This window comes from Orrella sp. JC864 (genome assembly GCF_037026685.1).
In the GTDB taxonomy this organism is placed as follows: Bacteria; Pseudomonadota; Gammaproteobacteria; order Burkholderiales; family Burkholderiaceae_B; genus Orrella.
Genome location: NZ_JBANET010000024.1, coordinates 1 through 55,233, shown reverse-complemented (window position 1 = coordinate 55,233; position 55,233 = coordinate 1). Strand labels below are relative to the sequence as shown.

Genomic DNA, 55,233 nt, shown 5'->3' with positions numbered 1-55,233 from the left:
AATCCACCGTCAAGGTGGACAGCACCATGCTCGGCCGCGTCGAGCAGCTGCTGGCCGATGCGGGCATCGAGACCACCGGCTCGCAGTTCGAGCAGAACGGCACCATCGGCACCGTGCGCGTGCGCTTTGCCACGACCGACGTGCAGCTGCAGGCCCGCGACCTGATCGAGCGCAGCCTGAACCCGAACCCCGAGGATCCCTCGTACACGGTGGCGCTGAACCTGCTGCCGGCCTCGCCCAACTGGCTCAGCGCCATCGGCGCGCGGCCCATGTACCTGGGCCTGGACCTGCGCGGCGGCGTGCATTTCCTGCTGCAGGTCGATATGCAGGGGGCGCTGACCGCCCGCTACGAGTCGCTGGCCGGCGATGCGCGCAACATCCTGCGCGACCAGCGCATCGGCGGCACGGTCGAGCGCGCGGGCCAGAGCGTGGTGGCCAGCTTCGAGAGCGCCGAGCTGCGCGACAACGCGCTGGCGGCGCTGCGCAGCCGCATGCCCGACCTGCAGTTCGCCGGGCGCCAGGACGGCCAGCGCGCCCAGCTGGTGGGCACCCTGAGCCAGACGGCCATCGCCACGGTGCAGAGCAACGCCCTGCGCCAGAACATGACCACGCTGCACAACCGCATCAACGAGCTGGGCGTGGCCGAGCCCATCATCCAGCAGCAGGGCACCGACCGCATCGTGGTCCAGCTGCCGGGCGTGCAGGACGTGGCCCGCGCCAAGGAACTGCTGGGCCGCACGGCCACCCTGGAGATCCGCCTGGTCGACGACTCGCCGGCCGCGCAAAGCGCGCTGGCCGCCGGCACCGTGCCCTTCGGCCTGGAGCGCTACGAGGACGCCAACGGCATGCCCCTGCTGGTGCGCCGCCAGGTCATCCTGACCGGCGAGAACCTGCAGGACGCCCAGCCCGGGCGCGACCAGCAGACCCAGCAGCCGGCCGTGCACCTGACGCTGGACGCCAAGGGCGCGCGCATCTTCCGCGACGTCACCCGCGACAACATCAACCGCCGCATGGCCATCCTGCTGTTCGAGCGCGGCCGCGGCGAAGTCGTCACGGCCCCGGTCATCCGCACCGAGATCCCCGGCGGCCAGGTGCAGATCTCCGGTAGCATGAGCGCCGAGGAAGCCGCCAACACCGCCCTGCTGCTGCGCGCCGGCGCGCTGGCCGCGCCCATGGAGATCATCGAGGAGCGCACCATCGGCCCGAGCCTGGGCGCGGACAACATCGCCCAGGGCTTCAACTCGACGCTGTTCGGCTTCCTGGCCATCGCGGCCTTCATCATCCTGTACTACCACCTGTTCGGCATCTTCTCGGTCATCGGGCTGACGCTCAACGTGCTGCTGCTGCTGGCCCTGCTGTCCATGCTGCAGGCCACGCTGACGCTGCCGGGCATCGCCGCCATCGCCCTGACGCTGGGCATGGCCATCGACGCCAACGTGCTCATCAACGAGCGCATACGGGAAGAACTGCGCAACGGCGCCTCGCCGCAGCAGGCCATCCACCACGGCTTCGAGCGGGCCTGGGGCACCATCCTGGACTCGAACCTGACCACGCTGATCGTGGGCATCGCCCTGCTGGCCTTCGGCTCGGGGCCGGTGCGCGGCTTCGCGGTGGTGCACTGCCTGGGCATCCTGACCTCGATGTTCTCGGCGGTCGTGGGCGTGCGCGCGCTGGCCAACCTCTGGTATGGCGGACGCCGCAGGCTCCAGGCGATCTCCATCGGCACCGTCTGGAAACCCAAGGCCAAGGACTGACATGGAATTCTTCCGCATCCACCGCACCATTCCGTTCATGCGCCACGCCGTGGTGCTGAACGCCATCAGCCTGATCACCTTCCTGCTGGCGGTCTTTTTCATCGCCACGCGCGGCTTTCACCTGTCGATCGAGTTCACCGGCGGCACCGTCATGGAGGTCAGCTACGAGCAGACCGCGCAGCTGGACCAGGTCCGCAGCGCCGTGGCGGCGCTGGGCTACTCCGACTTCCAGGTGCAGAACTTCGGCACCTCGCGCGACGTGATGATCCGCCTGCCCCTGGCCGAGGGCCAGACCAGCGCCGGCCAGAGCGAGACCGTGCTGCAGGCGCTGCAGAAGGTCGATCCCTCGGTCGAGCTGCGCCGCGTCGAATTCGTGGGCCCGCAGGTGGGCCGCGAGCTGGTCGAGAACGGCCTGCTGGCGCTGCTGTTCGTGGTGATCGGCATCATGATCTACCTGGGCATCCGCTTCGAATGGAAGTTCGCCGTGGCCGGCGTGGTCGCCAACCTGCACGACGTGGTGATCATCCTGGGCTTCTTCTCGTTCTTCCAGTGGGAGTTCTCGCTGCCGGTGCTGGCCGGGGTGCTGGCCGTGCTGGGCTACTCGGTGAACGAATCGGTGGTCATCATGGACCGCATCCGCGAGAACTTCCGCAAGCACCGCAAGGCTTCGGTGCGCGAGATCATCGACGGCGCCATCACCCAGACCATCTCGCGCACCATCATCACCCACGGCTCGACCCAGATGATGGTGCTGGCCATGCTGATCTTCGGCGGCCCCTCGCTGCACTACTTCGCGCTGGCCCTGACCATCGGCATCTGGTTCGGCATCTACTCCTCGGTGTTCGTGGCCGCGGCCCTGGCGATGTGGCTGGGCGTCAAGCGCGAGGACCTGGTCAAGCCGGTCAAGAAGGAAGGCGAGCCCGAGGTCGAGACGCCGTAACCCCCCGAAGCGCTGCGCCTGCCCGCCTCGCGGCTGGCCGGCCGCCCGGATCCGCCAAGCCCCGTGCAGTCCCCGTGGACTGTACGGGGCCCGGGCTCATCCCCCGAAGGCGCGCCAGCGGACTGGCAAAGCCAGCTGCGCGGCGCCCCGGCGCGGTAAACTTCCCTTTTCCTCTTTCTCAGCGCCCGCGGGATAGACACCCGTCACGGCCGGTATCCATGCAAGAAACCATCCTCTCGCGCAACGGCGATACGCCGGCCGCGCCCGCCCCCGCTTCCCAACCCGACGGCCAGCGCGCCGGCGCCCCGCGCAAGCTCTACATCCGCACCTTCGGCTGCCAGATGAACGAGTACGACTCGGACAAGATGGCCGACGTGCTGCGCGGCGACCAGGGGCTGGAACTGACCGACACCCCGGAGCAAGCCGACGTCATCCTGTTCAACACCTGTTCGGTGCGCGAGAAGGCGCAGGAAAAGGTGTTCTCGGACCTGGGCCGGGTGCAGCACCTCAAGCAGCTCAAGCCCGACCTGGTGATCGGCGTGGGCGGCTGCGTGGCCAGCCAGGAGGGCGAGGCCATCGTCAAGCGCGCGCCCTATGTGGACGTGGTGTTCGGCCCGCAGACGCTGCACCGCCTGCCCGAGCTGATCCGCCGCCGCCGCGACCAGGGCCGCTCGCAGGTGGACATCAGCTTTCCCGAGATCGAGAAGTTCGACAAGCTGCCGCCCCCGCGCGTGGAAGGCGCCACCGCCTTCGTCTCCATCATGGAGGGCTGCAGCAAGTACTGCAGCTTCTGCGTGGTGCCCTACACGCGCGGCGCCGAGGTCTCGCGGCCCTTCGAGGACGTGCTCACCGAGGTCGCCGACCTGGCCGACCAGGGCGTCAAGGAAGTAACCCTGCTGGGCCAGAACGTCAATGCCTACCGGGGCGCCCTGGGCGAACAGGGCCAGACCGCCGACTTCGCCATGCTGCTCGAATACGTGCACGAGATCCCGGGCATCGAGCGCATCCGCTATACCACCTCGCACCCCAAGGAAATGACCCCGCGCCTGATCGAGGCGCACGGCAAGCTGCCCAAGCTGGTGCCCTTCCTGCACCTGCCGGTGCAATCGGGCAGCGACCGCGTGCTGGCGGCCATGAAGCGCGGCTACACCACGCTGGAGTTCAAGTCCATCGTGCGGCGCCTGCGCGCGGCGCGGCCGGGCCTGACCCTGTCCTCGGACTTCATCGTGGGCTTTCCCGGCGAGACCGAGGAAGACTTCGGCAAGACCATGAAGCTGATCGAGGACGTGGGCTTCGATACGGCGTTCTCCTTCATTTATTCGCGCCGCCCCGGCACGCCGGCCGCCGACCTGGCCGACGACACGCCGCAGGCGCTCAAGCTGCAGCGGCTGCAGCGCCTGCAGGCGCTGCTGGCCGAGCAGGCGGCGGCCATCAGCCAGTCCATGGTCGGCACGCGCCAGCGCCTGCTGGTCGAAGGCCCCTCGCGCCGCGATCCCTCCGAACTGATGGGCCGCACCGAGAACAACCGCATCGTCAATTTCCAGGGGCCGGCGCGCCTGATCGGCCAGATGGTCGAGGCGGAAATCACGCAGGCCTACACCAATTCGCTGCGCGCCCGCGTCGCCGACGTCGACACGCCCCGCGAGACGGCGGCCCGCTAGGCCGATCCAAAGGAGGCATACGCATGGCTACTTCCCGCAACCGGCAGCACCGGGCCCTGCCCGTGGTCGTCAACATCGAGGGCGACAACACCCACCTGGCCAACCTGTGCGGCCCGCTGGACGAAAATCTCAAGCAGCTGGCCGACGGCGTGGGCGTGCAGCTGGCGCGCCGCGGCAGCCGCATCACCCTGGAAGGCGAGAAGGCCGAGCTGGCGGCCGGCGCGCTGCGCCGCTTCGCCGCCCAGGCCGTACACAAGCCGCTGACGGTCGACGAGATCCAGCTGGGCCTGGTCGAGCTGGACCTGAGCCGCGCCAGCCAGGCCCACGCCTCGCCCGAACGGTTCGATCCGGCCGAGCTGCCGCCGCTGGACGACGAAAGCGGCGGCATCGCGCTGCGCACCCGCCGCAGCGACCTGCGCCCGCGCACGCCGCGCCAGCGCGACTACCTGAACAACATCCTCAAGCACGACATCACCTTCGGCGTGGGGCCGGCCGGCACCGGCAAGACCTGGCTGGCGGTGGCCTGCGCCATCGACGCGCTCGAGCGCGACAGCGTGCAGCGCCTGATCCTGACCCGGCCGGCGGTCGAGGCCGGCGAGCGGCTGGGCTTTCTGCCCGGCGACCTGGCGCAGAAGGTGGACCCCTACCTGCGCCCGCTGTACGACGCCCTCTACGACCTGATGGGCTTTGACAAGGTGCAGCGCCTGTTCGAGAAGCAGACCATCGAGATCGCGCCGCTGGCCTACATGCGCGGGCGCACGCTGAACCATGCCTTCGTCATCCTGGACGAGGCCCAGAACACCACGCCCGAGCAGATGAAGATGTTCCTGACGCGCATCGGCTTCGGCAGCAAGGCGGTGATCACCGGCGACCCGTCGCAGGTCGACCTGCCCCGCGGCGCGCAAAGCGGCCTGGCTCACGCGGTGCAGGTGCTCGAATCGGTACAGGGCATCGCCTCGACCCGCTTCACCAGCCGGGACGTGGTGCGCCACCCGCTGGTCGCGCGCATCGTCGACGCCTATGAGCAGGCCGGCGGCAATGCCTGAGCTGTCCCTCTCGGTGCAGTACGCGGTGCGGGAAGACCGGCTGCCGCGCTGGCGCCTGCGCCGCTGGGTCCAGCGCGGCCTGGCCGGCGCCGCGCAAGAGCAGGCCAGCCCGCCCGCGCGGGTGCGCCTGGGCCTGCGCCTGGTCGGCCAGGCCGAGGGCCGGCGCCTGAACCGCGAGTTCCGCGGCCGCGACTACGCCACCAACGTGCTGACCTTCGAATACGGGGCCGATCCGCAAGGCACGCTGCACGGCGACCTGGTGCTGTGCGTGCCGGTGCTGGTGCGCGAGGCCCGCGAGCAGGGCAAGCCGCTGCTGGCGCACGCCGCCCACCTGACCGTGCACGGCACCCTGCACGCGCTGGGCTACGACCACCAGCGCGCCCGCGACGCCCGGCGCATGGAGACCCTGGAAACCCGCATCCTGGCCGGCATGGGCCTGCCCGACCCCTACCGGGAACAGCCCTAGCCGCCCGCTTTTACCCCGCTTTTTCGGGGTTTTCCCTCAAACTGCGCCACAAGTGCCACAAAACAGGCGGCCAGGATCGGTTATGCTGAAAGCCTCGTTTTTCTTGTCCCCGGACAATGTCTGATCCTTATCCTGCTGCCGAGGCAGAGGCAAGCCGCCCTGCCAAATCCTCTTCCAACAAATCCTTGATGGACCGGCTGCTGAGCCTGGTCCGGCGCGAACCGCAAGACCGCGACAGCATCAAGGCCGTCCTGGAGGCCGCCCACGAGCGCTCCCTGCTGGACGACGAAGCCTACGTCATGATCAAGGGCGCGCTGGCCGTCTCCGAAGGCACGGCCGGCGACCTGATGGTGCCGCGCTCGCGCATGGACATGCTGGACATCGGCCAGCCGCTGCCCTACCTGCTCTCGCAGGTGATCGACACCGCCCATTCGCGCTTTCCCGTCTACGAGGGCGACCGCGAGAACATCATCGGCATCCTGCTGGCCAAGGACCTGCTGCGCTGCATGCTGGAACCCGGCCTGGACCTGCGCTCGCTGGTGCGCCCGGCCGTGTTCATCCCCGAGTCCAAGCGCCTGAACGTGCTGCTGCGCGACTTTCGCGTCAACCGCAACCACCTGGCCATCGTCATCGACGAGCACGGCGGCATCTCGGGCCTGGTCACCATGGAAGACGTGCTCGAGCAGATCGTGGGCGACATCGAGGACGAGTTCGACGAGGACGAAGAGCAGACCATCTTCGCCGAAAGCGACCAGTCCTGGCGCGTGATGGCCACCACCGACATCGACGACTTCAACGAGGCCCTGGGCGCGGCCCTGCCCGAGGACGACTACGACACGGTAGGCGGCTGGCTGGCGGCCGAGCTGGGCCGCATCCCCCGCCGCGGCGACACGGTCGAGCGCGACAACCTCGCCATCGAAGTGGTGCGCGCCGACGCGCGCCGCGCCCTGTGGCTGCGCGTGCGGCGCGTGGCCCCGCGCACCGGCGACACCGGCGAACAGGCCTGAGCATGCCGCGCCTGCGCCCGCCCGGCCCGCGCGCGGCGGGTCTTGCCGCGGCCGGGGCGGCCTACGCCCTGGTCTTCGCCCCCGATCCCCTGCCCGCCTGGGCGCTGGCGCCGGTGCACTTGCTGGCGCTGGCGGTGCTGGCGCGCCTGAGCCTGGACGCGCGGTCGGTGCGGCAGGCCGCGGCCGGGGGCTGGCTGTTCGGCTGGATCGCCTGCGTCATCGGCGTGTACTGGCTGTACATCAGCATGCACACCTACGGCTTCATGCCGGCGCCGCTGGCGGCCGCCGGCGTGCTGGCGCTGGCCGCCTACCTGGCGCTGTATTTCGCGCTGGCGGCGGGGCTGGCCCGGTGGGTGGCGCACCGCCGGGGCGCGCTGCCCGCGGCGCTGGCCTGGGCCGGCGCCTGGACGCTGGCCGAATGGCTGCGCGGCGTCGTCTTTACCGGCTTTCCGTGGCTCAACGCCGGCTACGCCCACCTGGACAGCCCGCTGGCCGGCTGGGCGCCGCTGGGCGGCGTCTATGCGGTGGCCTTCGTGTCGGCCTTCTGCGCCGCCGCCATCGCCTTCCTGTGGCGCGAGAATCCGCGCCGGGCCGAGCCCCGCCAATCCATTCCCGCCGCGTTGGCGATCGTGCTGGCGCTGGCCGGCTGGGCGCTGGCGCAATGGCAGTGGTGGACGCCGCACGGCGAGCCGCTGCAGGTGCGCCTGGTGCAAGGCGCGGTCGACCAGAACGATAAATTTAATCCCGAACTGCTGCAGGCCGGCCTGCATCGCCATCTCGAACTGGCGGGCACGCCCACCGGGCCGGACGCGCCCGCGCCCGAACTGATCGTATTGCCCGAAACCATTATGCCGGTGTTCCAGGACCGGCTGCCGCCGGCGCTGTGGCAAGCCTGGCGCGACCTGGCCGGGCGCCAGGGCAGCACCATCCTGCTGGGCGCGCCGCTGCGCGACCGCGAGCAGGGTCGCGTCACCAACAGCGTGGTGCCCATCACCGCGCAGACCGACTTGCAGGCGCTGATGGCCGGGCGGCCGGCGCACCGCTATGACAAGCGCCACCTGGTGCCCTTTGGCGAATTCATCCCCTGGGGCTTTCGCTGGTTCGTGCAGGCCATGTCCATCCCGCTGGGCGACTTCGACCGCGGCCCCGCGCGCCAGACGCCCTTCACGCTGGGCGGGCGGCAGATCGCGCCCAACATCTGCTTCGAGGACGTTTTCGGCGAAGAACTGCGCCCGGCGCTGTTCCCCGGCAAGGACGGCTCGCCCGGCGCGAACATCCTGGTCAATTTCAGCAACCTGGGCTGGTTCGGCGACTCGTGGGCGCTGCGCCAGCACCTGCAGATCTCGCGCATGCGCGCCATCGAGCTGGCCCGCCCCATGCTGCGGGCCACCAATACCGGCGCGACCGCGGCCATCGACGCCGACGGGCAAGTGCTGGCCCAGCTGCCGCCCATGCGGCCCGGCGTCCTGGGCCTGGCGATACAGGGCACCGAAGGCCTGACGCCCTATGCCCGCGCCGGCAACGCCCCCATCCTGCTGCTGGCCGCGCTCTTGCTGGCCGCGCTGGCGCTGCGGCGGCCGCGGGCCTGAAGCGGCGCAGGCATGAGCCCGTCCAACCGTCCGCAAGCCTGCGCCGCATGACTGCCTACCGCCTGGAACTGGCCGGGACGCTGGACCAGGTGCGGCCCGAGGAATGGGACGCACTGGCCGCCCCGGCGGGCTGCCTGCTCAGCCACGCCTTTCTGCACGGCCTGGAGGCCACCGGCTGCGTGGGCGAGGAACAAGGCTGGATCCCGCGCCACGCACTGCTGCGCGAGGCGGCCAGCGGCGCGCTGGCCGGCGCCGCGCCGCTATACCTGAAGACCCATTCCTACGGCGAATACGTGTTCGACTGGGCCTGGGCCGACGCCTATGCGCGCCACGGCCTGCGCTATTACCCCAAATGGCTGTGCGCGGTGCCCTTCACGCCGGTGGGCGGCATGCGCCTGCTGGCGCGCGAGGACGCCGCGCGCCAGCACCTGGCCCAGGCGCTGGCGCAGCTTGCCGGCGACAGCGGCGCCTCTTCGATGCACGTGCTGTTTCCCACCGAGGCCGAGGCCCGCTGCCTGCGGCGGGCCGGCTTCATGGTGCGCGCGGGCACGCAATTCCATTGGCGCAACGCGGGCTGGCGCGACTTCGACGAATTCCTGGACAGCCTGTCGCAGCCCAAGCGCAAGAAGATCCGCGCCGAGCGCCGCAAGGTCGAGCAGGCCGGGGTACGCGTACGCGTGCTGCAAGGCGCCGACATCGGCGAGCAGGACTGGCGCTTTTTCTATCGCTGCTATGCCAACACCTATCTGCAGCGCGCGCAGGAGCCCTACCTGCGCCCGGCCTTCTTCCTGCACCTGGGACAGCAGCTGCCGGCGCACTGCGTCATGGCCCAGGCCCTGCTCGATGGCCAGCCCGTCGCCGCCAGCCTGCTGCTGCGCGATGCGCCCGGCGGCGAACCGCGCCTGTACGGACGCTATTGGGGCGCGCTGGCCGAGATATCCTGCCTGCACTTCGAACTGTGCTACTACACCCCGATCGAGTGGGCCATCGGCCAGGGCATCCGCGTATTCGAGGGCGGGGCGCAAGGCGAGCACAAGCTGGCGCGCGGCCTGATGCCCGTGGCCACCCGCTCGGCGCACTGGCTCGCCCACCCGGCCTTTGCTCAGGCGGTGGAGGATTTCCTGCGCCGCGAGGCGGCCGGCCTGGATGCCTATATGGACGAACTGAACGAGCACACGCCCTACCGGCGTTGAGCGCCTAGTGGCGCCGTCCGCGAAAAATTTTCGATTTTTTTATGTCCGATGCGCAGGGGGACTTGCACACGGAAAAAAACTTGTGCATAATCTCGTTTCTTCGCTGCTGACACAGCAGTTTTCAAGCAGGACAGTGCAAGAAAACTGTAGTGACGGCAACCAGATCGGGGGTATAGCTCAGCTGGGAGAGCGCTTGCATGGCATGCAAGAGGTCAGCGGTTCGATCCCGCTTACCTCCACCACTGAAAGCGAAGAAGGCAGTAAATCAGTAAAATGCAGTCAGTAAAATGCAGCACGGTCCTGTCCCCTTCGTCTAGAGGCCTAGGACATCACCCTTTCACGGTGAGTACAGGGGTTCGAATCCCCTAGGGGACGCCAGCTTATTTCCTAAGCTGCTGCGTAGTCAGTATACCGCTGCGGAGCGGTAGTTCAGTTGGTTAGAATACCGGCCTGTCACGCCGGGGGTCGCGGGTTCGAGCCCCGTCCGCTCCGCCAAAGATACCTAGGGCTTGCGTGAGAAATCCGCAGGCCCTTTTGCTTTGGCACCGCCAGGCGCACAACCCGCGCATCACCCTTCGACGGCCAGGCGATACGCTTTTTGCGCCGGCCCCGGGCGCGGACAGCGTCCAGGGCCGGCATCGCGCGCATCACAGCGGCGTCTTGCACTCCAGGTCTTGATAGACCTGCTCGCTGACCTTCACCCACCCCTTGCCCGGCGATTCGGGCTCGCACACGGTCTGGCCGGTGCTCGGGTTCTTCCACAGGTAGTACATGCTGGGCTGGGCCAGCACGCCGGCCGAGAACGCCAGGCCGGCGGCAAGCAGCAAAGTCTTGAGTTTCATGATGGCTCCTTAGCGTCGAGGTTTACTTGGCCGGTCCGCCAGTGACCAGGCTCTCGCCGACGACGATCGCCAGCTTCTTCGATTGTTCCACAATGGCCGTGCGGTAGGCTTCGAAACGCGCATCGGTGTACGAGTTGTCGTCGCGCGGATAGCCGCCGGCGGCTGCCGTGCCGTTGTAGAAGTTGTTCATCACCGGGATGTGGATGTGGCCGGCCGGGATGTTCAGCCCCATCACGTCGCGCAGCAGCGTGTTGCGGTAGGCGCTCTCGTTGGAAAGATAGTCGCCGCCGCCGCCACGTCGCGAGCACCAGGACGGATCGGGCGTCTGCACCTGCGATGGATCGGGCATGGCGTTCCTGACGCCGTGCCAGGGCACGTTGACCGTCGTGGTGCTGGAGCAGTCGGGGAAATAGTCGTAGTTGGTATGCCAGGTCACGTCAAAGCCGTCGGTGCCGTCGCTGGTGGCGCCGGGCGGGCGCAGCACGCCTTGCTGGGTGTTGGCCGCCAGCATCTGCTCGACGGGCAGCGAGGCCACCGTGAACTGGGGCGGATGGTCCTTCTTCCACGCCGAGATCGTATCCGAGCCGTACCAGCGCTCCTGCACGACCGTATTGCAGCCCGAACCGGGCAGCGTGATCGGATCGGCGCCTTCGGTGGTGAGCGTGCCCAAGGGCAGCACCACCGCCGGCAGCCTCAGGCTGCCCGGGCAATAGACGATGCCGTCGTTGCCGGCCGAGGAGCCGTGAAAGCGCGCGTTGAACTCTTCCAGCCAGAAGATGTTGCTGCCGCCCTGGCTGTAGGTCAGCGAGGCATGGACCTGCTTGGGACCGGGCTGGAACCAGGGCCCGAGGGTGTCTTCCTGCATGCCGCGGTTGAAGGGATCGTAGCTGACGGGCAGCACGTAGGCTTCCACGCGCAGCACCGACCCGTCGGACAGCGTGTATTCGCGGCCGTCCATCTCCAGCGCCGTCGCGCCCGAGGGGTTGCCGTTGCGCAGGCCGGTATTGGGCACGCCAGGCGTGCCCAGCGTAAAGACGTCAAAGCCGCTGATGATCATGCGCCGATAGGGCTTGCCCGAAGGCGCGTCGCCCTCGGGCAGGTCGATGTCGTACTGGCCCCGCGAGGCCCGCTCGAACTCCCATTGCAGCTCGGACATCTGGTCGGCGCTCATGCCCCATTCGGGCACCCATTGGCGCAGCACCTTGGTCATCTGCACGCGGGTCCAGTACAGCATGCGGTCGTCGCTGCGCGGCAGCGTCTCGCCTTCGCGAGCCTCGCGCCGGCCTTGCACGCGATCGACCGCGGCGCGCCACAGGGCCTGGCCTTTTTCGCGCACCAGATCGACGGCTTCTTCCTGGCTGCGCACGACGGTGTGGCCCTCGTCATCGCACAGGGCGGCGGCGAATTCCGGTGCAAAATCCTGGAAACCCGCGGCCGTCACGATGCGCGTGGCCAGCGGGGTCTGGTCGCTGTTGATGACATTCGCACCCGAGAAGGGCAGCGGGGTGTCCAGGCGGCGCTCCTCGAACGCCAGCTGCACGTCGCGGTCCCAGCGGCACGAGACGGCCTCGGGCGCGGGCTCCGGCGGCGCGCCGGGATCCTTTTCGTCATCGTCATCGCTGCCGCCGCAGGCGTTCAATACCAGAACCGCCATCGCCGCCAACGCCCATTTGCCTGACTTGAGCTTTCTCACTTCGATCTCCCTGATTGAAAACACGGGTGCATCACCATGGCCCCCCGAATTCGCCGCCCTCGCCCGCCGCAGCCCTGGCGCTGCCCGCGGGGTCGGCCGGCCTCCCCTATCCCGGTGTCCCGGGCCTTGCGCCGGCGGTGGCGCCAACGCGGCCGTGCGGACATCCGGCGATACCTGCCGGTCCAGCCGATTCCGGACAAACGAACGCCCTTGCCCGGCGCGGCCTGCGCGCAGGGAGGAAGTCAAAATCACAGAAGAGGCCGGGCCGGACCGGCCGGAGGGACCGCGCGCGCGGCGCGAGGCGCCCGCCGGGCGCCGCACTCGCCTGCGCGCGGCCGCACCGGCCGCGCGCCCCTAGTCAGCCTGGACGGATCGCCTCACGCCCGGCGGCCGGACGCCGCCTGGACGCGGCATGGCTGGTCATGCTACGCATCGCTTTCCCCTCAAATGTTGAACAACTATTCTTCTTGATCGGACAAAATGCCTAGGATTGACACATTGAAGGCTAGAGTATTGCAGCAATGTGGGAAGCGCATTAGGAAAAACCCGTATAGGCCCGCCCACCTCCGGCGCGAACATGCGCCCCGGGCAAGCAACCATGCCGCCAGTAGGGCGGCAGCGCACCTTGCAAGCAAAGGTTTCGCCTTGTAGCAAGGCATTCTGCGCGCACGCCTGCAGGAAGGCGGACAGGCCGGCAAGCCGGCACCTTGGCCCGTTTCCGGCCTGCTGCTGGCCCACTTCCGGCCTGCATTATTGTTGAACAATAATTCTCTATCACCATGCCAGACTATGCTTAAAAAGCAGCAATATCGGGCAAGAGCCGGCATTTTTACGCGCTCGCAGGGCGCGCATTGTCCGTCCGCGCCCTTCGTTCGTGCTACAAAGCACCTCGAGCGGCCAAGCCGCGCCCGTCCCGCCCGCCTTTGCATGGAAACCCGATGTCCGCCACACAAGAACCGTCCAGCAGCACGCTGACGCTGATCCAGAAGGTCACCGAGCAGATCCGCGCGCAACTGGTCAACGGCGAGCTGCGTCCCAACCAGCGCCTGCCGGAAGCCGCCCTCAGCGAAAAACTGGGCATTTCGCGCAACACGCTGCGCGAGTCGTTCCGCCTGCTGACCAAGGAAGGGCTGCTGCGCCACGAATCGAACCGCGGGGTGTTCGTCGCCACGCCCAGCATCGCCGCCATCATCGACATCTATCGGGTGCGCCGCGTGGTCGAATGCCGCGCGCTGAGCCAGGCCTATCCGCGCCATCCTGCCGGCAAGCGCATGCGCCAGGCCATCCAGAAAGCCTACGCGGCCCAGGAAACCGCCGACTGGCGCACGGTGGCCACCGCCAACATGGAGTTCCACGCCGCCATCATCGCGCTGGCCGACAGCGAGCGCCTGAGTACCTTCTACGACCAGATCGCGGCCGAACTGCGGCTGGCCTTCGGGCTGGTGGACGATCCCGAGTACCTGCACGCGCCGTTCATCGACATGAACAACCAGTTGATCGAACTGCTGGAATCAGGCCGGCCCGACACCGCCGCCCAGGAGCTGGAGCAATACCTGACGCGCTCGGAAAGAATGGTGCTGGCGGTATACGCCAAGTACGTGGAATAAGGCTTGGCCGGGCCGGGCCGGCGGCCGCTACGCGCCGCCGCCGTTGGCCCGGCGCCGCTTCCACAAGGTGGTGCGCGAGATGCCCAGCCGCTTGGCGGCCTCGCCCAGCCGGCCGCCGGACTCGGCGATCACGCGCTCGATCTCCTCGCGCTCGGCCTCGGCGCGCACGCGCGCCAGCGAAGGCTCGCCGGCGTCGCGCCCCTTGTGCTCGGGAAACAGGTCGGCCGGCCCCAGCGTGGAAGATTCGGCCAGCGCGCAGGCCTGGGCGATACGGTTGCCCAGCTCGCGCACGTTGCCCGGCCAGGCGTGCGTGACCAGGGCGCTGCGGGCCGCCGGCGACAGCGTGAATGGCGCCAGGGGACTGGCGCCGCCATAGGACTCGAGCAGGCGCTCGGCCAGCGGCAGGATCTCGGGCACGCGCCGGCGCAGCGGCGGGATGGTCAGCTGCGCGCCCTGCAGGCGGTAATACAGGTCCTGGCGCAGGCGGCCGGCAGCCAGCGCTTCCTGCACGTCGGCATTGGTGGCCGCCACGATGCGGCCTTCGAAGCGGATGGGCTCGTCCCCGCCCAGCCGCCTGAAATGGCCGTCCTGCAGCACCCGCACCAGCGCCGCCTGCATCTTGGGATGCATTTCGCACACCTCGTCCAGGAACAGCGTGCCGCCGCCCACGTCCTCCAGCACGCCGGCCTTGCGCGAGACGGCATTGGGAAAGGCCCCGGCCTCGTGGCCGAAATACTTGCTCTCGAGCGCCACGTCGGAAATGTCGGCGCAACTGACGGGAATGAAGGGCGCGGCCGCGCGGTCGGAAGCCTCGTGGACGAGCCGGGCGGCCATTTCCTTGCCTGTGCCGGTCTCGCCCATCAGCAGGATGGGAAAGTTTTCCCGGGCCAGGCGCTTGAGCTGGCCCATCAGCGCCGCCATCTCGGCCGAATCATGATGGAAGCTGCGAAAGGCGGTGCGGACCCCCTTGGGCAGGTGGGCGCGCGAGAGCGTGGCCTTGATGCGCCGCACCAGGTCATTGATGTCGTAAGGCTTGATGAGATAGTCGCTGGCGCCGGCCTTGACCAGGGCCACCGCCTGCGCGACCTCGGCATAGGCGGTGGCGAACATGACCTCGGTGTCGGCAAGCAGGCGCGCGGCCTGGCGAAAGACATCCTCGCCGGTGCCGTCGGGCAGGCGGATGTCCGAGAGCATCAGGGCCGGGTCGTGGCGCTGCAGCGCCTCGATCGCCTGCGCCGCGCTTTGCACCCACAGCACGGACAAGCCCTCCAGGCGCAGGCGCTGGGCCACGGCGCCGCCCAGCACGCCATCGTCTTCCACCAGCAGCACATCGAGTGCCTGACGCTTCATGGTTTGACGTCCTCTTCGGGGATCTCGAAAGTCAATCGGATTTCGGCGCCAGCGCCCGGACGGTCCTGCACCGCGATGCGGCCGCGCATCTCCATGGCCAGCCTGCGTATCGTGGCGATGCCCAGCGAGGCCTCGGCCGGCTCGGCCTGTCCGGCCAGCAGGAACTCGCGCATGGGGCCGGGCAGGCCGGGCCCCTGGTCCGAGACGCTCAGGCAAAAGACGCCCTGCGCGCAACTGGCCTCGTAGCGCACGGTGCCCTGCGGCGGCGAGGTCTGGATGGCATTGAGCAGCAGGTTCAGGGCGATCTGCCGCATCTTGAAAGCATCCAGGCCGACGGCCGCCGGCAGCCGCAGCGAGGTCTGGAGCGCCACGTCCCTGCGCCGGGCATGCGGCTCGACCAGCAGGGCCACGTCCTCGAGGTCGCGCAGCGTCAGCGCCGGGCCGCGCGCGCTGGGACGGTAGATGTCCAGCGTCGCCTGGGCCACGCCCTGCAGCGATTGTATGCCGCGATCGACGAAGTCCAGGGCCTCGTTGCGGCTGGCCGCGTCGTCGCCATACATGCGCACGGTCTGCAGGGCCGTCATGATGCCGGTCAGCGGATTGCGGATCTCGTGCGCCAGGGTCGCGGCGATGCGGCCCAGCAGCGCCTGGCGATCCTGGCGCGCCAGGCGTTCCGTGATCAGCTCGCGGTCCTGCACGGCCTGCACCAATTCGTTGTAGGCGTGCATGAGAGTCTGGGCCTGGCCGTCCTGCCCGGAGATTTCCGCCTCGGGGATCTTCTCGGCCCCGAAGGCCGCGGCCCGGTGCAGCTGCACGCTCAGCACGCCGAGCGGATGCTGGATGCGGCGGATGACCAGGTAGCCGCCCAGGGCGGCCAGCAGGCTCAGCGCCAGCCCGACCAGCACCAGGCGCCAGCGCAGCGCGGAACGCTCGCGGGCAAAATCGGAGATGTCCAGGTTGGCGGCCACGATGCCGCTGCCATCGAGTTCGCGCCAGACCCACAGGCTGCGCGAGGCCGCGTCGTAGGCATAGCCCTTGGGCAGCTCGTAGACCTGCGGCGGGGGCGCGCTGGTCTGGCCCAGGTTGGGGCCGGCGCGGTGGGCCAGCACGCCGTCCTGGCGGTCGATGACCGCCAGCTGGCGGTCGACCACGCCCAGGTATACGCTGAGCGAGCGCTCGAGCGCCCGGTCGATGGCCGGGATGTCGCGCTCGCGGTAGGCGACGGCCACCGCGGCCGACAGGCCGTCCAGGTAGACCTGCCCTACCCGCTCGGTCTGGCGCTCATATTGCGAGGTCAGGCTGAATATGGAGATCTGCATGACCGCCATGGCGATCAGGAAGATCAGGACCGCCGAAAGCAATGGCACGCGTACCAGCAAGGGAAGGCGGAAATACCATGCGAACATTGCTCTCCCGGTACCGACAGGCACGGCAGTACGATCAGACTTCAGGCAAGGCGGACACGGGCGGCGCTAGCGTGCCCGGGACGGCGCCTGCGCCCGGGCAATGATAGCAGCGTCCTCGTCCCGCCCCGGCTCGCTCATGTGGCGCTCGACGAACTCGCCCGGCGCCAGCACTTCCTGCAGGGCATTGTGGGTGGTGCCGCGCCACAGGTTCGCGCCGCCGATGAACCCGGCCTTGCCCAGCAGGTGGCCGGCCATGGGCGTGGTCAGCAGCAGAAAAAAGATCGCCAGGCCGATCTTGATCCAGGTGCCCCAGCTCGGCTCGAAAAAGCCCACGCCCAGCAGGATCAGGCCCGAACCGAACACGCCAGCCTTGGTGGCCGCATGCATGCGCATGAAGAAGTCGGGCAGCCGCAGCACGCCCACGGCGGCGATCAGGGTGATGATCGAACCCGAGACCAGAAAGAAAGCAGCCAGCCACATCAGCATCGCCGTCACTCCTTGTCGCTTTGCGTGCCGCGCTCGATGAAGGCGGCAAACGCCACGGTGGCCAGAAAGCCGATCAGCGCCACGCCCAGCACCACGTCGACGAAGGCGATCGAGCCGGTGGAGACGGCCGCCAGGGCGGCCGCGCCCACGCCGAGCAGGCACAGCATGTCCAGCGCGACCACGCGGTCGGCCGCGTGCGGCCCGCGCACGATGCGGATGCCCACCACCAGCATGGCGATGAACAGCATCAGCTTGCTGAACTCGATGGCATAGGGCATTACGGTTTCTATGGTCATGGCAGCACCTTCAGGATCTTCTGCTCGAAGCCCTGCTTGATATCGTCCACCACGCCCTCGGAATAGTTCATCACGTGGGCGTAGAGGAATTTGCGGTCATCCGAGACATACAGCGTCGTGGTGCCGGGGGTCAGGGTCACCATGTTGGCCAGCAGCGTGACGCCCAGCTCGCTCTTGACGTCCAGCGGCACCGCCACGATGGCGCTGGCCGTCACGCGGCGCGGATTGATGATGTTGAGCACGACGTCGTGCACGGACTTGACCAGCTCCTTGCCGAACAGCAGGGCCAGCGATATCCAGTCGATCAACCATTTAATCCGGCGCATGGTCGTTCCCCAATACGGCGTTCACGTAGCCGCTGCTGTCGGACAGCTGGCCGGCGGCTTGCATGGAAAAGTCGGCGAAGGGCTCGGGATTCAGGCCGATGGCCAGCGTGATCAGCGACAGCGCCACGATGGGCAGGTAGTGGCTCCAGCCGGTGGGCTGGGGCGGCACGGCCCGCTGCCCGCCTTCGGGATGGTCCTTCCAGAAGGCCTCGTTCCAGATCTTGAGCATGGAATAGAGCGTGAGCACACCCACCAGCAGCGCCGTGGCGGCCAGGTAGACGTGGCCGGCGTCCAGGCCGGGCTTGATGACCAGGAACTTGGCCCAGAAGCCCGAGAGCGGCGGCAGGCCGGCCAGCGACAGCGCCGGCACGCAGAACAGGATGGCCAGCAGCGGCGCGCTGCGGTGCAGGCCGCCCACCCGCTTGAGATCGTAGGAGCCGGCGCGGCGCTTGATGATGCCGCCGATCAGGAAGAGATTGGCCTTCACGATGATGTGGTGGACGATGTAGAACACCGCCCCGGCCAGCGCCAGCGGCGTGGCGATGGCCACGCCGGCCAGCATGTAGCCGATCTGGCTGATGATGTGGAAGGACAGGATCTTGCGCACGTCGAAATGCGAGGCCGCGCCCAGCACGCCGGTGATCATGGTCAGGCCGGCCACCAGCGCGATCACCCAGCCCAGCGCCCCGTCCATCGGGAAGATCAGGGTGAAGCTGCGCACGATGGCATAGACGCCCACCTTGGTCAGCAGCGCCGCGAAGATCGCCAGCACCGGCGTGCTGGCCGTGTGGTAGGAGGCCGGCAGCCAGAAGAACAGCGGGAACAGCGCCGCCTTGGAGCCGAAGGCCAGGAAGAACATCAGCGCCAGCGTGCTGACCAGGCCGGTGTTCTCGATGAGCGGCACCTTCTGCGCGAGGTCGGCCATGTTCAGGGTGCCGGTCGCGCCGTAGAGCAGCGCCACCGAGACCAGGAAAATGGTGGTCATCACCAGGTTGAGCGTGACGTACTTGACGCCCGCGTCCAGCTGCTCGCGCGTGCCGCCCAGCACCAGCAGCCCGAACGAGGAGATCAGCATGACCTCGAACCACACGTACAGGTTGAACAGGTCGCCGGTCAGGAAGGCGCCGGCCACGCCCAGCAGCAGGCCGTGATAGAGCGGGTGGAACATGGCCTGGCCGCTGGTCTCGCCGTCCTTGAGCTGGTAGACCGACACGACCACCGCCAGGATGGCCGTGATCAGCACCATGGCCGCGGCCAGCCGGTCGGCCACGAAGCTGATGCCGAAGGGCGCGCGCCAGGATCCGAACTGGGTCGCCAGGATGGTGCCGTCGGCCGTGGCCGCCAGCAGCGCCAGCGCCGCGGCCAGCAGCACCAGGCTGCCGGCCAGGCTGGCGGCGCGCTGCAAGGCGGGCATGCGCCACAGCAGCGCGGTCAGGGCGACGAAGGCCAGCGGCACCGCGATGGGGGCCGTCAGCAGGAAATGTTGGGACATCAGCACGCACGCTCCTTGTTGCCGGCAGCGGGCTTGGGCAAGGGTTCGGCCTCGCGCATCTGCTCGGTGTCGATGACCTGCAGGCGCTTGTGCGCGCGCTGCAGCAGGACGACGGCAAAGGCGACCAGCGCGAAGGAAATCACGATGGCGGTCAGGATCAGGGCCTGGGGCAAGGGATTGGCGCTCAGGTCGACGGTCTGCTGCCCTTGCAGGATCAGCGGGGGCAGGTTCGAACCCAGCCGGCCGGCCACGAACAGCGTCAGGTTGGCGGCATTGCTCAGGAGCAGCAGGCCCAGCACCATGCGCAGCACGTTGCGCGACATCAGCAGATAAGCGGCGGTCCCGGCCATCACGCCGATGGCGGGAATGTAGAGGGCTTCCATCTATCGCTCCAGGAAAAAGCCGACGAAGGTGATGATGGCCCCGAGCACGGTCAGGTACACGCCGATGTCGAACAGCAACGCCGTGCCCACGGCCACGCCGCCCAGTTCGGTCCAGGCGTGCGTCATGAAGGCCGCGTTGCCCAGCAGGCCCGGCAGGCCCGAGAGCAGCGCCAGGGCCAGCCCGATGGCCAGCAGCTGCAGCGAATCGATGGGCATCACGCGCTTGAGCGCCGCGTAGCCGCGCGGCAGGGCGTAGCTGGCAAAGCCGGCTGCCGCCACCAGGCCGCCGACGAAACCGCCGCCCGGTTCGTTATGGCCGCGCCAGAGCAGGTAGAGCGACAGCAGCAGGGCAAAGGGCAGGACGAAACAGGAACCCACCCGGAAGATCACGGAATTCATGGCTTGCTCCCTTGGCCGGCGCGCGCTTGGCTGCCCGGCAGCTCCTCGCGCTTTTCCGCGCCGAAGAACACGGCCACGGCCGCCAGGGCCGCCAGGCCCAGCACGGCGATCTCGCCCAGCGTGTCGATGGCGCGGAAGTCGACGATGATGACGTTGACCAGGTTGCGTCCATGCGCTTCGGGGTAGCTGGCCATGCGGAAGTAATCGGACAGGGCCGGGTCGAAGGGCAGCGAGACGACGCTGGCCAGTACGACCGTGATCATCAGGCCGAAGGCCGCCGCCACGCCCGCGTCGCGCCAATGCTGCGACGAAGTGCGCGGGTCGGCCGCGCGGAAAGGCATGTGGCCGATCAGGGCCAGGAAGATGACGATGGCCAGCGCCTCGACGGAGAACTGGGTGAAGGCCAGGTCGGGCGCGCCGCCGAACAGGAACACCACCGCCAGCCCGAAGCCGACCATGCCGGCGGCGATGATGCCCTGCACGAAGCTGCGGGCGCGCAGCACGGCCAGCGAGGCGATGATCAGCAGCAGCGGCAGGACCAGCTCCATGCCCAGGCGGTCGGGCCCGGACAGCGAAATCGACAGCCCGCCGCGCGCCAGCAGCCAGCCCAGCACCGCGACCGACACGATGCCGATGCTCATGGCCATGTAGTGGCGCAGGCTGCCGGTCTGGATCATGCGCGTCTGCCACGTGGCCCCGCGCAGCACGCCGTCCAGCGCCTTGTCGTAGAGCGCGTCGGTGCCCCAGCGGTCGATGAAGGACAGCCGGCCCACGCCCTCGCGCAGCCGCTGCCAGCCCAGGTAGCCGGCCACGCCCAGCAGCAGCGTCACGCCGCTGAGCGCCAGCATGGGCGTCAGGCCATGCCACAGGCTCAGGCTGACGTCGACCGGCTGGCCGTGCACCGCGGCGGCGACCTCGGCCACCAGCGCCTGCAGGGCGCCGGGCACCAGCCCCAGCCCCAGGCCCAGGGCCGCCAGGATCATCGGCCCGATCCACATGGCCAGCGGCGGGTCGTGCGGCGCGGCGCCGGCGGCCTTCAGGGCCGTGTCGTCCTTGCCGAAGAAGCAGCGCAGGCTGATGAGCGCGCCGATGGTGACCATGCAGGCGTTGGCCAGCAGCGTCACGCCCATCGCCAGCCAGGGCAGCTCGGCCGTCAGCCCGGCCTCGTAGACCAGCTCCTTGCCGAGAAAGCCCAGCAACGGCGGGATGCCCGCCATGGACAACGCCGCCAGGCAGGCCACCACGGCAGTCTTGGGCATGTGGCGGGCCAGGCGCCCAAGGGTGGAGGCATCGCGCGTGCCGACCTCGTGGTCGATGATCCCCGCCACCATGAACAGGCTGGCCTTGTACAAGGCATGCACGAGCAGGAAGGTCGCCATGGCGATGGCGCCGATCTCCAGGCTGGTGCCCACCAGCACGACCAGCGTGCCCAGCGAGACGACGGTGGAATAGGCCAGCAGCCGCTTGAGGTCGGTCTGGCGCGCGGCCAGCACCGTGCCCACGAACATGGTCGCCAGGCCCACCGTGACCAGCAGGGGGGTCCACAGCGGGCTTTCGGACAGCGCCGGGTTCATCCGCGCCAGCAGGTACACGCCCAGCTTGACCATGGTAGCCGAGTGCAGGTAGGCCGACACGGGCGTGGGCGCGACCATGGCGTTGGGCAGCCACGCATGCAGCGGCGCCTGGGCGGACTTGCTGAAGGCCCCCAGCGCGATGAGCAGGACGATGGCGGTGCCCAGCGGCTGCGCGAACAGCTCGGCCGAGGGCGCGGCCAGGATCTCGGTGATGCGGTAGGTGCCCAGCGCCGAGCCCAGCAGGATGACGCCGGTCAGCAGCGCCAGGCCGCCGCCCACGGTGATCAGCAGGCCTTGCTGGGCCGAGCGGCGCGATTGGGCGCTGGACGGGTCGTAGCCGATCAGCATGAAGGAAGTCAGGCTGGTGAGCTCCCAGAACACGATCAGGCTTACCAGGTCGTCGGCCAGCACCGCGCCCAGCATGGCGGCCATGAACAACGTCAAGGTGGTGAAGAAACGCGGCGTCGTCCAGTCGCGCGACAGGTAGGCGGACGCGTAAAGGAAAATGAACGTACCGATGCCGGTGATCAGCAATGCGAACACCAGCGACAGCGCATCCAGCCGGAAGGCCATCGTGATGCCCAGCGCCGGGATCCAGCTGGCGGTGTCCAGGACCGCGCCGGCGTGCAGCACCGTGCCGGCCTGCAGCGCGAAGCCGCAGAACAGGCCGGCAGGCAGCAGCGCGGCCCAGGCAGGGCTGGCGGCGCGGCTGAGCAGGAAAACGATCGGGGAGGCGGCGAAGGCCGCGACGATCAGGGGAATAAGCGTCATCTAAAGGTCGGATGCAAGCACAATGCGCGAAGATGGGGCACAGTTCGATGGGCCCGCAGGCCCCGGACCGGACATTTGATAGCGAGACGGCAAGGCGGGGCAATGCATTCCGGAAATATCAATCAGGATGAACATTTACGTTCAACAAGGTCCATAAAAATGAACATTCCCAGGAAATAAATCGGCCAGGCGCCGCAGGCAGGCTGACAGGAAACTGCAAGCACAGAAAAATGGGCGTCAACGTTTCCCAGCACCCAAGACGCCATGAAAGCAATCGCATACGACTGGGCCGGGCTGAACGAATGGCTGTACCAAGGCTTTCGCGCCCTGCACTTTTCCTCGCTGGACCCCGCCTGGCGGGTGCTCAGCCACGGCTACGGCTACGTGGGCGCGGCCCTGGTGGTGCTGGCCCTGTGCGCGCGCTACCTGATGCTGCTGCACACCGGGCGCCGCCCCCAGGGCGAGACGCTGGGCGAGATCCTGGCCACGCTGGTGCTGTCCTTCTCGGTGGTCATGTGCGCGCTGGTCACCATCGAGCGCCTGGCTCCCCTGCCCCGCCCCTGGTACCTGTACGAGGAATGGATGGTGGTCCAGGCCTTTCCCGCCTGGCTGGACGGGTTTCCCTCCGTCAACGCGACCGTTGCCGTGATGTTCGCCTGCCTGTTCTGGCGCCATGCCGGCAAGGGCGCGCGCCGGGCCTTGCTGGCCTATGCCGCCGTGGGCTGCAGCCTGAGCATGGTCGCCGGGCTGCACTTTCCGGCGGACATCGCCGCCGGCGCGCTGCTGGGCGCGGCCAGCGTATGGGTGGCGCGCTGGTACCTGCGGCTGACGGCGCGCATCATGCAGCCGGCCTGAACCTAGCCAAACGGGCCGCGCGGCGGGCCGGCGGGCGGGTTACCATCGCCCGATGAACTTCCACCGCCCTGCCTTCTCGCTGGCCACGCTGCAGGTATTCGTCGCCGTCGCCCGGCTGGGCAGCTTCACCCGCGCGGCCGAAAGCGTGCACCTGACCCAGAGCGCGGTCAGCAAGCACATCGCCCTGCTGGAGGACAACCTGGGCGTGCCCCTGCTCACCCGGGCCGGGGGCGTGGCCCTGACCGAGCCGGGCCGGCAGTTCCTGCAGGCCGTCGAGCCGGCCCTGGAACAGATCCTGCGCGCGGCCGAGCGCATCGCCAGCCCGCCCATCGAGCAGCAGATGGTCAGCCTGCTGGCGCCGCCGGCCGTCCTGCAGTTCTGGCTGATCTCGCTGCTGCCGCGCTTTGCCCGCGAGCATCCCGAGATCGACCTGCGGCTCACGCCCAGGCTGCTGAGCACGCCCTCGTCCCGGCTGGACCTGGATGCCGAGATCCGTTTCGGCTCGGGCATGTGGCAGGGCGTGCGGGCGCGCTACCTGTTCGGGCGCGAGATGTGCGTGGTGGCCGCACCCGCCTTGCTGGCGGCGCACCGCATCGCCGAGCCGGCCGACCTGCACGCGGTCAGGCGCCTGAGCCACGTGCTGTACCCCAGCGCCTGGTCGGAGTGGAGCCAGGCGATGGGCGCCGGGCTCGAACTGCCCCCGGCCGGGCAGGCCTACGACCATTATTCGGTGATGATCGAGGCGCTGCACGCGCAGTTGGGCGTGGGCATCGTGCCGCGCCTGCTGGTGCGCAAGCACCTGGCCAGCGGCGAGCTGGCCGCGCCCTTCGACGAAGTGATGGTGGGCAGCAGCGGCTATTACCTGGTGCTGCGCGACGGCGACGGCCAGGCGCCGGCGGCGCTGCGCACCGTGGGCGACTGGCTCAAGGCCCGCGCCGACGAACTGGTGCAGGAATGGCTGTCCAGCGTCTCGATCAGCGTGGCCTACCAGCCGGCCCGCGGCCCGGCACGGCGCCAGCCAGGCCGCGCGGCGCCGCGGGCATGACGGCGCCGCGCCAGGATCACCGCGCCTGCAGCAACGCCCGGCAGGCGTCCCGCACATGCGCGCAGGCCGCGGCGCTGGCGGTCAGCATGCGGGCGAAACCATGCGTCATGCCGCGCGCGCGCATCAGCGTGACGCGCCCGCCCGCCTGCCGCCACGCCTGGGCATAGGCCTCGCCCTCGTCGCGCAGCACGTCGCATTCGGCCGTCATGACCACGGCCGGCGGCAGTTCGGCCAGCCGCCGCCAGCGCGTCAGGTCCAGCATGGGGTCGTCGGCCGGGGCGGCGCCGGCATACGCTTGCCAATAGGCCCGCATGGCCGCCGCGGTCAGGCCGGGGCCTTGGGCGAACTGGCGCATGCTGGGCGTATCGGTATCGGGCCGCACCGGCGGATAGAACAGCAGCAGCCGGTCGATGGCCGGCCCGCCCTGCTGCACGGCGCGCATGGCGCAGCCCAGCGCCAGGTGCGCGCCGGCGCTGTCGCCGCCCAGGGCCACGGGCCGGCCTGCCGCGCCCGGCCCCTGCCGCGGCTGGGCCAGCAGCCATTGCAGGGCTTGCCAGCAATCGTCCAGCGGCGCGGGATAGGGATGCTCGGGCGCACGGCGGTAGTCCACGCTGGCCACCTGCCAGCCGGTCTCGTGCGCCAGGCGCGCGCACAGCTTGTCGTGGCTGGCGATATCGCCCACGGTCCAGCCTCCGCCATGGAAATACACCATCAGCCCGGCGGGCGTGCCCGAGGGCGGGCCGGGGTGGTACAGGCGCAGCGCGATGGCATGGCCCCCGGGCGCGGGGCAATCCAGGTCCTGGCGCCGCACCGCCAGGGTCGGGCCCTGGGGCAGCGCCTGGGCGACACGCTCGCCGATGCGCCGGCGCCGGGCCAGCGGATGGGCCGGGTCGGCGGGCTCATCGGCCTCGATGCCGGCGATCAGCGCCAGGAAGGACTGCAGTTCGGCGTCGATGGCGGGCGGCAGCGGGGACGGCTCGATGGCGGACACGGCTTGCCTCACTGGTCGCCGCGGATGCCGCGGCGTTGCACGATATCGCCCCATTTGGCGGTTTCGTCGGCCACGAAGGCGCCGAAGTCGGCCAGCATGGGGCCGCCCACGTCCACGCCATCGTTGGCGAAGCGCTGGCGCAGGTCCGGCGCGGACAGCGCCTGCTTGAGTTCGTGCGCCATGCGCTGGGCCACCTCGCCGGAAATGCCGGCCGGCGCGAACAGGCCGAACCAGTTGATGACCTCGAAATCGGACACGCCGCTCTCGGCCACGGTCGGCACGTCAGGCAGGGCCGCGCTGCGCTTGCTGCTGGTGACGGCGATGGGCACGTACTTGCCGCTGCGCACCAGCGGCAAGGCCGAACTGGGATTCTCGAAAATGCCCGAGACCAGCCCGCTGACCACGTCGGCCGTATGCGCCGAGCCGCCCTTGTAAGGCACGTGCGTGATGGGCACCTGGGTGTTGGAAGCCAGCAGTTCCATGGACATGTGGCTGAGCGTGCCGCGCCCGCCCGAGGCCAGCGTGACGGGCTTGCCGGCCCGCGCGGCATCGACGAAATCGCTGACCTTGGCATAGGGCTGGTTGGCGCCGGTGACCAGCAGCAGCGGGTTGGACACGACCAGGCCGATGGGCACGAAGTCCTTGGCGGTGTCGTAGGGCAGCTTGTCGAACAAGGCGTTGTTGACCGCGAAACCGCCGCCGGCCAGCAGCAGCAGGTGGTCGTCGCCGGCCGCGCGCGCCACGAACTCGGTGCCGATGCGCGTGTCCGCGCCCGGCTTGTTCTCGACCACGAAGGGCTGGCCGGTCTGCTCGGCCAGCTTCTGCGCGACCGAACGCGCGGCGATGTCGGCAATGCCGCCGGGCGCGTAAGGCACCACCACCCGGACCGGCTTGCTGGGCCAGTTGGCCGCGGGCGCGGCCACGGCGGCGGCGGGCAGCAGGGCGGCGGCCAGGCCCAGCGCGGCCAGGCGGCGCAGGCCGGCGCGCCTGGCGGGGGATGAAATAGCGATGCGCGTCTCGTTCATGTTCGTCTCCTCTCGGATGCTTATGGGTGCGGCAACTATCCCACGCGGACGGGAAGGATGCGATGAAGAGTGGGCATCGGGATTCCGGGAAGGAATCGCCCGCAGCCCAGGGCAAGCATGCGTGCCGTGGTCAACCGGCCCGCCAGTCCAACTGCTCCACCCCTTGTGGACAGGCCACCGTTCTTGCGTCGGCCGCCGGCCCGTCCACCTTGGGCTTGTCCGGCGCCCAGGCCCCGGTGCCCAGCCCGTAGGCCGGCGGCGTGCCGGGCGCCTGGACCCAGGCCGCGACGTCGTGCCAGACGGCGCGGGCGCAAACGTCGCGCAGCAGCATGTGGTAGCCCTGCCCGTAGACGGCCACGCGCACCGGCCGGTCCAGGCTGGCCTGGCCCCAGCGTTCGAGCGCCTGCGTGACCGAGGGGCGCGGCAGCACCTCTTCGTTCTGGCCGTAGAGCACCAGCAGCGGCAGCCCGGCGGGCAGGCGGGCCATGCCTTCTTCGGCGCGGCTCATCAGCTCGACCAGCCCGGCCAGCGTATCCATGCGGGTGCGCTTGAGCACCCGCGGGTCGCTGCCCAGCGAGCGCAGCATCGCCAGATTGTCCGAAGGGGTGATGCGCAGGTTGGCCGGCGGCTCCACGCGCATGCCGGGCACCAGCCGCGCGCTCAGCCACAGCATGGCGCGGTAGAACGGATTCATGCTCTGGCGCCCCCACAGGGCCGGCGCCGAGAGCACGGCGCTGTCGATGCGCCCGGCCAGTTCGGCGGCGCGTCCCGGGGCCGGGTCGGTCAGCGCGGCCAGGATCACCGCGCCGCCCATGCTCTCGCCCAGCAGATGCAGCGGCGTGTCAGGGTGGCGCGCCGAGACCGCCCGCACCGCCGCTTCCAGGTCGGCCGCCAGCGTGTCGGCGCCGGCCCAGATGCCCGGCCGCGGGCCGGCGCCGAAGCCGCGCTGGTCGTAGGCATAGGTGGCGATGCCCTGCCGCGCCCAGGCGCGCGCGGGGCGGTCGAAGGCCTGCGAGTAGTCGTTCAGGCCATGCAGGGCGACAATCACGGCGCGCGGCGCGCCCTGCTCGGGCAGCCAGGCCCGCAGCGGCAGCTCGGCGCCGTCGGCCGCGACCAGCGACTGCCCGGCCAGCCGGGGCGTGCCGGTGGCCGGCCCCATGGGCTGGTAGCGCGGCGCGCAGGCGGCCAGCAGTACGGCGGCCAGCGCGGCGCCAAGCAGGCGAGGCAACGAAGGGGATGGACAGGCAGGCATCATCGGTGCGAAGGATACGGCAGGTCCCGGCCAGGGTGCCCTAGTGTATGCCGCAGTCGTTAAACTGCCGGAGCCGGCCGCCACGGCCTTTTTGTCCCTTGCCCAGTCTTTGTTGCCCAGTCTTTGTTGCCCAGCCTTTGTTTTGTCCCTTGCCCAGCCCTTGAACCGCTCCACGCCTGCCGCCGGCGCCCTGCTCGCGCGTGCGCTGCGCCAACCCGGCCACGGACCCTATGACCTGAGCGTGCCGCCCGGCGCCTGCGCGGCCGTGCAAGGCGCCTCGGGCGCGGGCAAATCGCGGCTGCTGCGCATGATCGCCGATCTCGATCCGCATGAAGGCCAGGCGAGCCTGGGCGACCAGGACCGCGCCGGCATGAGCGCGGTGCGCTGGCGCCGGCACGTGACCTACGTGGCGGCCGAGCCGGCCTGGTGGGGCGAGACGGTGCGCGAGCACTTGCGCGATGCCGCCCGCGCGGCCCGCGTGCTGCCGCAGCTGGGCCTGCCGGACAGCGTGCTGGATGCGCCCGTGGCGCGCCTGTCCACCGGCGAGCGCCAGCGCCTGGCGCTGGCCCGCGCCCTGCATGCCGACGTGCGCTTCCTGCTGCTGGACGAGCCCACCTCGGCCCTGGACGCCGAGAACGCCGCCCGCATGGAGCAGGCGCTGCTGCAGCTCAAGGCCGAAGGCGTGGGCCTGGTGCTGGTTACGCACCAGGCGCCGCAGGCCCAGCGGCTGGCGGACCAGCGCTACGTGCTGACGCGGGACGGCCTGCAGGCAGTGATGGAGGGATAGTGATCTCGCAACAGGCTCTCGTACTGCAGCCGTGGGACCTGGCGGCCGCCGCCGTGCTGCTGCTGGCCAGCGCCGCCCTGTCCTTGAGGCTGGCGCTGGGCGTGCAGCGTCCGCTGCTGCTGGCCACCGCCCGCATGGTCGCGCAGCTGCTGCTGGTCGGGCTGATACTGGACAAGGTGCTGGCGCTGTCTTCCCCCTGGCTGACCGCGCTGGTGGTGGCGGTCATGCTGGCCGCCGCCACGCAGGCGGTGCAGGCGCGCCAGCGGCGCGGCCTGGCCGGCGGCTGGGCGGTGGGCATGGCGGGCGCCGTGGTCGGCACCATTACCCTGGGCGTGACCCTGCTGGCGCTGCACACGGCCTTGCGGCCCGAGCCCTGGCACGATGCGCGCCACCTGATCCCGCTGACCGGCATCGTGCTGGGCGCGGTCATGAATGCCGCCAGCCTGGCGCTGCACAACCTGTTCGAGACGGTGCGGCGCGAACGCGCCGCCATCGAGGCGCGCCTGGCCCTGGGCCATGCGCCGGCGCAGGCCTTCGCGCCGCTGGCCCGCCAGGCCGTGCTGACCGGCATCCTGCCGACGATCAACCAGATGACGGCGGCAGGCATCATCACCCTGCCGGGCATCATGACCGGGCAGATCCTGGCCGGCATGGATCCGCTGCAAGCGGCCAAGTACCAGATCCTGCTGATGCTGCTGCTGGCCAGCGGCGGCCTGCTGGCCGCGGTGGCCGCGGTGCGCCTGGCGCTCTGGCGGCTGGGCGATGCCCGGTCGCGCCTGCGCCTGGACCGGCTCAAGGCCTGAAAAGAAACGCCCCGCTTCAATCCACGATGAACAGCACGGCGCCCTCGCGCGTGCGGGACTGGTGCGCCTGGGCGTCATCAGCCACCTGGTAGCTCATGCCCGGACGCAGCACGAAGCGGCGCCCGTCCTGCAAGGTGGTTTCCAGCTCGCCTTGCAGGCACAGCAGCACGTGTCCCTTGCTGCACCAATGGTCGGCCAGGTAGCCGGCCGAGTACTCGACCATGCGCACGCGGATACCGTTTCGCTCAGTTTCATGGGCTTGGAGAAGAAGGAAAAGCAAGCATTTCAACACGGAGGGGCCGCCCGGCGCTGACACAATTTATTTCAATTTTGCCGTGCCCGAAGATGGGCGCTGGCGGCCCTGCTGTTAGCGCAAACATCCGGCCCGTGCCGGCAAGCTCGGCCAACGGCCGGCGATCCGCCCGCGCCCCGGCGCATTGCCGGCCCGGCGGGCCGCTTCTAAGATCGCCCGGCCACTCGAACCCAGGCCGCCGCGCCGCCCGCGCGCTGCCGCCTTACGCCGGAGCTTCCCATGTCCTGCTGTCCCTCCCCGGGCGCGTCCGCCGCCCAGATCCCGGCCGCCGCGCTGGCTGGCCCGCGTGCGGCCAGCCCCTTGCCGGCGCGCCAGGGGCCGTCCATCGAGCGCATTCTTGCGTGGTACGCCCTGCCCTTTCCCGAGCTGATCTACCAGGCGCAGGCGGTGCACCGCCAGCATTTCGATCCGGCTTCGGTCGAGCTGGCCAGCCTGCTGTCGATCAAGACCGGCGGCTGTCCCGAGGATTGCGCCTATTGCCCGCAATCCTCGCACTATGACACCGGCGTGGACGCCGACAAGCTCATGCCGGTGCAGGAGGTGGTGGACGCCGCCCGGCGCGCGCAGGCGGCCGGCGCCCAGCGATTCTGCATGGGCGCGGCCTGGCGCAGCCCCAAGCCGCGGCACATGCAGGCACTCGCCGAGATCGTGCGCCAGGTCAAGGCGCTGGGCATGCAGACCTGCATGACCCTGGGCATGCTCGAGGACGAGCATGCCCGCGCGCTGGCGCAGGCCGGGCTGGATTACTACAACCACAACCTGGACACGGCGCCGGAGTTCTACGGCCGCATCATCACCACGCGCACCTACCAGGAGCGGCTCGATACGCTGCAGCGCGTGCGCCAGGCCGGCATCCGCGTATGCTGCGGCGGCATCGTCGGCATGGGCGAATCGCGCCGCGAGCGCGCCGGCCTGATCCACCAGCTGGCCAGCCTGGATCCCTATCCCGAGTCGGTGCCCATCAACCACCTGGTGCGCGTGGCCGGCACCCCGCTGGCGCAGGCCGAGCCGCTGGACCCGTTCGAGTTCGTCCGCACCATCGCCGTGGCCCGCCTGGCCATGCCGCGCGCGCGCGTGCGCCTGTCGGCCGGACGCGAGCAGATGCCCGAATCGCTGCAGGCCCTGTGCCTGCTGGCCGGCGCCAATTCCATCTTCTACGGCGACACCCTGCTGGTCACCGCCAACCCGCAAGTACAGGCCGACCAGGCCCTGCTGGCGCGGCTGGGCCTGCGCGTGGACGCCGCCACCCATCCCGCCCCGGAGCCCGCATGATCTATCTCGCCGCCAGCATCTGCTGCAGCGTCTTCGTTTCCGTATTGCTCAAGGTGGCGCGCCGCTACGGCATCGACGTGCGCCAGGCGGTCGCGGTCAACTATGCCGTGGCCTCGGCGCTGTGCCTGGCGCTGCTGCAGCCCACGCTGGAAAACCTGCTGCGCCCGGCCACGCCCTGGGGCGTGCTGCTGGCGCTGGGCGTGCTGCTGCCCAGCGTGTTCCTGGCCATGGCCGCCTCGGTGCGGCATGCCGGCATCGTGCGCAGCGACGCGGCCCAGCGGCTGTCGCTGTTCATCCCGCTGCTGGCCGCCTTCCTGCTGTTCGGCCAGACACTGTCGGGCCAGACGCTGGCGGGCATCGCCGTGGCCTTCGCCGCGCTGGCCTGCCTGGTGGGACGCGCCCAGGATGGCCCCCAGGGCGAAGGCGGGCGCGGCGCCTGGGCCTGGCCGCTGGCGGTATGGCTGGGCTACGGCGTGATCGACATCCTGTTCAAGCAAATGGCGCGCGCCGGCACGCAATTCGCGGGCGGGCTGCTGGCCGCCTTCGTGCTGGCCGGCATCGTCATCACCGGCTACCTGCTGGCGCGCCGCGTGCAATGGTCGTGGCGCCATGCCGGCGGCGGGCTGGTCCTGGGGCTGGCCAACTTCGGCAACATCCTGTTCTACATCCGCGCGCACCAGCACTTTCCCAGCGATCCGGCGCTGGTGTTCTCGGCGATGAACATCGGCGTCATCACGCTGGGTACGCTGGTGGGCGCGGCGTTCTTCAAGGAAAGGCTGTCGCCGCGCAACTGGCTGGGCGTGGCCCTGGCCGTGGCGGCGGTGGTGGTGCTGATCCCGTAACGTTCAAGCCTGGGGCTTGGCCGGTCCGGGCGGCCCGGAGCCGGCCTCGGGCTCGGTGCCGGACGACGGCGGCCCGGCAAGCGGCGATCCGGCCGCGGGCGGCTCGGCAAGCGGCGGCTCGGCAAGCGGCGGCCCGGCAAGCGGCGGCCCGGCATGCGGCGGCTCGGCAACCGGAAGGTCGGCGGCAGACGGTTCGGCAGCCGGCGGCGCGGCGGGCGCGGGCGGGCCTTCGGTTTCGGTGACCGGGGTGTTGTCCACCGCCACCGTCTCGACGTAGACGTCCAGCGCCGGATCCGAGCGCGGGTCCATGGTGGCCGACATGGGCGAGCTTTGCAGGCCGTCGGGCGCGGGCACGAACTGCACCGGCGCCTCGTCCACGCGGTGCTCGCCCGTGACCTTTTCGGGCCGCATGAAGGCCACCAGGATGGCCGCGCACAAGGAACTGAACACGAAGAACATGCCCGAGCCGCCAAGATCCATGAACAGGCCCGCCACCAGCGGCCCCAGGCAGGCGCCCAGGCCGTAGGCCATCAGCAGGATGGCGGCCAGGCCGACGCGCCGCTCGGCCTCCATGTGGTCGTTGGCGAAGGCCGCGCCCAGCGGGTAGAGCGTGAACTGCAAGGCGCCGAAGCCGGCGGAAAAAGCCAGCAGCAGCCAGAACGGCAGGTTCAGCCAGCCCCACATGGGCAGCACCAGGATCACGATGAGCAGGGCGTTGACACGGATCAGCCGCGCCCGGTTCAGGCGGTCGGACAGCCAGCCCATGGGCCATTGGGCCAGCAGGCCGGCCATGACCGCCACCGCCACGAAGATGGCGGCCTGGGAGGTGGAATAGCCTTGCTGGGCGGCATATACGGGCGCCAGGCCGTAGAAGGCGCCCGACAGGTTGCCCGCCACGAACAGGGCCACCAGCGACATGGGCACGCGGCCGACGAAGAACTTCACGTCCAGCGGGGCGGGCACCTGCGCGGCCGGGTGCGAGCGCGCCGTCAGCGCCAGGGGCACCAGGCAGATGGCCTGGCAGATGGCCACGATGGTCAGCGGGCGCAGGTCCAGCACCGGATAGGCGGTCAGCGCCAGCTGGCCCATCACCGTGCCCAGGCCGGAGATCAGCATGTAGAAGGAGAACACCCGGCCGCGCTGCTGGTTCTCGGTCTGCTCGTTGAACCAGCTCTCGATCACCATCAGCTGGGTGACCATCGCCACGCCCGCGACCAGGCGAAAACCCAGCCAGACCGGCAGGGACAGGACCAGCGTCTGCAGCAGCACCATGGTGGTGGAGATGGCCGCGCAGGCCACGTAGGCCCGGATGTGGCCGACCCGGATGATGAGCTTGTGGCCCAGCCGGGCGCCCAGCACCAGGCCGCCGTAATAAGCCGCGATCAGCGCGCCGACCCAGACGGCGCTGACGGCCTCGCTGTTCAGGCGCAGCGCCATGTAGGTGTTGAACAGACCGATGCCGGTCATCATCAACAGGGTGGTCAGGTACAGCGAGGAAAAGGAAGTCAGCGTGGCGAGCATGGCATGGCGCGAGGCAGAGGCCGGACAAGCCGGGCCCCGCGGCGGGGCCCGGCGGATGGGACGCGCCTCAGGCGCGCAACTGCTTGAGCATCGTCTCGGCGTCGCTCGTCTCGAACTTGCCGGGCGGCTCGATGTTCAGCGCCTTGACCACGCCGTCCTCGAGCAGGGCCGAATAGCGCTGCGAGCGCACGCCCATGCCGCGCGCCTGCAGGTCCAGCTCCAGCCCCAGCGCGCGCGTCCAGGTGGCCGAGCCGTCGGCCAGCATGCGCACCTTGCCGCCGGCCTGCTGCTCGCGGCCCCAGGCGCCCATGACGAAGGCGTCGTTCACGGCCACGCACCAGATTTCATCGACGCCGGCCGCCTTGAGCGCGTCGGCCTGCTGGATGTAGCCCGGCAGGTGCTTGGCCGAGCAGGTGGGGGTGAAGGCGCCCGGCACGGCAAATACGGCGATCTTCTTGCCGCGCACCAGGTCGGCGACCTGGAACGCATTGGGCCCGAGCGTGCAGCCTTCGGTCTCGGTTTCGATGAACTCGGTCAAGGTGCCGTCCGGGACCCGGTCGCCCACTTTTATCGTCATGATCGCTTCTCCATGGAATAGGGAGCGGCGCCCCTTGGCGCCGTCTCAGCCGCAATCATAGAATGCCGGGCGGCGCGCCACTGTAAGACGCTGCTACCGCCTGCCGGGCCGGGGCACCCGGGGGCCGCCGCCCGGCGCGGCGCCGGCAAGCTGGACTATGATGACACGATCATGAACGACGACATCCCTACCCTGAGCCACCTGGACGCCTCGGGCCAGATCCGCATGGTGGACGTGGGCGCCAAGACGCCCACCGAGCGCACCGCCGTGGCGGGCGGCCGCGTGCGGCTCACGCCGCGGGCCTACGCCCTGCTGACCCAGCCCGGCCAGGGCAAGGGCGAAGTGCTCAATACGGCGCGGGTGGCCGGCATCCTGGCCGCCAAGCGCTGCGCCGAGCTGATCCCGCTGTGCCACAGCCTGCCGCTGTCGTTCGTCGGCATCGATTTTTCGCTGGACGAGGCCGCCAGCACGGTGCGCATCCAGGCCACCTGCCGCACCAGCGCGCAGACCGGCGTCGAGATGGAAGCCATGACGGCGGCCAGCGTGGCCGCCCTGACCATCTACGACATGTGCAAGGCCGCCGACAAGGGCATCGTCATCGAGGCGATCGCCCTGCAATACAAGTCCGGCGGCAAAAGCGGCGAATGGAAACGCGCGGACGCGGGCTGAGCGCCTGGCGCCGCGGGCCTGCCCCCAAGGCCTGAACCCCGCCCTGCGCGCCGCTAGCCGCCGTCCCGGGCGGCCGGGGTCGAGCAGCTTTCTATCCAGCGGGCCAGCGCGCTCCAGTCCGCTTCCGCGTCGCCGGCGTTGCAGGCCGACTCCATCAGCTGCAGCGCCAGCGCGGCCATGGGCATGAAGGCGCCGCCGTCCTGCCCGGCCTGCAAGGCCAGGCGCAGGTCCTTGCGCATCAGCCGGGTGCGGAACCCGGGCTCGAAATCGCGCTCGATCAGGCGCAGCGCGTTCTTCTCCAGCACGGCGCTGCGGGCCGCCCCGCCCAGCAGCGCCTCGCGCACCACGCCCACGTCCACGCCGTGGCGCCGCGCCAGGGCGAAGGCCTCGGCCACGCCCAGCATGGCGCCGGTCACCGCCACCTGGTTGCAGGCCTTGGCCACCTGCCCGGCGCCGCTTTCGCCGACCCGCACGATGCGGCTGGCGATGCCCTGCAGATAGGGCAGCGCGGCCTGGAAGGCCTGTTCGCCGCCGCCGACCATGCAGCTGAGCTTGCCTTCGGCCGCGCCCTGCTGGCCGCCGCTGACCGGCGCATCGAGCAGGCTTGCGCCCTGCTGCGCCAGCCTGGCGGCGAACTGGCGCGCGGCCTGGGCGGAAATGGTGCTGGTGTCGATGACGATCGTGCCCTTTGCCGCGCCTTGCGCCAGGCCCTGCGGGCCGAACAGCACCTGCTCGACCGCGGCGGTGTCGGACAGGCACAGGAACACGACGCCGCAGGCCCGGGCCAGCTCGGCCGGCGTGGCCGCCGCCTGCGCCCCTTGCGCGACATAGGGCTCGACGGCCTGGGCGTTGCGGTTGTGGACGGTCAGGGCGTGGCCGGCCCGCATCAGCGAGGCGGCCATGCCGCGGCCCATGACGCCCAGGCCGATGAAGCCGACACGGACCGGGGCAAGAGACGGGGTAGACATACGGGCAGGACTCCTGAAGGCAAAGAAATCAACGCTTGGCGGCGCCGGCCAGCGCCTCGCCGATCATGGCGTAGCCGGCATCGATCTGCCGCTGGAAGGCGGGGCCGTCGGCATAGTCGGTGATCAGGCCCGTGTTGCGGCTGAAGTTCTGCCAGGCCTGGGTCTGCAAGGCCTCGCTGAAGACCTTGTGCAGATAGGCGTAGACCGGCTCGGGCAGGCCCGCCGGGGCCATCAGGCCCTTCATGTTGTCCAGCGCCACCGGATAGCCCAGCTCGGTCAGCGTGGGCACATCGGGCAGGCTGGGCACGCGGGCGTCGGAGAACACCGCCAGCGGCCGGATGCGGCCGCCGTCGATCAGGCCGCGCACTTCCTCGGGCGCGCCGAAGGCCATGTCCACCTGGCCGGAGGCCAAAGCCAGCAGCGAGTCGGCCGCGCCCTTGTAGGGCACGTGCAGGAAGGACAGCCCGCTGCGGGCCTCGAACACCAGCATGGTCGAATGGAACAGGCTGCCTTCGCCGGTCGAGCCGTAGGACAGGCCGCCAGGCGAGCGCTTGGCCGCCTCGATCAGCTGCGCCATGGACTGGAACGGCGAATCGGCCTTGACCGCCAGCACCGAGGGCAGCCGGGCCACCTTGAGAATGGGCGTGAAGTCCTTGCGCGGGTCGTAGGCGATCTTCTGGTGGTTGCCCACCGAGGTGGTTTCGCTGCCGCCGCCCACGAACATGGTGTAGCCGTCGGGCTTGGCCTGGGCGACGTGCTGCGCGGCCAGCGCGCCGGCCGCGCCCGGCCGGTTGACCACGACCACGGGCACCGGCACGGTGTCCTTGACCGCGTTGGCCAGCTGCCGGGCGATCTGGTCGGCCGAGCCGCCGGGCGCAAAGCCCACCACGATCTCGATGTTCTTCTGCGGCCGCCACTCCTGCGCCCAGGCCGCGCCGGGCAGGCCGGCCAGCGCCGCCAGCGCCAGGGCGCCGCCGGCCAGCAGCCGACGGCCGCGCGGCAGCAGCCGTTTCGTTGGATATAGCCCTTGCATCATGCCTGTCTCCTTGGTTTTTTCCGTAGGGGCTTCTTTGCGTCATGCCGGGGACTCTAGCAACAGGGAACCCGCCAAAGAAAGTGATAAATTCCGCACAATCTTCATAGCTTTACCGAAACAAGGCAGCCCGTGACGCTCAAGCAGCTGGAAGCTTTCTATGCCGCCGCCACCGCCGCCAGCTTCGCGCTGGCGGCCACGCAGCTGCACCTGTCGCAGTCGTCGCTGTCCAAGCGCATCGGCGACCTCGAACGGCACCTGGGCCGGGTCCTGTTCGACCGCTCGGGCCATCGCGCCACGCTGACGCAGGCCGGCCGCGAACTGCTGCCGCGCGCGCGCGAGATCCTGGCCGCGGCCGACGCGCTGCAGGCGGCAATGGGACAGCAGGCGCCGCTGGCGGGCATCTGCCGGTTCGGCGTGGGCGAGCTGGCGGCCATGACGTGGCTGCCGCGCTTCGTCGCGCGCTGCCGGCGCGACTTTCCCGAGCTGCGGCTCGAACCGCACGTGGACCTGGGCCAGGCCCTGGAAGAGCGGCTGGAAAGCGGCGAGCTGGACTTCGCGGTGGTGGCGGGCTGGTCCTCGCGCAGCACCCTGGTGTCCCAGACCATCGCCAAGGTGCGCTACGGCTGGGCCGGCGCGCCCGAGCTGCTGCGCGGCCATGCGCGCATCACTCCCCGCACCCTGCAGGAAACCGTGGTCATCACCATGCCGCCGGGGGCCGGCTCCACGCGCATCTTCGATGCCTGGGTATCGGCCCACAACCTGGACGTGCCGCGCAGGCTGACCTGCAACAACATGACCGCCATCGCCGGGCTGGTCAGCGCCGGCGTGGGCATCGGCTTCTTTCCCGAGGGCTGGCTGCGCCCGCTGGCCGAGCGCGGCGCGGTGCAGCTGCTCGAAAGCGACCCGCCGCTGCGCAGCCTGCACTATTCCTTCCAATGCCGGCGCGACGACATCCGCGCCATCCTGCCGGCGCTGCGCGAGCGCGTGATGCAGGAAGTGGACTTCAGCGCGCCCCACCCGCTGCGCTGACGCGCAGGCCCGCCGGGTACGGTCTATCATTGGCGCAAGCGGCCCCGGCCGCGGCACCGAGATACTCAGGAGGACAACGTGGCCCAAGGCGAGCAGACCATCGCACTGCTTTATTTCGCGCGGATCGCCGAACTGACTGGCCGGCGCAGCGAGACCTGGCCGCTGGCGCAGCCCTGCTCGGGGCAGGCGCTGATCGAACAGCTGCAGGCACGCTACCCGGACCTGGCGCAAGCCGGCCGGCTCAAGCTGGCGATCAACCAGTACCACAGCAAGCCCGAGGCCATCGTGCAGCCCGGCGACGAGGTGGCGGTGTTCGAGCCGGTCACCGGAGGCTAGCCATGCGGCGCATCATCGTGCAGGAATCCGATTTCGACCCCGCCGCGCTGCAGCGTGCGCTGCACGAGGCGTGCGCGGGCCAGGCGGGCGCCATCGCCACCTTTACCGGCTACGTGCGCGACCACGCGCCCGGCCAGCCCACCGAGACGCTGACGCTGGAGCACTACCCCGGCATGTGCGAGCGCGAGCTGCAGGAGATCGGCGACGCCGCGATGGCGCGCTGGCGGCTGCAGGGCTACGTGATCCTGCACCGCTACGGCGAGCTGCCGCGCAACGCGCAGATCGTGTTCGTGGCCGCCGCCAGCGCCCACCGCGGCGATGCCTTCCAGGCCTGCCAGTACATCATGGACGCGCTCAAGACGCGCGCGCCCTTCTGGAAGCGCGAAACGCTGGCCGATGGCCGCCGCTTCTGGGTGCAGGCCAGGGAACAGGATGCCGAGAAAACCCGCCAGTGGGAGCAGGATCCCCGGCCCAACAAGGAGCTTTCAGGATGAGCAAGCAGCTGATCTGCGCCGTATTGACCATCAGCGACACACGCACCGCCGGCGACGACACCTCCGGCAACTGGCTGGCCGAGAGCCTGGCGCACGCCGGCCACGATTGCCGCAAGCGCGACATCGTCAAGGACGACATCTACCATATCCGCCGCGTGCTCAGCGACTGGATCGCCGACGAATCGGTGCAGGTGATACTGACCACCGGCGGCACGGGCTTTTCGCACCGGGACAACACCCCGGCCGCGGTGCTCCCGCTGCTGGACCGGCAGATCGACGGCTTCGGCGAGCTGTTCCGCCAGGTCTCCTACCAGGAGATCGGCAGCTCCACCATCCAGTCGCGCGCGCTGGCCGGCATCGCCAACGGCACGCTGATCTTCTGCCTGCCCGGTTCGAACAACGCCTGCCGCACCGCCTGGGAGCGCATCCTGCGCGAACAGCTCGACAGCGGCCACAAGCCCTGCAATTTCGCCTCGCATTTCGGCCAGGAATGACGATGCTCGACTTCGACAGCGCACAGAAAAAACTTGCCGAAGCCGGCCCGGCGCCGGCCGCGCCGCAAACCGTTGCCCTGATGCAGGCCAACGGCCGCGTGCTGGCGCGCGCGGCCACCGCCGTGCTGGACGCCCCGCCTGCCGACAACAGCGCCATGGACGGCTATGCGCTGCGCGCGGCCGACTACGCCGAAGGGCGCGGCCTGCCGGTGCACCAGCGCGTCTATGCCGGCGAGGCGCCGCAGCCCCTGCCGCCGGGCCAGGCCGCCCGCCTGTTCACCGGCAGCCTGATGCCGCCGGGCGCCGACACCGTGGTGATGCAGGAGGATTGCACCGAAACCGACGGCGAGGTCTTCATCGCCCGCCCGCCGCGGCCGGGCCAGCACGTGCGCCGGCGCGGCGAGGACATCGCCCGCGGCGCCACCTTGCTGCCCGCCGGCACGGTGCTCGGCCCGGCGCAGATCGCCGCGCTGGCCTCGCAAGGCATGGCCACGCTGGCGGTGTATCCGCGCGTGCGGGTCGGCATCCTGACCACCGGCGACGAACTCGTCGCGGCGGGCCAGCCGCGCGCCGAGCAGCAGATCTTCAACAGCAACGGCCCCATGCTGGCCGCGCTGGCCGAGGACATGGGCGCGGTGCCGCAGCGCGTGCTGCATGCGCCGGACGACGCGGCGTCGCTGCGCCGCGCCTTCGAGCAGCTGCTGGCCGAATGCGACCTGGTGCTGAGCGTGGGCGGGGTTTCCGTGGGCGAGCGCGACCTGGTCAAGCCCACGCTGGCCGCGCTGGGCGGCCAGCTGGATCTCTGGAAGGTGCGCATGAAGCCGGGCAAGCCGGTGGCGCTGGCCCACGTGGGCGGCAAGCCGGTGGTGGGCCTGCCGGGCAACCCGGTCTCGGCTTTCGCAGTGTTCGCCCTGATGGTCACGCCGATGCTGCGCCGCATGCAGGGCCGCGCCGAGCCCTTCCCCGCGGTCGAGCGCGGCGTGCTGCTCGCCGGCAAGCCCTATCGGGGCGACCGCGAGGAGTTCCTGCGGGTGCGCAGCAGCGTCAACGAACAAGGCGTGCGCGCGCTGACCCCTTATCCGCAGCAAGGCTCGGGCGTGATCAGCTCGCTGCCCTGGGCGCACGGACTGGCGCGCCTGCCTGCCGACACCACGGTGGAGGCGGGCGACCTGGTGCGCTACTACGACCTGAAGCACTGGCTGCGCTGAAGCGCGCGCGCGGCCTGCAGTTCCTCGGGGGTATTGAGATTGGCGAAAGACGCCGGCGTCCCGCCGCCCGCGCCGCGGCCGGCGGGGCACGCCGCGCCGGCCGGCGCATCGAAGCAGGCGATGGCCGCGCCTGCGGCCTGCTGCCAGGCCTGCACCCGCCGGCCGCCGCCGCGCAGATAAGCCAGCAGGCCGGGCAGCAGCGCGACCGAGGCCAGCATGCAGACCGGCTGCACGCGGCCCTGGGCCTGCGCCACCGCCAGCGGCGCGCCTTGCCGCAGGGCCGCTTCGCCCAGCCTGGCGGCCAGGTCCGGCGGCACGTGCGGCATGTCGCAGGGCCAGCTCAGCACCCAGGCGGTGCCGGCCTGCGCCAGCCCCGCCGCCAAGCCGGCCAGCGGGCCCTGGAAGGCGCCCAGCGCGGGATCGTCGGGCACCACCCGGCCATGACGCGCATAGGCCTGGGCATTGCGGTTGGCACTGATCAGGATGGCCCCCACCTGCGGCGCCAGCGCGGCGCAGATGCCGGCCACCAGCGGCTGGCCGTTCCAGTCGAGCAAACCCTTGTCCGCGCCGCCCATGCGCCGGCCCTGCCCGCCGGCCAGGACCAGGCCGGTGATCCGGGTGCGCGGGATGCCGGCCGGGCTTGCCATGCGCGGGCGGCGGCCTAGCCGCCGATGTAGCTCATCTCGATGCGCGGGGCATCGCGCCGGTCCGGCTGGCTGCCGCGCGATTCGGAATAGGCATCCTCGCGCGCGCCCCAGATCGCGGACAGCGCGCCGCGGATCCGCGCATCGTCGGCGCCCGAACGCAGCAGCGCGCGCAGGTCGTGGCCGCGGCTGGCGAACAGGCACAGGAAAAGCCGGCCCTCGGGCGAGAGGCGCGCGCGGTTGCAATCGCCGCAAAAGGCCTGCGTGACGCTGGTGATCAGGCCGATCTCGCCCTGGCCGTCCTCGTAGGCCCAGCGCTCGGCCACCTCGCCCGGGTACTGCGGGGTCAGCGCGCGCAAGGGCCACTGCGCCGCCAGCCGCGCCAGCACCTCGGCGCCCGGCACCACCTCGGCCATGTTCCAGCCGTTGGTGTTGCCCACGTCCATGTACTCGATGAAGCGCAGCACGTGGCCGCTGCCGCGAAAACGCCGCGCCATGGGCAGGATCTGGTGATCGTTGACCCCGCGGCGCACCACCATGTTGACCTTGACCGGCAAGCCGGCCTGCGCGGCCGCGTCGATGCCGCGCAATACGTCGTCCGGCGAGAAGTCGGCATCGCTCATGCGGCGAAACAGCGCCTCGTCCAGCGCGTCCAGGCTGACGGTCACGCGCGCCAGCCCGGCTTCGCGCAGCGCCTGCGCCTTGCGCGCCAGCAGGATGCCGTTGGTGGTCAGCGTCAGGTCCAGCGGCTGGCCGCCGATGCCGCGCAGCCCGGCCAGCATGGCGATCAGTTTCTCGACGTGCTTGCGCAGCAGCGGCTCGCCGCCGGTCAGGCGGATCTTCTGCACGCCGGCCTGCGCGAACAGGCCCGCCAGCCGGGTGATCTCCTCGAAGGAAAGCAGCTCGGGCTGCGGCAGGAAGCGGTAGTTGCCGTCGAATACGTCGCGCGGCATGCAATAGCCGCAACGGAAGTTGCAGCGGTCGGTCACCGAGATGCGCAGGTCGCGCAAGGGCCGTCCCCGCGCATCGCGCGGCGGCTGGCCGGACGTGTCCACGCCGCGCGCCTGCGCGCCGGACGCCTGCACGCGCACGGCCTGGTCCAGGCGGCGCTGGTCGACAAGGGGAATCACACGGTTCATGGTGTTCATGATAATGGCTCCGGCGCGCTACGCGCGCCCGCCGGCGTCCGGCAGCTTTCCGAAGGCCTGCTCCAGCGTCTGCAGCTGCCCGGTATGGCTGGCGTCGTAGCCGACCAGCTGCTGCACGTAGCCCACGTACTCGGGCCCGCGCATGATGTGCAGCAGGTCCTGCATGGCCGGCGTATCCAGGCTGGACTGGCGGATGGCGAAGAAATAGCGCTCGCGCACCAGCGGGATGAAATCCAGCCCGAAGCGGCAGGCCGCGGTCTCCACGCCCACACCGGTATCGGCCATGCCGCTGGCGATGTGCGCGGCGATGGCCATGTGCGTGAATTCGTTGGTCTCGTATCCCTGCACCGCGCTGATCGGAATGCCGGCCCGTTCGAGCAGCAGGCTGACCAGGTAGCGCGTGCTCGAGCCGATCTGGCGGTTGACGAAGCGCACGTCGGGACGGGCCAGGTCGGCGATGCCGCGGATCCGCTTGGGGTTGCCCGCCTCGACGAACAAGCCGGTATTGCGCACCGCCAGGTGGATCAGCCGATAGTCCTGCATGTCCAGCCATTGCGCGTAGCGCGCCATGATGGGTGCCTCGAATTCGCCCAGCGGCACCTGAAAGCCCGCCAGGTCGCATTCGCCGCGCTCGAGCGAGGCCAGCGCCTCGATGGCGGTGCGATAGCGCAGCTCCAGCCCTGGCGTCCTGCCGCTCATGTGCTGCATCAGGGCTTCGACGGCAAAGCCGTGGCTGGCGTGCAGCCGCAGGTGCGGGCCGGCCTCGGGCAGCAGGCGCTCGAGCTCTTCCTGCAGCTCGGATGCCAGGCTTTCCAGCGTGGGCATGAGCCGCGCATCGATGCGGCGGTTGGCCCACAGCAGGCGCTGCGCGAACGGCGAGAGCTTGGTGCCCTGGCGCCGCCGCGTGATCAGCAGCGCCGTGCCGAAGCTTTCCTCGAACTTGCGCAGCACGCCCCAGGCATGGCGGTACGACAGGCCGCAGGCCTTGCAGGCGCCGGCGATATGGCCGGTCGCATCGATGGCCGCCAGCAGGGCAAGGACTTCCTGCAGCGGCACGCTGTCCTGGCCGGGTCCGGAAAGCAGCCATTCGGGACGCAGGCCGACACGGAATTTATATGTCATTTATTTCTTATTGAGCAGGCCGAATTCGAGGATTAGAGTATGCGCAACCCGCCGGCTTCCTGGCCTGCCAGGAGATGGGCGGCAAAAATATATGCGATAAAAAACATAATAGTCCGGAGCCCGCCAGCCTGCAAGGCACGGGCCCGCCACCCAAAGGAGCGTGCACCATGTCCTCCCCTGCCCCCTTGCGCCCGGCCTCGGCCAACCCGGCTTCCACGGGCGGCGCGCGCAGCGCGCACGCGCAGCCCGCCGGGGCCCGCCTGCCGCCGCCCAGCCCGGCGGTGCAGGCCGCCTTGCGCATCGTCGAGCACCACCGCGGCACCGAAGGCCCGCTGCTGCCCATCCTGCATGCGCTGCAGGAAGAGCTGGGCTGTATTCCGCCCGAGACGGTGCAGCCGCTGGCCGATGCCTTGAATCTCTCGCGCGCCGAGGTGCACGGCGTGGTGAGCTTCTACCCGCACCTGCGCACCGAGCCGCCCGGACGCCACGTGCTGGCGCTGTGCCGCGCCGAGGCCTGCCAGTCGCGCGGCGCCCAAGCGCTGGCCGAGCACGCGCGCAAGGTGCTGGGCTGCGACTTTCACCAGACCACGCCCGACGGCCGCGTCACCCTCGAGCCCGTGTATTGCCTGGGCCTGTGCGCGCAATCGCCCTCGGCCATGCTGGACGGCAAGCCCCATGCCCGGCTGACGGCCGACAAGCTGGACCGCCTGCTGGCCGATGCGTCGGCCGCGGCGCACGCCTGAGGAGACCGGCATGTCCCAGCCCATCCCTACCCTTTACGTCCCCCGCGATGCCGCCGCGCTGGCGGTGGGCGCCGACGAGCTCGCCCAGGCCATCGCCGCCGAGGCCGCCCGGCGCGGCCAGGCCGTGCGCATCGTGCGCAACGGCTCGCGCGGGCTGCTGTGGCTCGAACCCCTGGTCGAAGTGCAGACGCCGCGTGGCCGCGTGGCCTACGGGCCGGTGCAGGTCCAGGACGTGCCGGGCCTGTTCGAGGCGGACTGGCTGCAGGACGGCCCGGCCGCCGCGCGCCACCGGCTGGCGCAGGGCCCGACCGAGGCCATCCCCTATCTGAAGAACCAGGAGCGCCTGACCTTCGCGCGGGTAGGCGTGACCGACCCGCTTTCGCTGGACGACTACCAGGCCCACGGCGGCCTGCAAGGCCTGCGGCGCGCGCTGGAGATGGCGCCGGCCGCCATCGTCGAGGAGGTCGTGCAGTCGGGCCTGCGCGGGCGCGGCGGCGCGGCCTTCCCGGCCGGCATCAAGTGGAAGACCGTGCTGGCCGCCGCCGGCCAGCGCAAGTACGTGGTGTGCAACGCCGACGAAGGCGATTCGGGCACGTTCTCCGACCGGCTGCTGATGGAAGGCGATCCCTACGTGCTGATCGAGGGCATGGCGATCGCGGGCCTGGCCACCGGCGCCACGCAGGGCTACGTCTACGTGCGTTCCGAGTATCCGCACGCCATCGCCACGCTGCGCCAGGCCATCGCCCTGGCCACGCAGGCCGGCTGGCTGGGACCGGACATCCTGGGCAGCGGGCGCGGCTTCACCCTGCAGGTGCGCGTGGGCGCGGGCGCCTACATCTGCGGCGAGGAAACCTCGCTGCTCGAAAGCCTGGAGGGCAAGCGCGGCATGGTGCGGGCCAAGCCGCCGCTGCCGGCGGTCCAGGGCCTGTTCGGCCAGCCCACGGTGGTCAACAACGTCATCACCCTGGCCTCGGTGCCCATCATCCTGGCCCAGGGCCATGCCGCCTACCGCGACTACGGCATGGGCCGCTCGCGCGGCACCCTGCCCTTCCAGCTGGCCGGCAACATCAAGCAGGGCGGGCTGGTCGAGAAGGCCTTCGGCCTGACCCTGCGCGAACTGCTCTACGACTACGGCGGCGGCAGCGCCTCGGGCCGGCCGCTGCGCGCGGTGCAGGTCGGCGGCCCGCTGGGCGCCTACCTGCCCGAATCGCAATGGGACATCCCGCTGGACTACGAGGCCTATGCGGCGGTGTCGGCCATGATCGGCCACGGCGGGCTGGTGGCCTTCGACGACACCGTGGACATGTCGCACATGGCCCGCTATGCCATGACCTTCTGCGCCGTCGAGTCCTGCGGCAAGTGCACGCCCTGCCGCATCGGCTCGACGCGCGGCGCCGAGGTCATCGACCGCATCCGCGACGGCCGCGAGCGCGAACAGAACGTCGCGCTGCTGCGCGACCTGTGCGACACCATGCTGGGCGGCTCGTTGTGCGCCCTGGGCGGCATGACGCCCTATCCGGTGCTATCGGCGCTAGAGCACTTCCCCGAGGATTTCGGGATTCCCGCAACCGCGCGCGCCAGCGCGCAGCCCGCGTAAGCGGCGCCCAAGACAGGCCGCCAAGGCCGGCAAAGGAGACAGGCATGCTGGAAACCGTCGTCAAACGCGAGCGCGACCTGGGCACGCCCGCCGTGCAATCCGAAACCCAGGTGACCCTGCGCATCGACGGCCAGTGCGTGCGCGTGCCGGCCGGCACCTCGATCCTGCGCGCGGCCGCGCTGGCGGGCATCAACATTCCCAAGCTGTGCGCCACCGACAGCCTGCAGGCCTTCGGCTCCTGTAGGCTGTGCCTGGTGCAGATCGAAGGCAGGCGGGGCTATCCCGCCTCGTGCACCACGCCCGTCGAGGAGGGCATGGTGGTCGCCACCGAAAACGACAAGCTGCGTGCGCTGCGCCGCGGCGTGATGGAGCTGTACATCTCCGACCATCCGCTGGACTGCCTGACCTGCCCGGCCAACGGCGACTGCGAGCTGCAGGACATGGCCGGCGTGGTGGGGCTGCGCAACGTGCGCTACGGCTTCGAGGGCGCCAACCACCTGGACGACGCGCCGGACGACTCGAACCCCTACTTCACCTACGACGCCAGCAAGTGCATCGTCTGCAGCCGCTGCGTGCGCGCCTGCGAAGAAACGCAGGGCACCTTCGCGCTGACCATCTCGGGCAAGGGCTTCGACTCGCGCGTGGCGGCCGGGCAAAACGAGTCCTTCCTGCAAAGCGAATGCGTCTCCTGCGGCGCCTGCGTGCAGGCCTGCCCCACCGCCACGCTGCAGGAGAAGTCCGTCATCGAGCTGGGCCAGCCCGAGCATTCGGTGATCACCACCTGCGCCTATTGCGGCGTGGGCTGCGGCTTCAAGGCCGAAATGAAAGGCCAGCAGGTGGTGCGCATGACGCCCTGGAAGGAAGGCCGCGCCAACCGCGGCCATTCCTGCGTCAAGGGACGTTTCGCCTGGGGCTACGCCACCCACAAGGAACGCGTGCTCACGCCCATGATCCGGGCCAGCATCAGCGACCCCTGGCGCGAGGTTTCCTGGGAAGAGGCCATCGCCTACGCGGCCGGGCAGTTCCGCCGCATCCAGCAAACCTACGGGCGCGACGCCGTGGGCGGCATCACCTCCTCGCGCTGCACCAACGAAGAGACCTGGCTGGTGCAAAAACTGGTGCGCGCGGCCTTCAACACCAACAACGTGGACACCTGCGCGCGGGTTTGCCACTCGCCCACCGGCTACGGCCTGAAGCAGACGCTGGGCGAGTCGGCCGGCACCCAGACCTTCGACTCGGTGATGAAGACCGACGTGGTGATCGTGATGGGCGCCAACCCCAGCAGCGGCCACCCGGTGTTCGCCTCGCGCCTGAAGCGCCGGCTGCGCCAGGGCGCGCGGCTGATCGTGATCGACCCGCGCCGCATCGAGCTGGTCAGCTCGCCCCATATCCGCGCCGACTACCACCTGCAGCTGCGCCCGGGCACCAACGTGGCGCTGCTGACGGCCCTGGCCCATGTGATCGCCACCGAAGGCCTGGTCGACGAGGCCTTCGTGGCCGAACGCTGCGAGGCGCCGGCCTTCGCGCAGTGGCGCGAGTTCGTCTCGCGCCCGGCCAATTCGCCCGAGGCCACGGCCGAGATCACCGGCGTGCCCGCCGAGGCGGTGCGCGGCGCCGCGCGCCTGTTCGCCACCGGCGGCAACGGCGCCATCTATTACGGATTGGGCGTGACCGAGCACAGCCAGGGTTCGACCACCGTCATGGCCATCGCCAACCTGGCGATGGCCACCGGCAACGTCGGCCGCGAGGGCGTGGGCGTCAATCCGCTGCGCGGCCAGAACAACGTGCAAGGCTCCTGCGACATGGGCTCGTTCCCGCACGAGCTGCCGGGCTACCGCCACATCTCCGATGCGCAGGTGCGCGCGCAATTCGAGGCAGACTGGGGCGTGCGCCTGCAGCCCGAGCCGGGCCTGCGCATCCCCAACATGTTCGACGCGGCGCTGGGCGGCACGTTCAAGGGCCTGTACTGCCAGGGCGAGGATCTCGTGCAGTCCGATCCCAACACCCAGCACGTGGCCCAGGCGCTCTCGGCCATGGAATGCATCGTGGTGCAGGACCTGTTCCTGAACGAGACGGCCAAGTACGCGCACGTGTTCCTGCCCGGCTCCTCCTTCCTGGAGAAGGACGGCACCTTCACCAACGCCGAGCGGCGCATCTCGCGCGTGCGCAAGGTGATGGAGCCGCGCAACGGCATGGCCGACTGGGAGATCACCATGGCGCTGGCCAATGCGCTGGGCTATCCCATGCACTATTCGCACCCGTCCGAGATCATGGACGAGATCGCGCGCCTGACGCCGACCTTCGCCGGCGTGTCCTACGAAAAGCTGGACCGGCTGGGCAGCCTGCAATGGCCCTGCAACGAGCAGGCGCCCGAGGGCACGCCCATCATGCACGTGGACCAGTTCGTGCGCGGCAAGGGCAAGTTCATGATCACGCAATACGTGCCCTCGGACGAGCGCGCCACGCGCCGCTTCCCGCTGCTGCTGACCACGGGCCGCATCCTGTCGCAATACAACGTGGGCGCGCAGACGCGCCGCACGCCCAACGTGCTGTGGCACGACGAGGACGTGCTGGAGATGCACCCGCAGGACGCCGAGGACCGCGGCGTGGCCGAAGGCGACTGGGTGGGCGTGCAAAGCCGCGCGGGCGAGACGGTGCTGCGCGCCACGATCACCGACCGGGTGCAGCCGGGCGTGGTATACACCACCTTCCATTTCCCGGAGTCGGGCGCGAACGTGGTCACCACGGACAGCTCGGACTGGGCCACCAACTGCCCCGAATACAAGGTCACCGCGGTACAGGTGATGCGCGTCTCGCAGCCTTCCGAATGGCAGCGCAAATGGTCGCGCTTTACCGACATCCAGCAAAAGCTGCTGCGCGAGCGCGCCCGCGAGGCCGACGTATTGCCCGCGGGCAAATAGCTTGCACACCGCCATGGCCACGACCCGTCCCGCCCCCCAGACCGATGCGCTCGACGCGCCCGAGCGGCCCGTGCACGTGCCGGCGCCCGTGCTGCGCGTGCGCGACGGCCGGCACGCCGGCGCGGACCAGGACAGCCTGGCCGAGGAAACGCCCATCGCGCTGGAATACAACGGCGTCAGCCATGCCACCTTGCTGGCGACGCCGGCCGACCTGGAGGACTTCGCGCTGGGCTTTTCCCTGACCGAAGGCATCGTCGAATCGGCCGGCGACGTGCGCGACCTGGCGCTGCGCGTCGAACCGCAAGGCATCGTGGTCGAGCTGGAGATCGCCAGCGCCTGCTTCGCCCGCCTCAAGGACCGGCGCCGCGCCATGGCCGGGCGCACCGGCTGCGGCCTGTGCGGCGTGGAAACGCTGTCCGAGGTCGTCCGCCCGCTGCGGCCGGTGCCGCAGGGGCCGGCGGTCCGGCTCTCGGCCATCCTGGCCGTGCAGCGCCAGATGCGCGAGCGCCAGTCGCTGCACGAGCGCACCGGCGCCACCCATGCGGCGGCCTGGGCCGACGCGCAGGGCCGCCTGGCGTCCGTGCGCGAGGACGTGGGCCGGCACAACGCCCTGGACAAGCTGGTCGGCGCCCTGGCGCGGGCCGGACGCGATCCGCGCCAGGGCATCGTCGTGGTGTCGAGCCGGGCCAGCTTCGAGATGGTGCAAAAGACCGCCTATACCGGCGCGGCCGTGCTGGCCGCCGTCTCGGCGCCCACCGCCCTGGCGGCGCGGCTGGCCCACGAGGCCGGTCTGGCGCTGCTGGGCTTCATGCGCGGGCAGGACTGCACCGTGTACGCCGGCGCCGGGCGCATCCTGATCGACCCCATACCAGATCCCGCCACAGACTGAGCTCCCATGGACACCCGCAATCTCATCCGCATGGCCAACCGGATCGGCGACTTCTTCGACGCCCTGCCCGACCGCGACGAGGCGCGCGAAGGCATCGCCAACCACATCCACAAGTTCTGGGAGCCGCGCATGCGCACGGCCCTGCTGGACTTTCTCGCGGCCCAGCCCGACGGCTGCCACGAGGACGTGCAACTGAGCCCCAGCGTGCGCGAGGCGGTGCAAGCCAACGCGCAGCGCCTGGCCCCCGCCCCCCTTGACCGGCATTAGCCCCGAAGTACCCGAGGAGAAGCAATGAATACACCAAGCAGCGCCACGCTGGACCTGCCGGCCGCCCCGGCCGGCTTTCTCGACAAGGAACGCACCATCGCCGGCCCCGGCTTCAACCGCTGGCTGGTGCCCCCGGCCGCCCTGGCCATCCACCTGTGCATCGGCATGGCCTATGGCTTTTCCGTGTTCTGGCTGCCCTTGTCCAAGGCCGTGGGCGGCTCGGCGCCGCTGGCCTGCCCGGCCGACATGAGCCTGCTGGCCGAGCTGTTCACCACCTCGTGCGACTGGAAGATCTCCACGATGGGCTGGATGTACACCCTGTTCTTCGTGCTGCTGGGCTGCTCGGCCGCCCTGTGGGGCGGCTGGCTCGAACGCGCCGGCCCGCGCAAGGCCGGCGTGGTCTCGGCCCTGTGCTGGTGCGGCGGCCTGGTGATCTCGGCGGCCGGCGTGTACCTGCACCAGATGTGGATGCTGTGGCTGGGCTCGGGCGTGATCGGCGGCATCGGCCTGGGCCTGGGCTACATCTCGCCGGTCAGTACGCTGATCAAGTGGTTTCCCGACCGGCGCGGCATGGCCACGGGCATGGCCATCATGGGCTTTGGCGGCGGCGCGATGATCGGCGCGCCGCTGGCCGACCTGCTGATGCGCTACTACGCCACGCCGACCTCGGTGGGCGTATGGCAGACCTTCCTGACCATGGCCGTGATCTATTTCGTGTTCATGATGTCCGGCGCCATGGGCTACCGCGTGCCGCCTTCGGGATGGAAGCCCGAAGGCTGGACCCCGCCGGCTTCGCAGGCCCAGAACGCCATGATCACCAAGGGCCACGTGCACGTCAAAAAAGTCTGGGGCATCCCGCAGTTCTGGCTGGTGTGGGCCGTGCTGTGCCTGAACGTGACCGCCGGCATCGGCATCATCGGCATGGCCTCGCCGCTGCTGCAGGAAGTATTCGGCGGCCGCCTGATCGACGAGAACCTGGGCTATGCCGAACTGAGCGCCGAACAACTGGCCGCCATCGCCGCCATCGCGGCGGGCTTTACCGGCCTGCTGAGCCTGTTCAACATCGGCGGGCGCTTCTTCTGGGCCAGCATGTCCGACAAGCTCGGCCGCAAGACGACTTATTCCATCTTCTTCGTGCTGGGCTTCGTGCTGTACGCCGCCATCCCCTGGACCGGCCACATGGGGCAGCTGGCGCTGTTCGTGGGCGCCTTCTGCATCATCCTGTCCATGTACGGCGGCGGCTTCGCCACGGTGCCGGCCTACCTGGCCGACCTGTTCGGCACGCAGATGGTGGGCGCCATCCACGGGCGCCTGCTGACCGCCTGGTCGGCGGCCGGCATCTTCGGCCCGGTGCTGGTCAACTACATCCGCGAATACCAGCTGTCGCTGGGCGTGCCGCGCGCGCAGGTCTACGACGTCACCATGTACATCCTGGCCGGCATGCTGGTGCTGGGATTCCTGTGCAACCTGGCGATCCGCCCGGTCAATCCCAAGCACTTCATGAGCGAGGAAGAGCTCAAGCGCGAGAAGGCCCTTGCCCACGAACGCGCCGCGGCCGCCGAAGTCCACGGCACCGGCTCGGCCACCCGCACTCCCATGGCCCTGGTGCTGTTCGCCTGGGCGGCCGTGGGCATCCCGCTGGCCTGGGGTATCTGGGTGACGCTGCAAAAGACGGCGGTGCTGTTTCACTGAAAGCCGGCACCGGGAACGGGCGCGGCGCTGCCGCGCCCCGGCTTCAGGCCGGCCGCGCCTGCGCCCTGGCCACCCGGCACACGCCCACCATGCATACCGCCGTGCCCAGCGCCATCAGCCACGATAGCGGTTCGCCGAACATGGCCCAGGCCCATAGCAGGGTGACGGACGGGCTCAGGGTCAGCACGGTAGAGACGCGGGTGGCCGAACCGCGCTGCAGGCACAGCCAGTACAAGCCATAGCCGCCCAAGGTGGACAGCCCGGCCGTCCAGGCCACGCTGAGCACGAAGCCCGCGGTCGGCTGCGGCAGCAGGCTGCCTTGCCAGCCGGCCAGGATGGCGAAGGCGGGACACGCCGCGGCGCATTGCAGCCATAGCTTGGCCGCCAGCGGCAGGGCAGGGCCGCGGTCGATGCGGCGCTGCCACAGCGTGGCGACGGCCAGCGCAAGCATGCCCGCCAGGGGCAGCGCATAGGCCCAGGGCGGCGCGCGGCCCCAGGCCAGGGCGTCATGGCTGACCATCAGCATGCCGGCCAGGCTGACGGCCAGCCCCAGCCAGACCGCGCGGCTTACCGCCTGGCCCAGCACGCCGGCCGATAGCAGCACCACCCCCAGGGGCAGCAGGTCGGCAATCAGCGCGGCCAGGCCGGCGGGCACCCCCAGTGCTATCCCCTGGGCCACGCCGGCCAGGTAGCCGGCCGTGGCCAGCAGGCCCACCCCGGCCTGGCGCAGCAGGGTGCGCGGGCTGGCGCGGCGCAGCGCCGGCAGCGCCCAAGGCAGCAGCACCGCCACCACGGTCACGAAACGCCAGAAGATGACAAGAAAGACCGGCGCATGGTCCAGGGAAAGCCGCACGCCCACGAACCCCGAGCTCCAGGCCACCACCAGGGCGGCCTCCAGCAGCAGCAAGGGAACGGCGGCCAAGGCGGGCGAGCCGGCCGCCCTCGGGGCGCAGGCATCGGCGGAGCAGGAGGACGGCGCGGCGCAACGCGCGGCAATCGGATCGGGCATGGCCAGGCACAAGCATTCAAAAACTTGACCTTAACCATCCCTACGTATTTAATAAATCAAAACTATCTGTTCTTGTTATTTAAGAATATTTGATCATGGCCGCCGTACTCGACATCGACCTGCTGCGCACCTTCCATGCGGTCGCGCGCCTGGGCCAGTTCCGGGCCGCCGCCGAGCACGTCCACAAAAGCCCCGCGGCCATCAGCGTGCACATCCAGCGCCTGGAGTCGCTGGCCGGCGGCCGGCTGTTCGACCGCGACAATCATTCGGTGGCCTTGACGCCCCTGGGCCAGCGCCTGCTGGCGGGCACGGCCGAGCTGCTGCGGATGCACGACAAGGTGGTGGACGAGCTGCACGGCCCGACCGTGGCGGGCCGGGTCAAGCTGGGCGTGCCCGACGAGTATGCGGCGCACGTGATCCGGGACATCCTGCCGGGTTTTTCGGCCGCATGGCCCGAGGTGGTGCTGGACGTGGTCACCGCGCCAAGCCAGGCCCTGGCCGAACAGGCCGCGCGCGGCCGGCTCGGTTGCGCCATCGTGGCCCAGCCCCTGCCCGCGGGCCAGGGTGCCGTGGTGCCGCTGGCCGTCACCCAGCCGGTGTGGGCCGGCGCGGCTGGCTGGCGCGCCGGCCGCGCCGATATCCTGCCGCTGGCGCTGCATGCCACGGCTTGTCCCTATCGGCGCGCCATGACCGAAAGCCTGACGCGGGCCGGGCGCCGCTGGCGCATCGTGCTGAGCACCCCGTCCAGCCAGGCGATCCAGGCCTGCGTCGAGGCCGGCCTGGGCATCAGCCTGCTGGACCAGGCGCGCTTGACGCCGGCGATGCGGGTGCTCGAGGAACTGCCGCGCGTGGCGCCCCACGGCGTCTACCTGCTGCGCGCGCCAGGCCGGGCCGAGGATCCGGCCGCCGACCGGCTGGAACAGGAAATCCGCCAGCGCTTTCGCCTGGGCTGACGGCGGCTCGCGCGGCGCGCTCAGCCCGGGCGCGCGAACCCCGCGCGGGCTTGCTCGATCCGCTCGCGCATCACGCAGTCCCGCGCATGATCGTTCACCAGCCCCATCGCCTGCATGAAGGCGTACAGGGTGGTGGGCCCCACGAACTTCCAGCCGCGTTTTTTCAGGTCGCGGGACAAGGCCAGCGATGCGGCCGAGACCGAGACCGTCTGCGGCTCGGCCAGCCCGGCGGGATCGGGCTCGTAGCGCCAGAAGAAGGCGGCCAGCGAGCCTTCGCGCTCGACCATTTCGCAGGCGCGGGCCGCGTTGTGGATGACCGCCTCGATCTTGCCGCGATGGCGGATGATGCCGGCATCCTGCAGCAGCCTGGCCACGTCGGCCTGGCCGAAGCCGGCCAGGCGCTCGAAATCGAAGCCATGGAAGGCGGCGCGGAAGTTCTCGCGCTTGGCCAGTATGGTGCGCCAGCTCAGGCCCGACTGGAAGCCTTCCAGACACAGCTTCTCGAACAGGCGCCGGTCCTCGCCCACCGGCCAGCCCCATTCGGTGTCGTGGTAGTGGAAGAACTCGGGCGCCGCGGCGCACCAGCCGCAGCGGGGCTGCCCGTCGGGTCCGGGGATGGTGGTGGTCACTACGCTGCCTCCGTGCTGCGCGCTCCGGCATTCGCCCTTGGGGCGGCCGGCGGGTTCATGCCGCGCCCGCCCGCCGGGCCTAGCCCTTGGCCTCTTCCTTGACGCGATAGACCAGCACGCCGGTATGGGCCAGCGACAGCACCTTGGCGGTGACGCTGCCCAGCAGCAGGCGCGACAGGCCGCTGCGGCCGTGGCTGCCGATGAAGATGAGGTCGCAGCCGTTTTCCTCGGCCGCCTGCACGATGCCGTCGGCCACGTTGAAGTTGGACACCGAGACGCTGCTGGCCTTGACGCCGGCCGTCTCGGCGCGGTGCATGACCGCCTCGAGGTATTTCTCGGCCTGCTCGGCGGCGGCCTTCTCGTAGGATTCGTCGGTGATGGCGTAGGCCGCGGCCATGCCGTCGAAACCGATGGTGGCGGCAAAAGGCTGGGTGACGTGCAGCGCGACGATCTCGGCCCCGGTCGAGCGGGCAAAGCTGACGCCGGCGTTGGCGGCCTGTGCGGACAGCGGCGAACCGTCGGTGGGAATCAGGATTTTCTTGAACATATCGCCTGCTCCTAAAAGTGGGGACGTGGCCCTATGCTAACGGATAAGCCCGTCCGCGCCATTGCGTTTTCGCAAAAAAAACTGCATCGCGCCGGGAGCCGGCGCGCGCACGGCCCTTAGCCCTGGCCGGTGGCCGCGCGGTAAAGCACCGTGCAGCGCGTGCCCGAACGGCAATACGCCAGGATGGGCGCCGGCAGCGTATTGAGCAGCTCGCTGAAACGCTCGACGTCGGCCGGCGTCATGGCGCCGCTGACCACGGGCTGGTAGGCCACCTCCAGCCCCGCGGCCCGGGCCGCCTCGCTGACCTGGGCCGAGGTGGGTTGCTCGGGGCCGCCTTCGAAATCCGGACGGTTGATGATGACGCTGCGATACCCTGCGGCGGCCACGGCGCTCATGTGCTCGGGCCCGAGCTGGGGCGCCACGGCGAAGGCTTCGGTGATGGGGTTGATGGGGGTGCTCATGGCAAGGACTCCTTTGTGCAAACCACAGTATAGGCAAGCGGCGCCGACGCGGCGCCATGCCCGGCCTGCTGCCGCCTTGAAAACCGGCGCGGCCGGCCCCATACAGGCAGTACCGGCTGCTCAAGAGAGGGCCGGCGAGCCCGCGGGCGCCATTGCCGGCTTCCGCGCGCACAGTCCGACCATCCATATTGCTTGTTTACGAGGATTTGGCAATGAACACGACTTTCGACTTCACTCCCCTGTTCCGGTCCAGCATCGGCTTTGACCGCATGCTCAACGTGCTCGAGAAGGCGCGCCGCATCGAGAGCATCGACAATTGGCCGCCCTACGACATCACCAAGGCGGACGAGGACCGCTACCGCATCACCATGGCGGTGGCCGGCTTCTCGCAGGACGACCTGTCCATCACCCAGGAGCGCAACATGCTCGTGGTGTCGGGCCGCAAGTCCGAGGAAGAAGGCGTGCAGTACCTGCACCGCGGCATTGCGGCGCGCGCCTTCCAGCGCAGCTTCGAGCTGGCCGACCACGTCAAGGTGATCGGCGCGAGCCTGGCCAACGGCCTGCTGACCGTCGAGCTGCAGCGCGAGATCCCCGAGGAAATGAAGCCGCGCCGTATCGGCATCTCGGTGGACTCGCCCGCGCTGCCCGCTGCCCAGGCCGGGCGCATCGGCGTCGAGGACGGCGCGGCCGCCCAAGCCAGGCAAGCCGCCTAAGGCGCCGTCCGGGGCGCTCGTTGCGGGCGCCCCGCGTGCGGCGGGCGCGCCCGCGCCGGATCTTCGCGCCGCCCGCGCCCCGCGCGGCGGCGCACGGCCA

The 55,233-nt window shown here is 70.1% G+C and carries 54 protein-coding genes, 3 tRNA genes and 1 pseudogene (1 of these 58 only partly in view); 32 read left to right on the top strand and 26 right to left on the bottom strand.

Going from position 1 to position 55,233, the window contains the following annotated elements; genetic code table 11:
- From secD to V8Z80_RS18160, 11 genes are all read left to right on the top strand, one after another.
- A protein-coding gene (gene secD / locus V8Z80_RS18210) for a protein translocase subunit SecD (RefSeq protein ID WP_336063024.1) crosses the window boundary here: on the top strand, window positions 1–1,754 show its 3' portion. The gene continues 118 nt to the left of window position 1, outside the view; 1,754 of the gene's 1,872 nt are visible here — the last part of the coding sequence; its start codon lies off the left edge, out of view; the stop codon is at window positions 1,752–1,754.
- Between the two features lies 1 nt (window position 1,755).
- Window positions 1,756–2,694: a protein translocase subunit SecF gene (gene secF, locus V8Z80_RS18205; protein WP_336063023.1), complete on the top strand. Its 939-nt coding sequence runs from the start codon at window positions 1,756–1,758 to the stop codon at window positions 2,692–2,694.
- Between the two features lie 218 nt (window positions 2,695–2,912).
- The gene (gene miaB, locus V8Z80_RS18200) at window positions 2,913–4,355 is read left to right on the top strand and encodes a tRNA (N6-isopentenyl adenosine(37)-C2)-methylthiotransferase MiaB (protein ID WP_155192998.1); all 1,443 of its coding nucleotides are present in this window, start codon (window positions 2,913–2,915) and stop codon (window positions 4,353–4,355) included.
- A gap of 23 nt (window positions 4,356–4,378) precedes the next feature.
- Window positions 4,379–5,401, top strand: coding sequence for a PhoH family protein (locus V8Z80_RS18195; RefSeq protein ID WP_336063022.1), 1,023 nt, complete (start codon window positions 4,379–4,381; stop codon window positions 5,399–5,401).
- Window positions 5,394–5,867, top strand: a complete 474-nt coding sequence (gene ybeY / locus V8Z80_RS18190; protein ID WP_336063021.1) for an rRNA maturation RNase YbeY — start codon at window positions 5,394–5,396, stop codon at window positions 5,865–5,867. Before V8Z80_RS18195 ends, ybeY begins: the two co-directional genes overlap by 8 nt.
- Before the next feature lie 116 nt (window positions 5,868–5,983).
- The gene (locus V8Z80_RS18185) at window positions 5,984–6,874 is read left to right on the top strand and encodes an HlyC/CorC family transporter (protein ID WP_336063020.1); all 891 of its coding nucleotides are present in this window, start codon (window positions 5,984–5,986) and stop codon (window positions 6,872–6,874) included.
- On the top strand, window positions 6,871–8,463 hold the full coding sequence (gene lnt, locus V8Z80_RS18180; RefSeq protein ID WP_442951997.1) for an apolipoprotein N-acyltransferase: 1,593 nt from the start codon (window positions 6,871–6,873) through the stop codon (window positions 8,461–8,463). Before V8Z80_RS18185 ends, lnt begins: the two co-directional genes overlap by 4 nt.
- 47 nt (window positions 8,464–8,510) lie before the next feature.
- Window positions 8,511–9,656 (top strand): GNAT family N-acetyltransferase, encoded by a 1,146-nt coding sequence (locus tag V8Z80_RS18175; protein WP_336063018.1) that lies wholly within the window; start codon window positions 8,511–8,513, stop codon window positions 9,654–9,656.
- 166 nt (window positions 9,657–9,822) lie between these two features.
- Window positions 9,823–9,898, top strand: a tRNA-Ala gene (locus V8Z80_RS18170).
- Between the two features lie 60 nt (window positions 9,899–9,958).
- Window positions 9,959–10,034 (top strand) — tRNA-Glu (locus V8Z80_RS18165).
- A 40-nt stretch (window positions 10,035–10,074) separates the two neighbouring features.
- Window positions 10,075–10,151, top strand: a tRNA-Asp gene (locus V8Z80_RS18160).
- A gap of 152 nt (window positions 10,152–10,303) precedes the next feature.
- On the opposite strand, the gene V8Z80_RS18155 is transcribed toward V8Z80_RS18160, so the two are convergent.
- Complete coding sequence (locus V8Z80_RS18155; RefSeq protein ID WP_155192032.1) at window positions 10,304–10,498, bottom strand: hypothetical protein; 195 nt, start codon at window positions 10,496–10,498, stop codon at window positions 10,304–10,306.
- Between the two features lie 22 nt (window positions 10,499–10,520).
- Window positions 10,521–12,191: a hypothetical protein gene (locus tag V8Z80_RS18150; protein WP_336063017.1), complete on the bottom strand. Its 1,671-nt coding sequence runs from the start codon at window positions 12,189–12,191 to the stop codon at window positions 10,521–10,523.
- 938 nt (window positions 12,192–13,129) lie between these two features.
- Here V8Z80_RS18150 and V8Z80_RS18145 point away from each other — a divergent pair.
- On the top strand, window positions 13,130–13,798 hold the full coding sequence (locus V8Z80_RS18145) for a GntR family transcriptional regulator (protein WP_155192034.1): 669 nt from the start codon (window positions 13,130–13,132) through the stop codon (window positions 13,796–13,798).
- Between the two features lie 27 nt (window positions 13,799–13,825).
- On the opposite strand, the gene V8Z80_RS18140 is transcribed toward V8Z80_RS18145, so the two are convergent.
- The 9 genes from V8Z80_RS18140 to mbhE form a co-directional block, all read right to left on the bottom strand.
- On the bottom strand, window positions 13,826–15,148 hold the full coding sequence (locus V8Z80_RS18140) for a sigma-54-dependent transcriptional regulator (RefSeq protein WP_336063016.1): 1,323 nt from the start codon (window positions 15,146–15,148) through the stop codon (window positions 13,826–13,828).
- On the bottom strand, window positions 15,145–16,554 hold the full coding sequence (locus V8Z80_RS18135) for an ATP-binding protein (protein ID WP_155192037.1): 1,410 nt from the start codon (window positions 16,552–16,554) through the stop codon (window positions 15,145–15,147). Before V8Z80_RS18135 ends, V8Z80_RS18140 begins: the two co-directional genes overlap by 4 nt.
- Before the next feature lie 66 nt (window positions 16,555–16,620).
- Entirely contained in the window at window positions 16,621–17,040 is a 420-nt protein-coding gene (mnhG, locus tag V8Z80_RS18130) for a monovalent cation/H(+) antiporter subunit G (RefSeq protein WP_155192039.1), read from the bottom strand.
- 5 nt (window positions 17,041–17,045) lie between these two features.
- Window positions 17,046–17,336: a monovalent cation/H+ antiporter complex subunit F gene (locus V8Z80_RS18125; protein WP_155192041.1), complete on the bottom strand. Its 291-nt coding sequence runs from the start codon at window positions 17,334–17,336 to the stop codon at window positions 17,046–17,048.
- Window positions 17,333–17,662 carry a Na+/H+ antiporter subunit E gene (locus V8Z80_RS18120; RefSeq protein WP_155192043.1) on the bottom strand — a complete coding sequence of 110 codons (330 nt, stop codon included), beginning with the start codon at window positions 17,660–17,662 and terminating at the stop codon, window positions 17,333–17,335. Before V8Z80_RS18120 ends, V8Z80_RS18125 begins: the two co-directional genes overlap by 4 nt.
- A complete protein-coding gene (locus tag V8Z80_RS18115; protein ID WP_336063015.1) occupies window positions 17,649–19,154 on the bottom strand; it encodes a Na+/H+ antiporter subunit D in 1,506 nt (501 codons plus the stop codon). Before V8Z80_RS18115 ends, V8Z80_RS18120 begins: the two co-directional genes overlap by 14 nt.
- A complete protein-coding gene (locus V8Z80_RS18110) occupies window positions 19,154–19,537 on the bottom strand; it encodes an NADH-quinone oxidoreductase subunit K (protein ID WP_155192049.1) in 384 nt (127 codons plus the stop codon). The genes V8Z80_RS18115 and V8Z80_RS18110 overlap by 1 nt, the downstream gene beginning before the upstream one ends.
- Window positions 19,538–19,936: an MnhB domain-containing protein gene (locus V8Z80_RS18105; protein ID WP_155192051.1), complete on the bottom strand. Its 399-nt coding sequence runs from the start codon at window positions 19,934–19,936 to the stop codon at window positions 19,538–19,540.
- A complete protein-coding gene (mbhE, locus tag V8Z80_RS18100; RefSeq protein ID WP_336063014.1) occupies window positions 19,933–22,281 on the bottom strand; it encodes a hydrogen gas-evolving membrane-bound hydrogenase subunit E in 2,349 nt (782 codons plus the stop codon). The genes V8Z80_RS18105 and mbhE overlap by 4 nt, the downstream gene beginning before the upstream one ends.
- Before the next feature lie 264 nt (window positions 22,282–22,545).
- On the opposite strand from mbhE, the gene V8Z80_RS18095 reads away from it, so the two are divergent.
- Complete coding sequence (locus V8Z80_RS18095) at window positions 22,546–23,136, top strand: phosphatase PAP2 family protein (RefSeq protein ID WP_155192053.1); 591 nt, start codon at window positions 22,546–22,548, stop codon at window positions 23,134–23,136.
- 52 nt (window positions 23,137–23,188) lie between these two features.
- The gene (locus V8Z80_RS18090) at window positions 23,189–24,181 is read left to right on the top strand and encodes a LysR substrate-binding domain-containing protein (protein ID WP_336063013.1); all 993 of its coding nucleotides are present in this window, start codon (window positions 23,189–23,191) and stop codon (window positions 24,179–24,181) included.
- A gap of 16 nt (window positions 24,182–24,197) precedes the next feature.
- Here the strand turns inward: V8Z80_RS18090 and V8Z80_RS18085 are convergent, their stop codons facing one another.
- From V8Z80_RS18085 to V8Z80_RS18075, 3 genes are all read right to left on the bottom strand, one after another.
- Entirely contained in the window at window positions 24,198–25,172 is a 975-nt protein-coding gene (locus tag V8Z80_RS18085; RefSeq protein WP_336063012.1) for an alpha/beta hydrolase, read from the bottom strand.
- Between the two features lie 8 nt (window positions 25,173–25,180).
- Complete coding sequence (locus V8Z80_RS18080; protein ID WP_336063011.1) at window positions 25,181–26,197, bottom strand: tripartite tricarboxylate transporter substrate binding protein; 1,017 nt, start codon at window positions 26,195–26,197, stop codon at window positions 25,181–25,183.
- A 130-nt stretch (window positions 26,198–26,327) separates the two neighbouring features.
- Window positions 26,328–27,425: an alpha/beta hydrolase gene (locus V8Z80_RS18075; protein ID WP_336063010.1), complete on the bottom strand. Its 1,098-nt coding sequence runs from the start codon at window positions 27,423–27,425 to the stop codon at window positions 26,328–26,330.
- Between the two features lie 184 nt (window positions 27,426–27,609).
- Here V8Z80_RS18075 and V8Z80_RS18070 point away from each other — a divergent pair, with 184 nt between their 5' ends.
- Window positions 27,610–28,236, top strand: a complete 627-nt coding sequence (locus V8Z80_RS18070; RefSeq protein ID WP_336063009.1) for an ABC transporter ATP-binding protein — start codon at window positions 27,610–27,612, stop codon at window positions 28,234–28,236.
- The gene (locus V8Z80_RS18065; protein ID WP_336063008.1) at window positions 28,236–29,039 is read left to right on the top strand and encodes an ABC transporter permease; all 804 of its coding nucleotides are present in this window, start codon (window positions 28,236–28,238) and stop codon (window positions 29,037–29,039) included. The genes V8Z80_RS18070 and V8Z80_RS18065 overlap by 1 nt, the downstream gene beginning before the upstream one ends.
- A gap of 16 nt (window positions 29,040–29,055) precedes the next feature.
- Here V8Z80_RS18065 and V8Z80_RS18060 read toward each other — a convergent pair.
- Window positions 29,056–29,274: pseudogene (locus V8Z80_RS18060) on the bottom strand (DHCW motif cupin fold protein); the annotation flags it as partial.
- 297 nt (window positions 29,275–29,571) lie between these two features.
- Here V8Z80_RS18060 and bioB point away from each other — a divergent pair.
- A complete protein-coding gene (gene bioB / locus V8Z80_RS18055; protein WP_155192058.1) occupies window positions 29,572–30,624 on the top strand; it encodes a biotin synthase BioB in 1,053 nt (350 codons plus the stop codon).
- Entirely contained in the window at window positions 30,621–31,466 is an 846-nt protein-coding gene (locus tag V8Z80_RS18050) for an EamA family transporter (protein WP_155192060.1), read from the top strand. The genes bioB and V8Z80_RS18050 overlap by 4 nt, the downstream gene beginning before the upstream one ends.
- Before the next feature lie 3 nt (window positions 31,467–31,469).
- Here the strand turns inward: V8Z80_RS18050 and V8Z80_RS18045 are convergent, their stop codons facing one another.
- Together V8Z80_RS18045 and V8Z80_RS18040 are read right to left on the bottom strand one after the other, a co-directional pair.
- On the bottom strand, window positions 31,470–32,987 hold the full coding sequence (locus V8Z80_RS18045) for an MFS transporter (RefSeq protein ID WP_336063007.1): 1,518 nt from the start codon (window positions 32,985–32,987) through the stop codon (window positions 31,470–31,472).
- 67 nt (window positions 32,988–33,054) lie between these two features.
- The gene (locus tag V8Z80_RS18040; RefSeq protein WP_155192063.1) at window positions 33,055–33,564 is read right to left on the bottom strand and encodes a peroxiredoxin; all 510 of its coding nucleotides are present in this window, start codon (window positions 33,562–33,564) and stop codon (window positions 33,055–33,057) included.
- Between the two features lie 171 nt (window positions 33,565–33,735).
- Between V8Z80_RS18040 and moaC the strand changes: the two genes are divergently transcribed.
- Window positions 33,736–34,233, top strand: coding sequence for a cyclic pyranopterin monophosphate synthase MoaC (gene moaC, locus V8Z80_RS18035; RefSeq protein WP_155192065.1), 498 nt, complete (start codon window positions 33,736–33,738; stop codon window positions 34,231–34,233).
- A gap of 53 nt (window positions 34,234–34,286) precedes the next feature.
- Here moaC and V8Z80_RS18030 read toward each other — a convergent pair whose 3' ends face one another.
- Both V8Z80_RS18030 and V8Z80_RS18025 read right to left on the bottom strand, forming a co-directional pair.
- A complete protein-coding gene (locus V8Z80_RS18030; RefSeq protein WP_336063006.1) occupies window positions 34,287–35,201 on the bottom strand; it encodes an NAD(P)-dependent oxidoreductase in 915 nt (304 codons plus the stop codon).
- 28 nt (window positions 35,202–35,229) lie between these two features.
- The gene (locus V8Z80_RS18025; RefSeq protein WP_336063005.1) at window positions 35,230–36,237 is read right to left on the bottom strand and encodes a Bug family tripartite tricarboxylate transporter substrate binding protein; all 1,008 of its coding nucleotides are present in this window, start codon (window positions 36,235–36,237) and stop codon (window positions 35,230–35,232) included.
- A 129-nt stretch (window positions 36,238–36,366) separates the two neighbouring features.
- Between V8Z80_RS18025 and V8Z80_RS18020 the strand changes: the two genes are divergently transcribed.
- From V8Z80_RS18020 to V8Z80_RS18000, 5 genes are all read left to right on the top strand, one after another.
- Window positions 36,367–37,266, top strand: a complete 900-nt coding sequence (locus V8Z80_RS18020) for a LysR family transcriptional regulator (protein ID WP_336063004.1) — start codon at window positions 36,367–36,369, stop codon at window positions 37,264–37,266.
- A gap of 78 nt (window positions 37,267–37,344) precedes the next feature.
- The gene (locus V8Z80_RS18015; protein WP_336063003.1) at window positions 37,345–37,602 is read left to right on the top strand and encodes a MoaD/ThiS family protein; all 258 of its coding nucleotides are present in this window, start codon (window positions 37,345–37,347) and stop codon (window positions 37,600–37,602) included.
- 2 nt (window positions 37,603–37,604) lie between these two features.
- On the top strand, window positions 37,605–38,096 hold the full coding sequence (locus V8Z80_RS18010) for a molybdenum cofactor biosynthesis protein MoaE (RefSeq protein WP_155192069.1): 492 nt from the start codon (window positions 37,605–37,607) through the stop codon (window positions 38,094–38,096).
- Window positions 38,093–38,590, top strand: coding sequence for a molybdenum cofactor biosynthesis protein B (moaB, locus tag V8Z80_RS18005; protein ID WP_336063002.1), 498 nt, complete (start codon window positions 38,093–38,095; stop codon window positions 38,588–38,590). The genes V8Z80_RS18010 and moaB overlap by 4 nt, the downstream gene beginning before the upstream one ends.
- Before the next feature lie 2 nt (window positions 38,591–38,592).
- Entirely contained in the window at window positions 38,593–39,798 is a 1,206-nt protein-coding gene (locus V8Z80_RS18000; protein WP_155192073.1) for a molybdopterin-binding protein, read from the top strand.
- Here the strand turns inward: V8Z80_RS18000 and mobA are convergent.
- The 3 genes from mobA to V8Z80_RS17985 are packed head-to-tail and all read right to left on the bottom strand — an operon-like array spanning window position 39,771 to window position 42,712.
- Window positions 39,771–40,445: a molybdenum cofactor guanylyltransferase MobA gene (gene mobA, locus V8Z80_RS17995; protein WP_336063001.1), complete on the bottom strand. Its 675-nt coding sequence runs from the start codon at window positions 40,443–40,445 to the stop codon at window positions 39,771–39,773. The genes V8Z80_RS18000 and mobA overlap by 28 nt on opposite strands.
- Before the next feature lie 14 nt (window positions 40,446–40,459).
- Window positions 40,460–41,581: a GTP 3',8-cyclase MoaA gene (moaA, locus tag V8Z80_RS17990; protein ID WP_336063032.1), complete on the bottom strand. Its 1,122-nt coding sequence runs from the start codon at window positions 41,579–41,581 to the stop codon at window positions 40,460–40,462.
- Window positions 41,582–41,608: 27 nt separating this feature from the next.
- Window positions 41,609–42,712 carry a substrate-binding domain-containing protein gene (locus V8Z80_RS17985; RefSeq protein WP_155192076.1) on the bottom strand — a complete coding sequence of 368 codons (1,104 nt, stop codon included), beginning with the start codon at window positions 42,710–42,712 and terminating at the stop codon, window positions 41,609–41,611.
- 167 nt (window positions 42,713–42,879) lie between these two features.
- On the opposite strand from V8Z80_RS17985, the gene V8Z80_RS17980 reads away from it, so the two are divergent.
- The 6 genes from V8Z80_RS17980 to V8Z80_RS17955 are packed head-to-tail and all read left to right on the top strand — an operon-like array spanning window position 42,880 to window position 50,821.
- Window positions 42,880–43,455, top strand: coding sequence for a formate dehydrogenase subunit gamma (locus tag V8Z80_RS17980; protein WP_155192078.1), 576 nt, complete (start codon window positions 42,880–42,882; stop codon window positions 43,453–43,455).
- 10 nt (window positions 43,456–43,465) lie between these two features.
- Entirely contained in the window at window positions 43,466–45,052 is a 1,587-nt protein-coding gene (locus tag V8Z80_RS17975) for a formate dehydrogenase beta subunit (RefSeq protein WP_155192080.1), read from the top strand.
- Window positions 45,053–45,096: 44 nt separating this feature from the next.
- On the top strand, window positions 45,097–47,973 hold the full coding sequence (fdhF, locus tag V8Z80_RS17970) for a formate dehydrogenase subunit alpha (protein WP_336063000.1): 2,877 nt from the start codon (window positions 45,097–45,099) through the stop codon (window positions 47,971–47,973).
- Between the two features lie 13 nt (window positions 47,974–47,986).
- Entirely contained in the window at window positions 47,987–48,862 is an 876-nt protein-coding gene (gene fdhD / locus V8Z80_RS17965; RefSeq protein WP_155192084.1) for a formate dehydrogenase accessory sulfurtransferase FdhD, read from the top strand.
- A 6-nt stretch (window positions 48,863–48,868) separates the two neighbouring features.
- Window positions 48,869–49,129 (top strand): formate dehydrogenase subunit delta, encoded by a 261-nt coding sequence (locus V8Z80_RS17960; RefSeq protein ID WP_336062999.1) that lies wholly within the window; start codon window positions 48,869–48,871, stop codon window positions 49,127–49,129.
- A 24-nt stretch (window positions 49,130–49,153) separates the two neighbouring features.
- Window positions 49,154–50,821 (top strand): OFA family MFS transporter, encoded by a 1,668-nt coding sequence (locus V8Z80_RS17955; protein ID WP_155192088.1) that lies wholly within the window; start codon window positions 49,154–49,156, stop codon window positions 50,819–50,821.
- A 43-nt stretch (window positions 50,822–50,864) separates the two neighbouring features.
- Here the strand turns inward: V8Z80_RS17955 and V8Z80_RS17950 are convergent, their stop codons facing one another.
- Window positions 50,865–51,743: a DMT family transporter gene (locus tag V8Z80_RS17950; protein WP_336062998.1), complete on the bottom strand. Its 879-nt coding sequence runs from the start codon at window positions 51,741–51,743 to the stop codon at window positions 50,865–50,867.
- Between the two features lie 182 nt (window positions 51,744–51,925).
- On the opposite strand from V8Z80_RS17950, the gene V8Z80_RS17945 reads away from it, so the two are divergent.
- A complete protein-coding gene (locus V8Z80_RS17945; RefSeq protein ID WP_336062997.1) occupies window positions 51,926–52,783 on the top strand; it encodes a LysR family transcriptional regulator in 858 nt (285 codons plus the stop codon).
- A 20-nt stretch (window positions 52,784–52,803) separates the two neighbouring features.
- Here V8Z80_RS17945 and V8Z80_RS17940 read toward each other — a convergent pair whose 3' ends face one another.
- From V8Z80_RS17940 to V8Z80_RS17930, 3 genes are all read right to left on the bottom strand, one after another.
- Window positions 52,804–53,412, bottom strand: coding sequence for a DNA-3-methyladenine glycosylase I (locus V8Z80_RS17940; RefSeq protein ID WP_336062996.1), 609 nt, complete (start codon window positions 53,410–53,412; stop codon window positions 52,804–52,806).
- A 79-nt stretch (window positions 53,413–53,491) separates the two neighbouring features.
- Window positions 53,492–53,959 carry a universal stress protein gene (locus V8Z80_RS17935; protein WP_155192094.1) on the bottom strand — a complete coding sequence of 156 codons (468 nt, stop codon included), beginning with the start codon at window positions 53,957–53,959 and terminating at the stop codon, window positions 53,492–53,494.
- A 116-nt stretch (window positions 53,960–54,075) separates the two neighbouring features.
- Window positions 54,076–54,420, bottom strand: coding sequence for a TIGR01244 family sulfur transferase (locus tag V8Z80_RS17930; RefSeq protein ID WP_155192095.1), 345 nt, complete (start codon window positions 54,418–54,420; stop codon window positions 54,076–54,078).
- A gap of 212 nt (window positions 54,421–54,632) precedes the next feature.
- Between V8Z80_RS17930 and V8Z80_RS17925 the strand changes: the two genes are divergently transcribed.
- The gene (locus V8Z80_RS17925) at window positions 54,633–55,133 is read left to right on the top strand and encodes an Hsp20 family protein (RefSeq protein WP_155192097.1); all 501 of its coding nucleotides are present in this window, start codon (window positions 54,633–54,635) and stop codon (window positions 55,131–55,133) included.
- The last annotated feature ends 100 nt before the right edge of the window (window positions 55,134–55,233 follow it).

Excerpts from the sequence above, each read along its gene's own strand:
- secF (WP_336063023.1), top strand. The coding sequence starts at position 1,756 with ATGGAATTCTTCCGCATCCACCGCACCATTCCGTTCATGCGCCACGCC.
- miaB (WP_155192998.1), top strand. The coding sequence starts at position 2,913 with ATGCAAGAAACCATCCTCTCGCGCAACGGCGATACGCCGGCCGCGCCC.
- V8Z80_RS18195 (WP_336063022.1), top strand. The coding sequence starts at position 4,379 with ATGGCTACTTCCCGCAACCGGCAGCACCGGGCCCTGCCCGTGGTCGTC.
- ybeY (WP_336063021.1), top strand. The coding sequence starts at position 5,394 with ATGCCTGAGCTGTCCCTCTCGGTGCAGTACGCGGTGCGGGAAGACCGG.
- V8Z80_RS18185 (WP_336063020.1), top strand. The coding sequence starts at position 5,984 with ATGTCTGATCCTTATCCTGCTGCCGAGGCAGAGGCAAGCCGCCCTGCC.
- V8Z80_RS18175 (WP_336063018.1), top strand. The coding sequence starts at position 8,511 with ATGACTGCCTACCGCCTGGAACTGGCCGGGACGCTGGACCAGGTGCGG.
- V8Z80_RS18155 (WP_155192032.1), bottom strand. The coding sequence starts at position 10,498 with ATGAAACTCAAGACTTTGCTGCTTGCCGCCGGCCTGGCGTTCTCGGCC.
- V8Z80_RS18145 (WP_155192034.1), top strand. The coding sequence starts at position 13,130 with ATGTCCGCCACACAAGAACCGTCCAGCAGCACGCTGACGCTGATCCAG.
- V8Z80_RS18140 (WP_336063016.1), bottom strand. The coding sequence starts at position 15,148 with ATGAAGCGTCAGGCACTCGATGTGCTGCTGGTGGAAGACGATGGCGTG.
- V8Z80_RS18135 (WP_155192037.1), bottom strand. The coding sequence starts at position 16,554 with ATGTTCGCATGGTATTTCCGCCTTCCCTTGCTGGTACGCGTGCCATTG.
- mnhG (WP_155192039.1), bottom strand. The coding sequence starts at position 17,040 with ATGCTGATGTGGCTGGCTGCTTTCTTTCTGGTCTCGGGTTCGATCATC.
- V8Z80_RS18125 (WP_155192041.1), bottom strand. The coding sequence starts at position 17,336 with ATGACCATAGAAACCGTAATGCCCTATGCCATCGAGTTCAGCAAGCTG.
- V8Z80_RS18120 (WP_155192043.1), bottom strand. The coding sequence starts at position 17,662 with ATGCGCCGGATTAAATGGTTGATCGACTGGATATCGCTGGCCCTGCTG.
- V8Z80_RS18115 (WP_336063015.1), bottom strand. The coding sequence starts at position 19,154 with ATGTCCCAACATTTCCTGCTGACGGCCCCCATCGCGGTGCCGCTGGCC.
- V8Z80_RS18110 (WP_155192049.1), bottom strand. The coding sequence starts at position 19,537 with ATGGAAGCCCTCTACATTCCCGCCATCGGCGTGATGGCCGGGACCGCC.
- V8Z80_RS18105 (WP_155192051.1), bottom strand. The coding sequence starts at position 19,936 with ATGAATTCCGTGATCTTCCGGGTGGGTTCCTGTTTCGTCCTGCCCTTT.
- mbhE (WP_336063014.1), bottom strand. The coding sequence starts at position 22,281 with ATGACGCTTATTCCCCTGATCGTCGCGGCCTTCGCCGCCTCCCCGATC.
- V8Z80_RS18095 (WP_155192053.1), top strand. The coding sequence starts at position 22,546 with ATGAAAGCAATCGCATACGACTGGGCCGGGCTGAACGAATGGCTGTAC.
- V8Z80_RS18090 (WP_336063013.1), top strand. The coding sequence starts at position 23,189 with ATGAACTTCCACCGCCCTGCCTTCTCGCTGGCCACGCTGCAGGTATTC.
- V8Z80_RS18080 (WP_336063011.1), bottom strand. The coding sequence starts at position 26,197 with ATGAACGAGACGCGCATCGCTATTTCATCCCCCGCCAGGCGCGCCGGC.
- bioB (WP_155192058.1), top strand. The coding sequence starts at position 29,572 with ATGTCCTGCTGTCCCTCCCCGGGCGCGTCCGCCGCCCAGATCCCGGCC.
- V8Z80_RS18050 (WP_155192060.1), top strand. The coding sequence starts at position 30,621 with ATGATCTATCTCGCCGCCAGCATCTGCTGCAGCGTCTTCGTTTCCGTA.
- V8Z80_RS18045 (WP_336063007.1), bottom strand. The coding sequence starts at position 32,987 with ATGCTCGCCACGCTGACTTCCTTTTCCTCGCTGTACCTGACCACCCTG.
- V8Z80_RS18040 (WP_155192063.1), bottom strand. The coding sequence starts at position 33,564 with ATGACGATAAAAGTGGGCGACCGGGTCCCGGACGGCACCTTGACCGAG.
- moaC (WP_155192065.1), top strand. The coding sequence starts at position 33,736 with ATGAACGACGACATCCCTACCCTGAGCCACCTGGACGCCTCGGGCCAG.
- V8Z80_RS18030 (WP_336063006.1), bottom strand. The coding sequence starts at position 35,201 with ATGTCTACCCCGTCTCTTGCCCCGGTCCGTGTCGGCTTCATCGGCCTG.
- V8Z80_RS18025 (WP_336063005.1), bottom strand. The coding sequence starts at position 36,237 with ATGATGCAAGGGCTATATCCAACGAAACGGCTGCTGCCGCGCGGCCGT.
- V8Z80_RS18010 (WP_155192069.1), top strand. The coding sequence starts at position 37,605 with ATGCGGCGCATCATCGTGCAGGAATCCGATTTCGACCCCGCCGCGCTG.
- moaB (WP_336063002.1), top strand. The coding sequence starts at position 38,093 with ATGAGCAAGCAGCTGATCTGCGCCGTATTGACCATCAGCGACACACGC.
- V8Z80_RS18000 (WP_155192073.1), top strand. The coding sequence starts at position 38,593 with ATGCTCGACTTCGACAGCGCACAGAAAAAACTTGCCGAAGCCGGCCCG.
- mobA (WP_336063001.1), bottom strand. The coding sequence starts at position 40,445 with ATGGCAAGCCCGGCCGGCATCCCGCGCACCCGGATCACCGGCCTGGTC.
- moaA (WP_336063032.1), bottom strand. The coding sequence starts at position 41,581 with ATGAACCGTGTGATTCCCCTTGTCGACCAGCGCCGCCTGGACCAGGCC.
- V8Z80_RS17985 (WP_155192076.1), bottom strand. The coding sequence starts at position 42,712 with ATGACATATAAATTCCGTGTCGGCCTGCGTCCCGAATGGCTGCTTTCC.
- V8Z80_RS17980 (WP_155192078.1), top strand. The coding sequence starts at position 42,880 with ATGTCCTCCCCTGCCCCCTTGCGCCCGGCCTCGGCCAACCCGGCTTCC.
- V8Z80_RS17975 (WP_155192080.1), top strand. The coding sequence starts at position 43,466 with ATGTCCCAGCCCATCCCTACCCTTTACGTCCCCCGCGATGCCGCCGCG.
- fdhF (WP_336063000.1), top strand. The coding sequence starts at position 45,097 with ATGCTGGAAACCGTCGTCAAACGCGAGCGCGACCTGGGCACGCCCGCC.
- fdhD (WP_155192084.1), top strand. The coding sequence starts at position 47,987 with ATGGCCACGACCCGTCCCGCCCCCCAGACCGATGCGCTCGACGCGCCC.
- V8Z80_RS17960 (WP_336062999.1), top strand. The coding sequence starts at position 48,869 with ATGGACACCCGCAATCTCATCCGCATGGCCAACCGGATCGGCGACTTC.
- V8Z80_RS17955 (WP_155192088.1), top strand. The coding sequence starts at position 49,154 with ATGAATACACCAAGCAGCGCCACGCTGGACCTGCCGGCCGCCCCGGCC.
- V8Z80_RS17945 (WP_336062997.1), top strand. The coding sequence starts at position 51,926 with ATGGCCGCCGTACTCGACATCGACCTGCTGCGCACCTTCCATGCGGTC.
- V8Z80_RS17935 (WP_155192094.1), bottom strand. The coding sequence starts at position 53,959 with ATGTTCAAGAAAATCCTGATTCCCACCGACGGTTCGCCGCTGTCCGCA.
- V8Z80_RS17930 (WP_155192095.1), bottom strand. The coding sequence starts at position 54,420 with ATGAGCACCCCCATCAACCCCATCACCGAAGCCTTCGCCGTGGCGCCC.
- V8Z80_RS17925 (WP_155192097.1), top strand. The coding sequence starts at position 54,633 with ATGAACACGACTTTCGACTTCACTCCCCTGTTCCGGTCCAGCATCGGC.